At 34.7% G+C, this 53352-nt stretch carries 56 protein-coding genes and 1 riboswitch (1 of these 57 cut by a window edge); of the genes, 25 read left to right on the forward strand and 31 right to left on the reverse strand.

Going from position 1 to position 53352, the window contains the following annotated elements; all coding sequences use genetic code 11:
- From M2373_RS20245 to M2373_RS20285, 9 genes are all read right to left on the reverse strand, one after another.
- Positions 1 to 832: the 5' portion of a chorismate-binding protein gene (locus tag M2373_RS20245; protein ID WP_259113077.1), read on the reverse strand. 137 nt of this gene lie to the left of the window's left edge; 832 of the gene's 969 nt are visible here — the first part of the coding sequence; the start codon lies at positions 830 to 832; the stop codon falls past the left edge of the window.
- Between the two features lie 22 nt (positions 833 to 854).
- The gene (locus M2373_RS20250) at positions 855 to 1730 is read right to left on the reverse strand and encodes a hypothetical protein (protein ID WP_259113078.1); all 876 of its coding nucleotides are present in this window, start codon (positions 1728 to 1730) and stop codon (positions 855 to 857) included.
- Between the two features lie 11 nt (positions 1731 to 1741).
- On the reverse strand, positions 1742 to 2845 hold the full coding sequence (locus tag M2373_RS20255; RefSeq protein WP_259113079.1) for an RNA polymerase sigma factor: 1104 nt from the start codon (positions 2843 to 2845) through the stop codon (positions 1742 to 1744).
- A gap of 115 nt (positions 2846 to 2960) precedes the next feature.
- Positions 2961 to 3989: a hypothetical protein gene (locus tag M2373_RS20260; protein ID WP_259113080.1), complete on the reverse strand. Its 1029-nt coding sequence runs from the start codon at positions 3987 to 3989 to the stop codon at positions 2961 to 2963.
- A gap of 24 nt (positions 3990 to 4013) precedes the next feature.
- Positions 4014 to 5012: a hypothetical protein gene (locus M2373_RS20265; protein WP_259113081.1), complete on the reverse strand. Its 999-nt coding sequence runs from the start codon at positions 5010 to 5012 to the stop codon at positions 4014 to 4016.
- 107 nt (positions 5013 to 5119) lie between these two features.
- Positions 5120 to 5557 (reverse strand): PaaI family thioesterase, encoded by a 438-nt coding sequence (locus M2373_RS20270; RefSeq protein ID WP_259113082.1) that lies wholly within the window; start codon positions 5555 to 5557, stop codon positions 5120 to 5122.
- A 54-nt stretch (positions 5558 to 5611) separates the two neighbouring features.
- Positions 5612 to 6208: a 1-acyl-sn-glycerol-3-phosphate acyltransferase gene (locus tag M2373_RS20275; RefSeq protein WP_259113083.1), complete on the reverse strand. Its 597-nt coding sequence runs from the start codon at positions 6206 to 6208 to the stop codon at positions 5612 to 5614.
- Positions 6209 to 6512: 304 nt separating this feature from the next.
- Positions 6513 to 8234 (reverse strand): PspC domain-containing protein, encoded by a 1722-nt coding sequence (locus M2373_RS20280; RefSeq protein WP_259113084.1) that lies wholly within the window; start codon positions 8232 to 8234, stop codon positions 6513 to 6515.
- An 11-nt stretch (positions 8235 to 8245) separates the two neighbouring features.
- A complete protein-coding gene (locus tag M2373_RS20285; RefSeq protein WP_259113085.1) occupies positions 8246 to 8575 on the reverse strand; it encodes a PadR family transcriptional regulator in 330 nt (109 codons plus the stop codon).
- A gap of 309 nt (positions 8576 to 8884) precedes the next feature.
- Here M2373_RS20285 and M2373_RS20290 point away from each other — a divergent pair, with 309 nt between their 5' ends.
- Genes M2373_RS20290 through M2373_RS20300 form a run of 3 tightly spaced genes read left to right on the forward strand, consistent with a single transcriptional unit; the run spans position 8885 to position 11356 of the window.
- Positions 8885 to 9571 (forward strand): XAC2610-related protein, encoded by a 687-nt coding sequence (locus M2373_RS20290; RefSeq protein WP_259113086.1) that lies wholly within the window; start codon positions 8885 to 8887, stop codon positions 9569 to 9571.
- Positions 9572 to 9574: 3 nt separating this feature from the next.
- Positions 9575 to 10165 (forward strand): HD family hydrolase, encoded by a 591-nt coding sequence (locus tag M2373_RS20295; protein ID WP_259113087.1) that lies wholly within the window; start codon positions 9575 to 9577, stop codon positions 10163 to 10165.
- Between the two features lie 18 nt (positions 10166 to 10183).
- Positions 10184 to 11356 (forward strand): WG repeat-containing protein, encoded by a 1173-nt coding sequence (locus M2373_RS20300; RefSeq protein ID WP_259113088.1) that lies wholly within the window; start codon positions 10184 to 10186, stop codon positions 11354 to 11356.
- 90 nt (positions 11357 to 11446) lie between these two features.
- On the opposite strand, the gene M2373_RS20305 is transcribed toward M2373_RS20300, so the two are convergent.
- The 3 genes from M2373_RS20305 to M2373_RS20315 form a co-directional block, all read right to left on the reverse strand.
- Positions 11447 to 11830, reverse strand: a complete 384-nt coding sequence (locus M2373_RS20305) for an acyl-CoA thioesterase (RefSeq protein WP_259113089.1) — start codon at positions 11828 to 11830, stop codon at positions 11447 to 11449.
- A 109-nt stretch (positions 11831 to 11939) separates the two neighbouring features.
- A riboswitch (cobalamin riboswitch) is annotated at positions 11940 to 12125 on the reverse strand.
- A 72-nt stretch (positions 12126 to 12197) separates the two neighbouring features.
- Positions 12198 to 12998 carry a hypothetical protein gene (locus tag M2373_RS20310; RefSeq protein WP_259113090.1) on the reverse strand — a complete coding sequence of 267 codons (801 nt, stop codon included), beginning with the start codon at positions 12996 to 12998 and terminating at the stop codon, positions 12198 to 12200.
- Positions 12999 to 13028: 30 nt separating this feature from the next.
- Positions 13029 to 13691: an ATP-binding cassette domain-containing protein gene (locus M2373_RS20315; protein ID WP_259113091.1), complete on the reverse strand. Its 663-nt coding sequence runs from the start codon at positions 13689 to 13691 to the stop codon at positions 13029 to 13031.
- A 403-nt stretch (positions 13692 to 14094) separates the two neighbouring features.
- Here M2373_RS20315 and M2373_RS20320 point away from each other — a divergent pair, with 403 nt between their 5' ends.
- Positions 14095 to 15183 (forward strand): GEVED domain-containing protein, encoded by a 1089-nt coding sequence (locus M2373_RS20320; protein WP_259113092.1) that lies wholly within the window; start codon positions 14095 to 14097, stop codon positions 15181 to 15183.
- Positions 15184 to 15278: 95 nt separating this feature from the next.
- Here M2373_RS20320 and M2373_RS20325 read toward each other — a convergent pair whose 3' ends face one another.
- Entirely contained in the window at positions 15279 to 17426 is a 2148-nt protein-coding gene (locus M2373_RS20325) for an endonuclease MutS2 (protein WP_259113093.1), read from the reverse strand.
- Between the two features lie 114 nt (positions 17427 to 17540).
- On the opposite strand from M2373_RS20325, the gene M2373_RS20330 reads away from it, so the two are divergent.
- From M2373_RS20330 to M2373_RS20340, 3 genes are all read left to right on the forward strand, one after another.
- Positions 17541 to 17846, forward strand: a complete 306-nt coding sequence (locus M2373_RS20330) for a hypothetical protein (RefSeq protein ID WP_259113094.1) — start codon at positions 17541 to 17543, stop codon at positions 17844 to 17846.
- Positions 17847 to 17851: 5 nt separating this feature from the next.
- Positions 17852 to 18355, forward strand: a complete 504-nt coding sequence (locus M2373_RS20335) for a GNAT family N-acetyltransferase (RefSeq protein ID WP_259113095.1) — start codon at positions 17852 to 17854, stop codon at positions 18353 to 18355.
- Positions 18356 to 18514: 159 nt separating this feature from the next.
- On the forward strand, positions 18515 to 19156 hold the full coding sequence (locus tag M2373_RS20340; RefSeq protein WP_259113096.1) for a uracil-DNA glycosylase: 642 nt from the start codon (positions 18515 to 18517) through the stop codon (positions 19154 to 19156).
- Here the strand turns inward: M2373_RS20340 and M2373_RS20345 are convergent.
- From M2373_RS20345 to M2373_RS20355, 3 genes are all read right to left on the reverse strand, one after another.
- Positions 19143 to 19622 carry a hypothetical protein gene (locus M2373_RS20345; RefSeq protein ID WP_259113097.1) on the reverse strand — a complete coding sequence of 160 codons (480 nt, stop codon included), beginning with the start codon at positions 19620 to 19622 and terminating at the stop codon, positions 19143 to 19145. The two genes, M2373_RS20340 and M2373_RS20345, sit on opposite strands and share 14 nt — an antisense overlap.
- Before the next feature lie 12 nt (positions 19623 to 19634).
- Positions 19635 to 20126 carry a DUF456 domain-containing protein gene (locus M2373_RS20350; protein WP_259113098.1) on the reverse strand — a complete coding sequence of 164 codons (492 nt, stop codon included), beginning with the start codon at positions 20124 to 20126 and terminating at the stop codon, positions 19635 to 19637.
- A 75-nt stretch (positions 20127 to 20201) separates the two neighbouring features.
- Positions 20202 to 21386, reverse strand: a complete 1185-nt coding sequence (locus M2373_RS20355) for a carboxypeptidase-like regulatory domain-containing protein (RefSeq protein ID WP_259113099.1) — start codon at positions 21384 to 21386, stop codon at positions 20202 to 20204.
- A 272-nt stretch (positions 21387 to 21658) separates the two neighbouring features.
- Here M2373_RS20355 and M2373_RS20360 point away from each other — a divergent pair, with 272 nt between their 5' ends.
- The 11 genes from M2373_RS20360 to M2373_RS20410 all read left to right on the forward strand — a co-directional run bounded on the left by M2373_RS20360 (position 21659) and on the right by M2373_RS20410 (position 31833).
- The gene (locus tag M2373_RS20360) at positions 21659 to 22927 is read left to right on the forward strand and encodes a mechanosensitive ion channel family protein (protein ID WP_259113100.1); all 1269 of its coding nucleotides are present in this window, start codon (positions 21659 to 21661) and stop codon (positions 22925 to 22927) included.
- Positions 22928 to 23081: 154 nt separating this feature from the next.
- Positions 23082 to 23801, forward strand: a complete 720-nt coding sequence (locus M2373_RS20365; protein ID WP_259113101.1) for a pyridoxine 5'-phosphate synthase — start codon at positions 23082 to 23084, stop codon at positions 23799 to 23801.
- Positions 23802 to 23890: 89 nt separating this feature from the next.
- Positions 23891 to 24670 (forward strand): alpha/beta fold hydrolase, encoded by a 780-nt coding sequence (locus M2373_RS20370; protein ID WP_259113102.1) that lies wholly within the window; start codon positions 23891 to 23893, stop codon positions 24668 to 24670.
- A gap of 115 nt (positions 24671 to 24785) precedes the next feature.
- Positions 24786 to 25022 (forward strand): microviridin/marinostatin family tricyclic proteinase inhibitor, encoded by a 237-nt coding sequence (locus M2373_RS20375; protein ID WP_259113103.1) that lies wholly within the window; start codon positions 24786 to 24788, stop codon positions 25020 to 25022.
- A 27-nt stretch (positions 25023 to 25049) separates the two neighbouring features.
- Positions 25050 to 25289 carry a microviridin/marinostatin family tricyclic proteinase inhibitor gene (locus M2373_RS20380; protein WP_259113104.1) on the forward strand — a complete coding sequence of 80 codons (240 nt, stop codon included), beginning with the start codon at positions 25050 to 25052 and terminating at the stop codon, positions 25287 to 25289.
- Positions 25290 to 25321: 32 nt separating this feature from the next.
- Positions 25322 to 25540, forward strand: a complete 219-nt coding sequence (locus tag M2373_RS20385) for a microviridin/marinostatin family tricyclic proteinase inhibitor (RefSeq protein ID WP_259113105.1) — start codon at positions 25322 to 25324, stop codon at positions 25538 to 25540.
- Between the two features lie 94 nt (positions 25541 to 25634).
- Positions 25635 to 26582 carry an MvdC/MvdD family ATP grasp protein gene (locus M2373_RS20390; protein ID WP_259113106.1) on the forward strand — a complete coding sequence of 316 codons (948 nt, stop codon included), beginning with the start codon at positions 25635 to 25637 and terminating at the stop codon, positions 26580 to 26582.
- A 3-nt stretch (positions 26583 to 26585) separates the two neighbouring features.
- The gene (locus M2373_RS20395; protein WP_259113107.1) at positions 26586 to 27590 is read left to right on the forward strand and encodes an MvdD family ATP-grasp ribosomal peptide maturase; all 1005 of its coding nucleotides are present in this window, start codon (positions 26586 to 26588) and stop codon (positions 27588 to 27590) included.
- Positions 27591 to 27849: 259 nt separating this feature from the next.
- The gene (locus tag M2373_RS20400) at positions 27850 to 28863 is read left to right on the forward strand and encodes an NAD-dependent epimerase/dehydratase family protein (RefSeq protein ID WP_259113108.1); all 1014 of its coding nucleotides are present in this window, start codon (positions 27850 to 27852) and stop codon (positions 28861 to 28863) included.
- Entirely contained in the window at positions 28860 to 30629 is a 1770-nt protein-coding gene (locus M2373_RS20405; protein ID WP_259113109.1) for a long-chain fatty acid--CoA ligase, read from the forward strand. The genes M2373_RS20400 and M2373_RS20405 overlap by 4 nt, the downstream gene beginning before the upstream one ends.
- Before the next feature lie 148 nt (positions 30630 to 30777).
- Complete coding sequence (locus M2373_RS20410) at positions 30778 to 31833, forward strand: diphosphomevalonate/mevalonate 3,5-bisphosphate decarboxylase family protein (protein WP_259113110.1); 1056 nt, start codon at positions 30778 to 30780, stop codon at positions 31831 to 31833.
- An 82-nt stretch (positions 31834 to 31915) separates the two neighbouring features.
- Here M2373_RS20410 and M2373_RS20415 read toward each other — a convergent pair whose 3' ends face one another.
- Positions 31916 to 32998 (reverse strand): endonuclease/exonuclease/phosphatase family protein, encoded by a 1083-nt coding sequence (locus tag M2373_RS20415; RefSeq protein ID WP_259113111.1) that lies wholly within the window; start codon positions 32996 to 32998, stop codon positions 31916 to 31918.
- A 135-nt stretch (positions 32999 to 33133) separates the two neighbouring features.
- Here M2373_RS20415 and M2373_RS20420 point away from each other — a divergent pair, with 135 nt between their 5' ends.
- Both M2373_RS20420 and M2373_RS20425 read left to right on the forward strand, forming a co-directional pair.
- Positions 33134 to 33574, forward strand: a complete 441-nt coding sequence (locus M2373_RS20420) for a nuclear transport factor 2 family protein (RefSeq protein ID WP_259113112.1) — start codon at positions 33134 to 33136, stop codon at positions 33572 to 33574.
- A gap of 2 nt (positions 33575 to 33576) precedes the next feature.
- Positions 33577 to 33954: a VOC family protein gene (locus tag M2373_RS20425; protein ID WP_259113113.1), complete on the forward strand. Its 378-nt coding sequence runs from the start codon at positions 33577 to 33579 to the stop codon at positions 33952 to 33954.
- Position 33955: 1 nt separating this feature from the next.
- Here M2373_RS20425 and M2373_RS20430 read toward each other — a convergent pair whose 3' ends face one another.
- Together M2373_RS20430 and M2373_RS20435 are read right to left on the reverse strand one after the other, a co-directional pair.
- Positions 33956 to 34339: a DUF1634 domain-containing protein gene (locus M2373_RS20430; protein ID WP_259113114.1), complete on the reverse strand. Its 384-nt coding sequence runs from the start codon at positions 34337 to 34339 to the stop codon at positions 33956 to 33958.
- The gene (locus M2373_RS20435) at positions 34339 to 35169 is read right to left on the reverse strand and encodes a sulfite exporter TauE/SafE family protein (RefSeq protein WP_259113115.1); all 831 of its coding nucleotides are present in this window, start codon (positions 35167 to 35169) and stop codon (positions 34339 to 34341) included. The genes M2373_RS20430 and M2373_RS20435 overlap by 1 nt, the downstream gene beginning before the upstream one ends.
- Positions 35170 to 35242: 73 nt before the next feature.
- Between M2373_RS20435 and M2373_RS20440 the strand changes: the two genes are divergently transcribed.
- Together M2373_RS20440 and M2373_RS20445 are read left to right on the forward strand one after the other, a co-directional pair.
- Complete coding sequence (locus M2373_RS20440; protein WP_259113116.1) at positions 35243 to 35806, forward strand: DUF1543 domain-containing protein; 564 nt, start codon at positions 35243 to 35245, stop codon at positions 35804 to 35806.
- Between the two features lie 70 nt (positions 35807 to 35876).
- Positions 35877 to 36989, forward strand: a complete 1113-nt coding sequence (locus M2373_RS20445) for a 5-(carboxyamino)imidazole ribonucleotide synthase (protein WP_259113117.1) — start codon at positions 35877 to 35879, stop codon at positions 36987 to 36989.
- Positions 36990 to 37042: 53 nt separating this feature from the next.
- On the opposite strand, the gene M2373_RS20450 is transcribed toward M2373_RS20445, so the two are convergent.
- From M2373_RS20450 to M2373_RS20480, 7 genes are all read right to left on the reverse strand, one after another.
- Positions 37043 to 37819: a hypothetical protein gene (locus M2373_RS20450; protein WP_259113118.1), complete on the reverse strand. Its 777-nt coding sequence runs from the start codon at positions 37817 to 37819 to the stop codon at positions 37043 to 37045.
- 5 nt (positions 37820 to 37824) lie between these two features.
- Positions 37825 to 38181, reverse strand: coding sequence for a hypothetical protein (locus M2373_RS20455; RefSeq protein WP_259113119.1), 357 nt, complete (start codon positions 38179 to 38181; stop codon positions 37825 to 37827).
- An 11-nt stretch (positions 38182 to 38192) separates the two neighbouring features.
- The gene (locus M2373_RS20460; RefSeq protein WP_259113120.1) at positions 38193 to 38903 is read right to left on the reverse strand and encodes an SH3 domain-containing protein; all 711 of its coding nucleotides are present in this window, start codon (positions 38901 to 38903) and stop codon (positions 38193 to 38195) included.
- Position 38904: 1 nt separating this feature from the next.
- On the reverse strand, positions 38905 to 39720 hold the full coding sequence (locus tag M2373_RS20465; protein ID WP_259113121.1) for a hypothetical protein: 816 nt from the start codon (positions 39718 to 39720) through the stop codon (positions 38905 to 38907).
- A 288-nt stretch (positions 39721 to 40008) separates the two neighbouring features.
- Complete coding sequence (locus tag M2373_RS20470; protein ID WP_259113122.1) at positions 40009 to 42132, reverse strand: cation:proton antiporter; 2124 nt, start codon at positions 42130 to 42132, stop codon at positions 40009 to 40011.
- A 7-nt stretch (positions 42133 to 42139) separates the two neighbouring features.
- Entirely contained in the window at positions 42140 to 42703 is a 564-nt protein-coding gene (locus tag M2373_RS20475; RefSeq protein ID WP_259113123.1) for a hypothetical protein, read from the reverse strand.
- Between the two features lie 78 nt (positions 42704 to 42781).
- A complete protein-coding gene (locus tag M2373_RS20480; protein WP_259113124.1) occupies positions 42782 to 43687 on the reverse strand; it encodes a DMT family transporter in 906 nt (301 codons plus the stop codon).
- A 177-nt stretch (positions 43688 to 43864) separates the two neighbouring features.
- Between M2373_RS20480 and purE the strand changes: the two genes are divergently transcribed.
- Positions 43865 to 44368: a 5-(carboxyamino)imidazole ribonucleotide mutase gene (gene purE / locus M2373_RS20485; protein ID WP_259113125.1), complete on the forward strand. Its 504-nt coding sequence runs from the start codon at positions 43865 to 43867 to the stop codon at positions 44366 to 44368.
- Positions 44369 to 44423: 55 nt separating this feature from the next.
- Here purE and M2373_RS20490 read toward each other — a convergent pair whose 3' ends face one another.
- The 4 genes from M2373_RS20490 to ahcY all read right to left on the reverse strand — a co-directional run bounded on the left by M2373_RS20490 (position 44424) and on the right by ahcY (position 48713).
- Positions 44424 to 45752 (reverse strand): BspA family leucine-rich repeat surface protein, encoded by a 1329-nt coding sequence (locus M2373_RS20490; protein ID WP_259113126.1) that lies wholly within the window; start codon positions 45750 to 45752, stop codon positions 44424 to 44426.
- 154 nt (positions 45753 to 45906) lie between these two features.
- A complete protein-coding gene (yiaA, locus tag M2373_RS20495) occupies positions 45907 to 46299 on the reverse strand; it encodes an inner membrane protein YiaA (RefSeq protein WP_259113127.1) in 393 nt (130 codons plus the stop codon).
- A 159-nt stretch (positions 46300 to 46458) separates the two neighbouring features.
- Positions 46459 to 47262, reverse strand: coding sequence for a hypothetical protein (locus M2373_RS20500; protein WP_259113128.1), 804 nt, complete (start codon positions 47260 to 47262; stop codon positions 46459 to 46461).
- Positions 47263 to 47396: 134 nt separating this feature from the next.
- A complete protein-coding gene (gene ahcY, locus M2373_RS20505) occupies positions 47397 to 48713 on the reverse strand; it encodes an adenosylhomocysteinase (protein WP_259113129.1) in 1317 nt (438 codons plus the stop codon).
- A gap of 494 nt (positions 48714 to 49207) precedes the next feature.
- Here ahcY and M2373_RS20510 point away from each other — a divergent pair, with 494 nt between their 5' ends.
- A complete protein-coding gene (locus M2373_RS20510) occupies positions 49208 to 49738 on the forward strand; it encodes a HugZ family protein (RefSeq protein WP_259113130.1) in 531 nt (176 codons plus the stop codon).
- 404 nt (positions 49739 to 50142) lie between these two features.
- Positions 50143 to 50757 carry a 4'-phosphopantetheinyl transferase superfamily protein gene (locus M2373_RS20515; protein WP_259113131.1) on the forward strand — a complete coding sequence of 205 codons (615 nt, stop codon included), beginning with the start codon at positions 50143 to 50145 and terminating at the stop codon, positions 50755 to 50757.
- On the opposite strand, the gene M2373_RS20520 is transcribed toward M2373_RS20515, so the two are convergent.
- On the reverse strand, positions 50738 to 53023 hold the full coding sequence (locus M2373_RS20520) for an FUSC family membrane protein (RefSeq protein ID WP_259113132.1): 2286 nt from the start codon (positions 53021 to 53023) through the stop codon (positions 50738 to 50740). The two genes, M2373_RS20515 and M2373_RS20520, sit on opposite strands and share 20 nt — an antisense overlap.
- Positions 53024 to 53352 lie beyond the last annotated feature (329 nt).

The raw sequence follows: 53352 nt of genomic DNA on the forward strand, positions 1-53352 counted from the left end.
GCAGATTGACAAAATACTGAACCGTTTCTTCCGTTTCTATTTTGATATATCCTGAATAAAGCTCACGCGGATATTTTTCGAACTTTTCTATATTTTCCTTACAAAAATCTTTAGGTATTCCGCAGACAGCCGGAGTAGGATGAAGATCATGAATTAATGCATCCAGATTTTCAGGATCTATTTTTATTTTGAAATCAGTTCTGAGATGCTTGATATTTCCTGAAATATGATCATAAGTTTCTGATTTTTCAATGCTATCCGAATAATTTTTCAGAATATTCTCGATATACTCAGAAACAGGCTTTTGTTCTTCAATTTCTTTTTGAGACCAGCTTTCTGAAACCGGAAGCGTGCCAGCCAGGCTCATTGTTTCAAATTCATGAGTCGTTTTATTGAATTTTCCTAAAACTTCCGAAAATGCTCCTATCCATGCATCATCTCCATTATTGAAAATGTATCTGAAAGCATTCGGGTAAGATTTACATAGATTATTAAAACTTTCCTTCAGGTCAATTTCTTTAAAATCGGTAAAAAGTTTTCGTCGGGAATACACCAATTTTGGGAGGTTGTTTTCTTTGATAACTTCAATGATTTTTTCCAGATTCTGTAAATACTCGCTCTCTGTTTCTGCTATAAAATGATCTTTACTTTCCGGTAATTCTTTACTGGTAATAGATATTTTATTAAAATTTTCAGAATCAATTTCAGTAAGATCTCCATCAAAATGAAGTTGCCTCAAGCGGTCGAAAGAATTGAAAATTACAGTATTTATATCGTTATTTTGACTGGTAGAATAGAGTTTTTCGTTAAATGGAAATTTGAAATAAATCATGAATGTAATTCTTTATCGAAAATCAATATCTGGAAATTATGTATGAAATTCCTAAACTGATTTTTCTTTCTGCAAAGGTATTATTAGTCTTAAAGATGTCAAAATCAAATGAGCTGTTTTTTAAAGATACATTCTTCATTTTGTATTGCTGATAATCTGCAGAGATCAAAAATCGTCTGAATACCCGGTATTGTATTCCCAGGGAAAAGCCCAGATTATTTTGAGTTGTTTTAAAATCATCTGATTTATCAAGGACGTTATTTTCAGGAACCAGGAATTGCATTTTATAGGTATTTCTGTTCATCATAAGTCCTGCATAAGGACGAATGTTTTTCCATTCGTAGAAAAATTTCAGCTGAATAGCATATTCGAAATGTTTATTATTAAATCTCTGAAACAGCAGTGGCTGATGGTCTTCGGTGAAATAAAAACCATTGAGATAGGTGTCTTCTTTATTCGCATCAAGGTCAAATGTAGAATTCCAATGATAAATGTTGGCAGAAAGCATTAATGATAATCGCGGACTGAAGAAATTTTTTGAAATCCATGCTCCAAAATGTTCTCCCATCTGTTGTTTATGGCTCGAGAGTTCTCTGGCCCAGCTGCTGCTTTTGATACCAATTCCTGTTTCAATGCCGTATTGAAATAAATAAGAAGTTCTTATTTCTGTATTTGAATCTTCTGCTAAAAGATTATTTTTAATGGATATTTCCGCAATGTTTCTGTCAGAGATTATTATGTCCTTGGGGACTATTTTTAAAGGTTTTTCGAGATAAATGGTGTCATAAACGACTACTTTTTCATAAACATAAACAGTATCAATCTTTTTTTTATTTTGTGCTATTGAAAAATTTGCGATAATAATGAATAATAGGAAAATTAGCTTTTTAAAAAACATGGATCGTGATTTTATCTTTCTACAAATATGGTATCTCGCTGGATAATTTTTTTAACAACAATTACTTTTTGGGCAACTTCTTTTATTGAATCTTTTACAATAATTTTTTTTTCTTTTCTATGTATTTTAAATTCTTCTTGAGAAACAGACTGTGGACCAGAAATGCTTTCCTGAGAATTTGTAGGATTGTTTTCTGAGTTCTTTTCCGATTCACTATCTGCTGCTTTTAAGTTGTTCTTTTTTGTCGTGTTTTCAATCAGTGAATCATTGGTTTTTTCATTAAAAGAATCCGATGTTTCCGGTGACTTATCTTTCACGAAAAATATATTTTTAGAATTGAATACAAAAGCCGAAGCGGCGGCAATAATGATAATTACAGATCCCGCGATTATTTTCTTTTTTCCGTTTTGACCGGATGCGGAGAATGATGGTTTAGTGATCCTTTTATAATTTTCAGGGATTTCTAATTGCTTTGAAGGGGCAATAGTAAAGTCTGAAAATTTACCTTTGAAGGTTTGTGCCCATAATATTCCTCCAAATCCCAAAATGACAAGTAACTGAGCCATTTTCTTTTTATTCCGGGGCGTATTTTCATCAGAAACCGTATTCATCAAATAATTCTGAATCGTTTTTTTTGCCCGCAGCAAATGTGATTTCGAAGTATTGACAGAAATTCCCAAAAGAGTAGAAATTTCGGCATGAGAATGATTTTCAAGAAAATATAAATTGAAAACAGACTTGTGGTGGGAAGGCAGGCTGTCTATTGATGACAGAAGCTCTTCCCGCGTAAAATCATATATGAAAATGTGTTTTTTTTCTTCTGAAAAAGTAGGATTCATTTCTGAAAATGTATCTGGAATTTCTGATGGCTCAGTGGTAATAAAAACATCTTTGTTTTTGCGTAAGTACTGCAAAGCATTATTGACAACAATTTTTTTGAGCCAGCCAAATAAAGCTTTTTCATCCTTAAGCTGATGATGGTTTTGAATAGCTGCTATAAAACTGTCCTGCAATATATCCTCAGCAGTTTGAAGATCCTGTATATATCTGCGACAAATCCCCAAGAGTTTTGGGGAATATTCGCTGTATATTTTTTGCCAATTGTATGTTTGCATTAATCTACTTATAATAGCCTCCTTTCAAAACTGGTGAAAAACAAAAGGAGTTTTCATGGTTGTTATTTTGTATTAAGATGCAAAAAGAAGAAAAAGTTGCAGCTTAATATTATTTTTAATTCTGAACAGCAAATATAGCTTTAAGAATTTGTTTTGTTCCAACCGGTGCCGGAGGAAGATAATAGGTTTGTACATTATTAATATAAATTTTTCCACCTCTGTTCTGAAAATCAACAGCTCTCACAGAATACAGATTTTGATTAAGAATAAACATATCGTAGCACAATTCAAATTCGGGATCTACATTTATAGGATTAAGATTTCCGTTTTTATAATAACTCTGGTACTGCATAAGATAAACATCATTTCCGTCCAGAGTAATAGGTGTGTTAAGATTGGATATAGGCTGGTTTGGCGTGGTCTCAGTTCCTGTTATAATGTTTTTATAGGATACAATATAATTTTTGCGATAAGATATATACAGATTATTGGCATTTGAAACTAAATTTCCTATTAAATCACCATATTCATCAGCTATATTAATAACAGGATGAAAGGTCGTTCCTTCATAATATCCATCGTATACAAGACTATTAATAATTTTTCTTCCCGTATTATAAACCTGTGAATTGTAAACACAGACTGAACCTAAACTGGAGTATCCAAAATAATAATCTGGAAACGTATCCAATATTGTTTTTATTCCATTTTTCCAGTAACAGTATTCATACTTTTCATTTGGAGTGGCAGGAGAGGGATTTTCAACAACACCGGAAAAATAGATGTCATTATTATAAATATAGAAACCTTCTATTCGTGCATATAAACCGGCAGCAATATTCAGATATTGCCTGATGCCGAACCGCGTATTGTTTTTCCAGAAATAATTGAGTTCATTAGTGAACTGGCTATACCCGACGATATAAATATTATCATTTTCAACAATAATATCTGATGGAGTAATACCATCGCCGGAAGATAAATAAGTCTGTTGGTTATTTTTCCAGTAACAGGCTTTACTATTTTCAATGCCGGCAACATAAACATCAACCGAGTTGACATTTTTTTCCAGTGTTTCATCATCGTTTTGTGTACAGGAAGTTACAACACTCAATAAAAATACAATAGATAATAAAAATCTCATGGCTTTTCGGTTTTAAATAAATGTTTAATTTTTAACAACAAAAAGTGAGGTGAAAAATCCACCGTTGCCAATCGTTTGTGTCTGGATGTTGTTAATTAAGAAGTTGTAAGATTTTGGACCGCTCGTCGTTTCTTTGACGATAAAGATATTATCATCATAAGCTTTTAAAGTAGTGACAGTAGGATAGGTTTGATCTGAATTTAAAACCTGGACACTGTTTTTATAGTAATAATGTACTTTGTAATTTGTATACAGATTATTGTTGGACGGATCGGGCGTTATTTCCATTGTATTGGCAAAAGGTAATTCATAAGGTCCGATGAGCGTTTCTGTTTGGCTGGCAATATTAAACTGATACAGTTTTAAGTTTTTTTGATATAATATATAGACTCCGTTATTGCTGTGAACCATATTTCCTAAAGTATAAATCTCTGGAGCAATGGAATGAAATGTTGTATTTTGAAAATATCCGAAATTATATCCTGAAACGGGATCGTATTTGGAAGTTGAAACATATACCTGTGAATTGACAACATCAATTTTCGAATCCATGACAAAACTTTGCTTATGCAGACTTACTTTTACAGCATTTTTCCAATAACATAATTCATATCTTTCAGAAACAGGAGCATTGGGATTCTCAATATATCCTGAAAAATAAATGTCATTATTTTCTACTTTATAATCATGAATGTTTACGGTTACATTGTTGGGAATATTCAGATACTGGGCGATGTCATATCGTGTTCCGTTTTTCCAGAAATATTCGATGACTAAATAAAGTGCGGTGCTTGCAGTAGCATAGACGTTATTATTTTCAACGAAAATATTTCTTGCGATCAGATTATTTCCATTAGGCAGAACTGTTTTAACTCCATTTTTCCAATAACAGGCCTGAAGATTTTCGGACCCGGCTAAGTATACATCATACGAATTTGTTTTTTCCAGGGGGTCACCGTCATCCTGTTTACAGGAAATGAGGAAAATAAAAAGAAACGAAAAAGATAAAAAAAGAGTTCTCATGGTTGTTAGTTTCTTATAAGATGATAAAAAATAAAAAAGTTGCAGTAATTATATAAAAAAAGACCCAAAAATTTTGAGTCTTAATTATTTTGAGATTACATATAATCTTATTTTAAAAGAATATTATTTGTCATCGTGGTATGATTGATCAATTGTCCTTTTTCATCACGAATTTCAATTTCAGAAACATGCATTGATTTTCCTTTTCTGATAAAACGTGCTACAGCAGTTACCAATCCGTCTTTTTTACTTCTTAAATGATTTGAGTTGATATTGGTTCCTACACCATAATATTTATTACCGTCAATGAAAATATTAGACAGGCTTGAGCCCATTGTTTCTGCTAAAACGCAGCTTGCTCCACCATGTAAAATTCCAAAAGGCTGATGTACTTTTGGACCTACCGGCATGGTGGCTGTTAAGGTTTCATTTTCCTGATCTATGTCGATGAATTTTATTTCCAGTGTCTTCGCTAAAGTAACCTCGCCCCCCCAGCTGTTCAAAAATTGTAAGATCTCTTCCTTGTTTTTACCTTCTGTATACATATTTTTATAAGTAATAAATAATTTTGGTAACTTCTAACTTCTAACTTCTAACTTCTAACTTCTAACTTCAGAATCATTTCCCATAATATTCGGATTCCAGTTTTCCGGAATTTTAGGAACAATATCATTTTTAATATAATAGTTCTGAATTTCTTCCATAATTTCAGAAAAAGGAACCGAAGCTATTCTTTCATAAGGAATGGTATAGCCTAAATAAACGATATTTCTTTTAAAATCCCCGGCAGCCAGTACGATAGGAACTTTTGCTGCCAATGCCATATGATAAAAGCCTTTTCTCCATTTCGGAACCCAGCTTCTGGTACCTTCGGGTGTGATCACAAGGCTGAAATCTTCTTTAGCAAATTGCTGAGCTACAAAATTAACCAGGTCATTTTTCTGGCTTCTGTCGATGCCAATTCCTCCCAAACCTCTTACAGCGCTGCCATACCAAGCTTTGGTATGTGCATCTTTGATGATGATTTTTATCGGTTTTTCTAGTGACCAATAGGCAAGATTTCCCAAAATATATTCCATATTGTGAGTGTGGGGTGCTACTACAAGAATACACCTGTTTAGGCTACTGGCATCGCCCTGAAGAACGACTTTCCAACCTAAAATTTTCAGCATCAGTTTGCCTATTAGTTTTTTCATAAATTTAGAATTAAAAACAAAAAAGTATAACCAAACTATGGTTATACTTTACAAATATATTGAAATATTATCGCTCTTAAAACAAACCGCTGATTAAATCTACGATTTTCATTACTATTTCTAGTGCTAATTGTACCATTTGTTTATGTTTTTGATTTGGGTTATTAATTTTGTACGAAGATAATATAAATTTCTGATATACAGTGATTAAAATTTAATTTTTTGTGTGGTGAAGAGAGAAGAAGAGTGTGAATTTCAAACAATTGGCTATCCATCCACACCTTCTGCCACTCTCTGCAGTTTATTATTTGGTTTTTATGGAAATTTCGTTTTTATCTTCGTTTACTTTGATATCTACGTTACCATTTTTTATTTTTTTGATGCTTGACTTCATAGAGTCAATTACCTGATCAGCATGGTTCGCCGGAACTTTTTTTCCGTTGATGATGATGCTGTCTTCATCGTTGGAATTATACTCGATTGTTGAACCATTCACTGTGATTTTATTTTTTTCAATTTTGATATTTCCATTGTCGTCTCTCTCCTGATCATTATCATCAATGCCGTCTGCATTTAAATCTCCATTGAAGTTGATTCCGTCTTTTTTCACAGGGATTACGACTGTTTTTATAGGAACTACCAATTCATAATCTATACTGTAATCTCTGAATCTGTGTTCGTAAGGATATTTAATATAGTTAGGAAGAATTACTTTATTATTTATCACTTCTACCGGAATACTTACATTCAAGGGAAGGTTGTATCCTTTAGCTTCTTTTTTAATAACGAGATAAGGTGTTTTGATATCAGCTTTTCTTGTTACGTCTACATGAATCCAGTCTTTTTCGAAAACCGATATTTTATCAGAATAAAGATCATCATCGTATCCTGTAAAGTTCTGTGGAATCGTTATCTGCTTCACGTCGATGTATAAACTGTCAGAAGTAGTATTGATAGAAACTTCTTCAGTATCTTCTTTATGACCTTTCAGGAACATTTCTCTTTTGGCCATGCTTACTCCGAAATAAGATCCAAGACCAATCAGAATAATAAATAAAGCACCGATTACCCAGCCGATATTTCTCAGTTTTGTCTTAGGTGAGAATATTTTAATACTTAATAGACTGAAGATAATAGCAGGAATTAAAGATCCAATGATAATAATGGCTGACAAGATTTTGTCTAATCCGTTGTCATCAAAATAGAATTTGATTTCATTGGCTCCCGGAAAGTTGGAATCCATTCCGAAAAGTCCGAAAACTACAAATACTCCAACGATGCTGCTTACTGCCATTAAGGCCAAAATTCCCCCTACAATATATTTAAAAACATTCCAGATTCCGCTGCTTGCGTTATTGATATAAGGTTTGTTTTCGATGAATATCTCTCCGACTCTCTGAGTTGATTCGTTGGCAAATTGTACCAGTTTATTAGATTCACTCTTAAGATTGTCGAAGTTCATAGGCTTTCCCTTCATTTTCAGGAAATCTGCTGCCGTTTCTGCTTTTGGTAACACGATCCAAAGGATAATATAAAGCAATACGACAAGAGATGAAGAAATCGCTGCTGTGAAAATTCCAAGAACGAAAATTCCTAACCAGATGGCTCTCATTGCGGTAATATCCATTCCCACATAATGGGCCAATCCTGCACAAACACCTGCAATTTTTTGTCTTTCAGGATCGCGGAACAGCTGTTTTTTATCAGTATATTCAGTTCCTGAAGAATATGTTTTTTTAGTGTTTTTTTCAGAATAATAAGCTTCTTCCTGTTCTTCAATTTTTTCCGGAGAACCGATTTGTGCAATTACTCTTTCTACATCAGAATCATTGATTACTTCACGCTTTGCCATAGTATCTCTGAAGATTTCCACCATTCTGATTTCTATATCGTGCATTACCTCATCGGCTTCCGAAGCATCCAGAGAGCTTCTAAGAGCATTCAGGTAGTCGCTCAGCTTTATATATGCGTGTTCTTCTATGGTAAAAGAAAAACCTGCGAGTCCTATTGAGAGTGTTTTGTTCATAGCTTTGTTTTTTAATTCTTTTGTGTTATTTGGTTTACGGAATCTGTCAAATCATTCCAGGTATTTTGAAGTTCATTTAAAAACAGTTCACCTTTTTCTGTTATCTGGTAATATTTTCTTGGGGGTCCTCCTGTAGATTCTTCCCATCTGTAAGAGAGAAATTCTCCGTTTTTTAATCTTGTTAAAAGAGGGTAGAGAGTTCCTTCCACTACATCCAGTTTTCCTTTTTTCAGCTCATCGATTAAGTCGGAAACATACATTTCACGATGATTGATGAGACTTAAAATACAGAATTCCAGAATCCCTTTTCGCATTTGCGCTTTGGTATTTTCAGTATTCATCTTTAATAAGTTTTGTTAATTAGTTATATAATTTTCGAAGTTCGGATCCTAGCTAGCTGAGCCTATTTCGATTTTACATTACAAAGATATGTAATTAAAATGGTATTATGCAATACAAAGTAGTGTGAAATTTTAAATAAAATATTTAAATGATTGATTTTCAGTTATATAAATTTAGAATTGAGGTGGGCTTAGTTTTAGATTGGATGGAAATGAAGCTGAAAATTGTAAATTTTTGTACTTTTGATTGAAATTTTATTGATCAGTTTCAGTGAAATTCATTAAAAAAATAAAAACACGATTATAAAGATGAATCATAAACTTATATTTCCGATGATCCTTCTGGGGAATCTATATTTCTCTCAAAATCAATTTGAACTGAAAGAAGCCTCAAAGAATTATGATGTCAAAATAAATGTTGAACATTGTGAGGGGGAAGAATGTGGTGGAAAGGCAAGTATAGACTTATTAGATAAAAAAAACTCTAAGAAATTTCAGACCTTACGTTCAGATGATTTAAACTTTTATCTGAATAAAGATCAGATGCCCACAGCAAACATTATTCAGTTATACAATGAGCAAAGTCCGTTAATTTTTGATGACTTTAATTTTGACGGGACAGAAGATGTGGCCATCAGAAACGGTAGTGAAAGTGGCTATGGCGGACCGTCTTATGACGTTTATGTTTTTAACAGTACCAGAAAGCAATTTGTTCCCAGTGAGGAATTAACAGCACTTGCCCACGATAATCTGGGAATGTTCAATACAGATTCAGAAAGAAAAAGATTAATAACTTATTCGAAATCGGGATGCTGCTGGCATTTGACAACAGAATATACGGTGCTGCCACAAAGAGGTTTGTTCAAAGTATATGAACTGGAAGAAGATGCTACCGGTGGTGATAAAGTAAAAGTCACTAAAAAAGAATTTATTAATGATAAGTGGATTACAAATATTAAAACTTATCCAACAAGCGAATATTATAAAGAAAAATAAAAAATGAAAATACAGAAGGAGATTGATTTTATACTGGCAGTGGATGCCTTAAAAAATGTACAGCGAAGAAACTACAATGCAGATGATTCCCGAAGAGAAAATACGGCAGAGCATTCATGGCAGATTATTATTCTGGCACAGATTCTTTTTCCTTATGCGAAAAGCAGAGCAGATATCGATTTGTTAAGGGTAATCAGAATGCTTTCCATTCATGATTTGGTTGAAATTGAAGCTGGTGATACTTTCCTGTTTGATGAAGCTGCTATGATCGGAAAATTTGAACGTGAAAAAATTTCAGCCCAAAAGATTTTCGGAATTTTGGACGAACCGTTAAGAACAGATTTTTTTAATATGTGGCTTGAGTTTGAAGAAGAGCAGACTCCTGATGCTATTTTTGCATGCGCCATTGACAGAATTATGCCTTTTATTTTAAATGCTCATACTTCGGGGAAAAGCTGGACTGAAGCCGGAGTTACAGAAAAACAAATCAGAAATATGTTGGAAAATGCCATCAGCAGAGCTTCAGATGAAATGGGAGAGGCTTTCCAGTTATTACTGAATTTAAGCCTTGATTCTGAAAAGGTTTTGAGATAAATAGAAAACTAAATGCTAATGCCACGAATTAAACTATTCATTATTATTGCTGTTCTTTTTACCACAAAATCTTACGCTCAGAAAAATAGTGAAATTGCTGTTCCGTATCGGGATGGAAAACTTTGGGGACTGAGTGATACGTTAGGGGTAATTAAGGTAAAACCTTTTGCCGTTAAGTTTAAAAAGATGCTTTACAGCAGTATTGCACCAACTTCCAGATTTGTTTTTAAAACCAATAAAGGGTTTGTTGTTACAGATCATGCAGGAAAAATATTTTTATCGGATAAAGAAATTGTAGATTCTGTAAAAGTGGACGAGTATGAGAATGATTATGTTTATATCTTCAAGAAATCTAAAATGGGATTGGTACATCAAGGAACTAGAATTATTGACTGCCTTTATGATGATATATTTTTGTCTTTCAATGGAAGCTATGTCGTTAAAAAAGATAATAAAGCTGGTTTGATAAACAGTAAGGGAAAACTGCTGATTCCTGTAAAGTATGATAGAGTAATCCCATCTGCAGACAATGATTCTAAAGATTTTAAATGGACTGCCATTGACGGAACGAAGCAAACAGCTTTTCAGGATATAGATATTTATGGTTTGGGAAGCCCCGGTCCACCAAGTGCTTCCGGTACTTCGAGAAGCTATACTATTGGTGGGAAAAACACGGTGAAATCAAATATTGATGTAGACAGTCTGATTAAAGTTCTGAATAAAAAGTATGATTTTGTAAGTACTTCATATAAAAGAAATGGAATAATACCTGTTGAAAAAGGCAAAAAGGTAGGTGCCTACAGTTCTGTTGACGGTAAAATAATCTCAGAGCCTGTTTATGATGAAATGACTTTTTTTTCCAATGATACAGGGGGTATTGCTATGAAGGTAAAAAGGGACGGGAAATTTGGTGTCATCAATAACAGCGGAAAGGTTAAAGCCGAAGTTATCTATGATGATATCTATTTTGATGAAAAAAATAAAGTCTATGTCCTACAAAAAGATAATAAAAAAGGAATTATTGTTTTCAGTACGATTTACGATATTATTCCGCCTAAATATAAAGAGGTGAGAGGTGTAGAATCAATAAGGGTAAGTGATCGTTGGAATTTCGGACTTTTTGAAGTGACCACCTCAGATAATAAGAAAGGTTTTGTAGGTGAAAACGGTGTGGAGTTTTTTAAAAACTAATATAAAAAAAGGTTTCGGCGGGCTTTGCCCGCCGAAACCTTTTTATTGAAGATATTTGGACTCCGGCGACCAAAGGTCGCCGGAGCTTTTTTATAAAATCTGAATAGGTTTTTTTAATTCGTCAATAGCCACAAAAGTAAAATCACCTACAATAGCTCTTTCTCTTTCATAAGAATACATTTGTTCGGTGTAGATTTCTACATTTACTTTCATACTCGTTTTTCCGACATGGGATACTTTTCCGATAAGCTCAACGATCGTCCCGGCAGGAATTGGTCTTTTAAAATCTATTTTATCGCTGCTCACGGTTACCACTCTTTTTCTTGCAAATCGGGTCGCAGTTATAAATGCCACTTCATCCATCAGCTGCATCGCGGTACCTCCGAAAAGAGTATCATAATGATTGGTTGTGTTTGGAAAAACGGCCTTAAAAATTCGGGTTTCGGATGCTTCAATTCTTTCTTCTGTAGTCATATTTCATTATAATTAATGCAAAATGAACTTTATTAAAACAACAGAATAAGATCAGGAACAGAAATTCCTGAAACATCTATCAGATCAATAAACTTCAAATCGCGAAAGTTTTTTGTTTAAAGAAAAAGGCAGGTCTCCTGACTTGTAACATCTTCATCTCCTTCCCATCTCGCTTGACGAAACAGTGGACTTATGATAAAGACTTTAGTTACTTACAGTTGCGCGACAGTTCGTGATTTTCACACGATTCCCTTTTAATCTGCAGTTAAGCAGAACCATTTTCCAAAAAGCATTTTCTATTGACTCTTAAGCCAAAAGCAATTGCTTTTCGGTTGCAAAAATAAGGATAATATGGAACAAAAGAGAATTATTCCGGATTTTTATAAATGATCTGGCTTTCTACACGGCCTTGTTTTATCGTCCAGATGGTGGTATATCTGTTTTCGCCGGATCCATTAGTCATATAAAGAAAAATATGATCGTTGTCGATCGCTGTTACCCCAACATTGTTAAAATCCATTGATGGCTGAAACATATTCTTGATGGCATCTCTTACAAATACAGACCCTCTTCCGGGCTGCTGTACACGTACAGATTTGATCTCGGTTAAATCTTCAGGAAGCTCTTTACCAATTCCCCAGGGTTTCACTTTATCCAGTTTAATGATATTTCCGTCGGCGTCTTTTTCCTGTTTTTTAATTTTTGCATATGAAGGATAAACATCAATAATGACTTTTGTTCTCTGGTTTCCAGGAATTTTTGGATTGGTATCATCCGTAAAAATGAGTGATTTCCCGTTTTTAGACTTTGTTGGAGTGAAAGGTGGCAGTTTATCTACCAAAACAACACGGTTTTTATTCACCATTCCTTCTTTGGTAATGCTGTCGTATCTTACGAAAGGTTTTTCGGTATCTTCCTTTTCAGGATATTTGATCCAGATCCACTCTGTTTCTCCGGGAGCAGGTTTTACATAAACAAAAACATCACCGGTTTTCATACGGATCTTATCTACAATTTTTCGGTAATTATCTTTATGAACACGCACCATCGCATATCCTTCTTCGGCTTTCACAACACCAAAAGGAACTTTATTTTGCCCTTTTGCAAAACCCAAAGAAAAAAGACTGAAAACTGATAAATAAAATGCTTTGTTTACGGAAATCATCATGAAAAATTTTTCGATCTTCAAATATATAAATTAAATGCTTTTCGGAAGATAATTATACTGTTGCAATTCCTTTAAATCTTTAATTTGTTTTAAATAAGTATTGGAGAGTAAATAAATATCATCTGAAATGCCCAGGACTTCCTGATAGCGGTGATCAGAAATGATAATTCCTTTTTCTTTTGACTGTTCTTGAATGTGTTTTTGAATTTCCTGCGTCATCTTGGGAGACAAAGCGTTGAAAGGTTCATCAAGCAAAATAAACTTTGCATCCGAATAAATAATTAAAAGTGCTTCAATAATCTTTTTTTCGCCACCCGAAAGATTTCTTGAGTATTCATTAATAAATGGTTTAATAATGCTTAGCTGTAGAAGTTTTTCTGTATTTTCCTTATTACAGAAAAGATAAATCAGGTTTTTAATCTTAACTCCTTTTGGAATAAATGAGTACTGAGGCAAGTAAGCTATTTTTCCCTTTCTGTCCATTTGATGCTGAAGGACTTTATCATTGATCCGTATAAACTGAGAATCACCTTTTACGGTTCCGAAAATCATTTTCAAAAGAGTAGATTTCCCGGCTCCGTTCCTTCCTAACAGTCCAACAATTTTCCCCGTATCACAGCTTAAATAAATATCTTGTAAAATTTTTTTATCACCAAATGATTTGCTGATACTGTCGACATGTAACCTGTTCATAAAAACTTTGTGATCATATTTACAATTAAACTTAATGAAAAGGTGAACCCCCAGAGAAAAAACCTTGAAAATCCAAAATTTGCAAAAAAATAATATTCTTCTTTTAGCCTTAATTCATAAATTAAATAATGAAATGAGGGAAAAAATATAAGAAAACACAATCCGAAATGATGTGCGTTAAAGCCCAGTTGTGCTGACATCAAAAGAGAAAATATAATGGTCGGAATTAATAGTTTTAAATAAAAAATCCATAAAACCTTAAGATTTTTGATCATGTTTCAAATATAATAAGAATAAAAATTTATAAGATTGCATTCATAATATGATTTTTAATTAATAAAAAATAAAACTAATATAGAATTTTTGTTTTATTTTTAAACAGAAACTTTAAAACCATGTTTATATGACAAAAAATCTATTTTATCTATTCTTTTGTTTATTAGGAATAACTTCTTATCAAAGTAAAGATCTGAAAGTAAATAATCTGAAACCTGTATTCTGTGATACCAATGCACCCACTAATGTAGGCATGTCAAATATTACGCTTACTTCTGCTGTTGTTTCATGGAATTATGATGTAAATACACCCAATTATGTGGTCAGATTCAGACCGCAGGGAATTTCAGCCGCGTGGAGCACAGTAGCAGTGTCTAATATCTCTAGTGTCAGCCTTACGGGATTAACGCCATGTAATTCCTATGAAGTGCAGGTCGCAAAAATCTGTACAGTGCAGGGCACCTGGTCAGAAATTATTGTATTTTCTACGTACCTGAATTATTGTGCTTCTGCTTCAGTAGATTCCGGGGTGGCTCATATTTCAAATGTTACCATGACGCCTTCAGGAGGCCTTCCTCAGATGGTCAGTAATTCCGGAACTTCAAATTATACGGATTACCGTCCTGACCCAAGCCGTAAAGTTCAGTTGCTGGTAGGAAGTACAGGCAATTCGATTTCTGTTACCAAAACATGGTCGGGAACTCCAGGTGCAGTTTCTGTTCGGGCGTGGATTGATTTTAATGGAGACGGTATTTTTCAGGCATCAGAAATGATGTTGTCTTCAAACTCCAATAGTTTATCAACGGTTGCATCTATGTTCAATGTTCCTGTATCTGCTTTTCAGACGGGGCAAAATTGTGGGGTAGCGATGAGGGTGATTATCAGTGAAACCTACACCAGTCCTGTTTGTGGAACTTTTACTTACGGAGAGGTTGAGGATTATGGAGTGTATCTGCTTACATCAGGAAATCTTGCTGTTAATGAAGCTAATAAGAATAAAGAAGGAATCTTATATCCAAATCCGGCATCCGATGTTTTAAATATTTCCGGAATTTTGGGGAATGAATTCGAAATTTATAATACAGCAGGACAAAAAGTAAGTGAGGGGAAAATTTCAGAGAATAAGGTAAGTCTTCATCATCTTGAAAAAGGAGTTTACTTCATTCAGATTAAAGATCGAGGAAATACAACGCGGCTTAAATTCATTAAGCAATAAGAAAAATAAAAGAGAGTGTTCAGTAATGAGCACTCTCTTTGTAATTTATAGACGGGAAACTATTTTTTAATTTCTCAAATTATTTTATTTTCAAATTAAATTCTTTCCAGTTCGTCTGCGTCAATTGTTGTTTTAAAAGTACCGTAGTTTACAATCACTTTATTTCTGGAAATCTTTTCAATCGTTCCCACGCTTGTGCTTCCTGTAATACGTACACGTTGTCCGACTTTCATCCAGACTGCGCGGTCTGTTTTACGCTTTTCTTCAATCTTTTCGTTGGTTTCTGTGATTTTTTCAATCACTTCTTCTTTTTTCAGCTGCTGGGTAATTTTTCTTTTTACTACCTGAAGCCTCTTGCTTTCATCCTTATCTGCTCCGATTTTCCTAAACTTTTCCTGTTCCAGAATCTTCACAAAATCTTTCACCACATCTTTTCTTGATTTTCCCTTTACATAACTGTCGATAAAGGTTTCAATCTTATTTCCAAACTGAAGCTTACGATGTTCTTCTTCGTATAATTTCTGGAAGTTAAACAACTTTTGCTGAAGCTGCTCATTCAGTTTTTGCAGATTATCACGTTTATCTTCTACAGATTCTTTTCTTTCGGCAAGGTCGGTCTTCAGTTTTTCAACTTCATATTTTTCCTGCTGAAGTTTTACAATGGTTTTATCAAGGTTTACAATGTCATGCTCCACTTTTTTCTTGGCAGAATGAATGATAAATCTTGGGATTTTATTCTTTTCGGCAACCTCAAACGTAAATGAACTTCCGGCTTGTCCGACTTCCAGTTTGTACATCGGTTCCAGCGTTTCCTCATTAAAAAGCATCGCTGCATTTTCGGCATTCGGAAGCTGTTCCACCACAAGTTTAATATTGGTGTAGTGAGTGGTAATGATGGCAAAACTCTTTTTATCATAGAAAAACTCAAGGAAACTTTCTGCCAGAGCACCACCCAGCTCAGGATCTGAACCGGTCCCGAATTCGTCAATCAATAAAAGCGTATTGGAATCAGATTCGCGGATGATCCCCGACATTTTTTTCAACCTTGAAGAATACGTCGACAGATGATTTTCAATAGATTGATTATCCCCGATATCCGTCATGATTTTATCAAAGAAAAACATCTCAGATTTCGGGTGGGTAGGGACCAGTATTCCAGTCTGGATCATCAGCTGAAGCAATCCGACTGTTTTCAGCGTGATGGATTTTCCACCTGCGTTTGGTCCGGAAATACAGATAATCCTGTTTTGTTCTGTTAAGGCTAATGTCTGTGGGAAAATCGTTTTGTTTTCCGCTTTATTTCTCAGCCATAACAAAGGATGGAAGGCTTCTCTTAATTTTAACGTTCTGTGACGGTTGATTTTCGGTAAAACTCCGTTGATCAGTTCTGCAAATTTGGCTTTAGCCCTCGTTAAATCAAGATCAAAAATATACACCTGATATCTCCAGAGCTGAGGCTGAAATTCTGCCAGTTCTGCGGTTAATTTTCTCAGAATCTTGTCAATTTCTTTTTTCTCTTCCTCTTCGCTTTCCTTTAATTTGAAGTAGTGCTTAACAACGCTGTCTGGCTGCATATAGGTAATGGAACCTGTTTTTGAAAGTCCCAGAACTCTTCCTGCCACTCTTTTTTTATATGCCGATTTTACGGCAAGCACTCTTTGGTCATCAATAATCGTTTCGCGAATATCATCCAGAAAATCACTCTGTCCATAGTTGAATAAAGCTTTGTTGAAATTTTCCTGAATCGCTTTTCTGGCCATCTGAATTTCTGCTCGTAATGCCTTTAAAATCGGGGAAGCCTCACTTTTCACTTCACCAAAACGGTTAAAGACTTTATCTACTTTATCAATAATTTCTTTTCTGAATTCCAATACTGAAACATCCTGAATCAGGGTAGGGAAGGTTTCAGGCATGGTTGGGAAGAACTTCTGAAGTTTTCCTATCTGTTCCGTGATGGTTTTGATTTTGATGAAAGCGCTGTTTTCAAGACGGTAATTCTCAATAAGCATAAGCTTCAGCTCACTTTCAATATCTTCATATTCATCAAACGGAATCGCATTTGAACTTTCAAAACTCGATAAATATTCGGAGGTTTTTTTCAAAGAAAGTTCTGCCTCGTCAATTTCCATCGGACGAAGGTGAAGAATTTTTTCTCTCGTTTTCGGAGAATACGCAAAAGGAGAAATTTCCGCGAGCAATTGCGGAAACTCTAATTCGTTTAAATCTTCTTTATTTATATACACACTGCAAATTTAGTGAGAAAATGTGAAATTGATGATGGACAATTTGAAAATGAGTTAATTTGAAATTTGGTGGAGAAAATTTTTAACGATATTTTTGTGTATACTCAATAACCTATGGCAAAAATTATCATCAACCGATCTTCAGAATTCGCTAATTATATACGATCTATCGATATTTATCTTGGAAATAAAAAGATAGGAGAAATAAAAAACGGTGAATCCAAAGAATTTGACGTAAAACCCGGAAAACATTCGCTGGTAGCGAAGATTGACTGGTGCAGCTCTAATTTTATAGATTTGGATATTCATTCTGACCAGGAGATTGTGAGGTTTAATTTAAATGGAAGAAATCCTTTTTTCTCCCTTTATTATGTCACATTCGGGAAAAATCAGTATTTAAAATTAGAATCGATTAAATAACGGCCATGAAATTGGAAACCGAACGATTGCTGCTAAAAGATATCAACGAAAGCCATGTTGAAGATATTCTTCGAATCCGAAGTAATGAGGTAGTCAATCAGTTTGTGAAAAGAAATTCACCGAAAAATAATTATGATGCGCTTCAGTTTATTTTAACGATTAAAAACAGAACCCAAAATAACGAAACTTTTTATTGGGGAATTTCTTTAAAGGACCATCCGAATCTTATCGGCACCATTTGTCTATGGAAATTTTCTGAAGACCGTAAGGTTGCTGAGGTCGGATACGAATTATTACCTGACTATCACCGAAAGGGTATCATGTCCGAAGCATTGAAAGCTGTTGTAAATTTTGCTTTTAATGAGTTACATCTGCATGAAATTCTGGCAATGACCAATACATTCAATGAAAATTCAAAAGGCCTTCTCTTAAAGCATGATTTTATTTTGGAAGAAAGCATAAAAGATGAGGGTTTTCCTGATAATCTGGTTTTTAGCCTTAAGAAATAATATTCAGTGTTGTGTTTCCGAACGGAAAATCTGAATTTCTATTTTAATCATTAAATTTGCTCATAAATTTTTGATGCTTTGTTTTCTTCAGAATAAAACAATCTGGCGCAAAAATTGAATTTTCAAATTAACTTATCTCAAATTTTCAAATTGAAATTTATGACCTGGACAGAAATACTAGCCCCTATAAAAAGCACACCCTATTTTACCAATCTTTGGGAAAAAGTGAAACAGGAATATGCCACTACAAAAGTTTTTCCGCCAAAAAATCAGATTTTCAGAGCGTTGGAAATCACACCTTTCGATAATGTGGAAGTGGTAATTATCGGACAGGATCCTTATCATAATGATTTTCAGGCTAATGGTTTGTGTTTTTCTGTTTCCGAACAGGTTGCGGCACCACCTTCGCTTAAAAATATTTTTACTGAACTAAAAGATGATCTGGGAGTGGTAAGAACTTCAAAAGAACTGGATGATTGGGGAAAACAGGGCGTTTTATTGTTAAATGCGACTCTGACAGTTCGTGCACATACTCCGAATTCTCACAAAGATCTGGGCTGGGAGACATTTACTAACTATATCATTAAAGAAATTTCAGATAAAAAAGAAAATGTCGTTTTTGTATTGTGGGGTGCCTTTGCACAAAAAAAAGCCGAACTCATCGATCCGGCTAAGCATTTTATTTTAAAGTCTGCGCATCCGTCGCCATTTTCTGTATACAGAGGTTTTTATGGAAGCAAGCCTTTTTCAAAAATTAATGAATATCTGGTTTCAAAAGGAAAGAAACCTATTTCGTGGTAGGATTTCCTTTTTTAATTATAATTCCTATTTTATATTTTCCGGCTAAAGCTTTTGCGCCATCCTGAGATTCCGGATAAGGGGTCACTTCAGCCAGTGAAACAGTATATCCGTTGAACTGGGAAGATTGGTAATGCTTTCTTCCTTCATTTTCTTCGGTGGCAAGATTTAAAACCATAGGTCTGGTTGCTAGTCCCATCACTTCAACCTGTGCAATGGCAACGCCTGCCCAGATACAGTTCACGCCTTTCGGACAGCGGCTGTCTTCGGAAATACCTTTAAAGGTGACATTCATTTCATATTCCTTCAGAAATTTATTCTCACCTTCGTTAAGATAAATGATGTTGCCTTCTTTATTCATGGAAGAATCTTTAGCAGGGTTTGCAGCTGACGTTTTCATCCCTTTTTGGGCATTGCAGTTAGCTAATGTCAATAGCCCCAAACTCAGTATGATGGATTTATAAATCATGATTTGTTTTTTTTAAATAATATTAAGCATATCCAATACTACTACCAAAAACATTGCCACGCCTACGACAAAGCTGAAACCTGTTCCGTAAATAAATCCGATAAAAGCTCCTTTTGTAGATTTTAAAGCCTTATTCATGTCTTTGCTGTCATGTAATAATTCTCCAATGAATACGCCTGCAAACATTCCGATCAGAAAACCTAGGGGAATAGGTAAAAACATTCCAATGATCATCCCAACTACCGATCCGATGCTTCCCCAACGGGTCCCACCGTATTTTTGATTGGTTTTTGCCGGAATTACATAGCTCAGCACAGCTGAAATCACAGTTAATATTCCGAAAGCCCATACATAAATCATCGGCAGATCGGCATCAGTTCCAAATTTATAGATTAATAATCCACAGATGCTCAGTAATAAACCTGGCAGAATGGGAAGAAATGTGCCCAGAATTCCTAGAAATAATAATACAAGACAAAGAATGTTAATTAATGCAGTATCCATTTTTTTAATTATATAGGCAAGATAAAAAAAAGTGGCCTTACAAAAAGCCACTTTATCGTTGAAGTTTAAAATTTATTATAAGTTTAAGATAACATACTGCAGAATGACACCCGCGTTTCCGATGTTTCCTGAAGCGTGATTGTGGAAGGTTGTGTAATAAATATACCCACTGTTTGAAGATCCTGAGCAAGGTCCTACTGTAGCGCCCAATGCAACCAGATAAGGAACTAATACCTGCGGAACTGAAATACTGATCTGAATATTTCCCGGTAGAGTAATACAAACCGTTGTAAATGTCGTGTTGGGTGCATTTCCTATCGGAGTATTCGAAATACCCGTTGCTGTAAAATGATTGGTTCTGATCATTAAAGCATCATTTGTTGAAGTTTCTTTAACCAAAACCTCCCAATACGTTGGGTCATAATTAATTATTTTTTGCCATACGCCCAAATCATAGTCAATACTAAGTGTGTTGAATCCCAAAGCTGCAGAAAGTCCTGCATTGTTTACCGTAGCACCTACCACACCTGAGTTTCCGATATTTTTAGAGCATAATTTGGTATCAGGAACAAATCCTCCGGCAAGCGAACAGTTACTGGTGTTGTTTGTACCACCCACTAAATAGGAAACATCCCAGTCGGAAGCATAAATACTCCCTCCATTAGCTACAAAGGTTGCCAGATTGGTATCAATGGCGGCATAAAGTGCCGTATTTGAGTAATTGGTTCTGGAGCCACAGTTAAGGAAAATAATATCATACTGTGAAATGGTTGTCAGATTGCCAAGATCAGTAGTGGTGATCTCAGTAGCTGTATAGCCTAAGGTCTGAATAATATCTTCGATTTTATCAAAGGCACCTTTTACATAAGCAATTTTTGCCACCTGATTCAGCTTGGTCTGGCTGATATCAAGATTTAAATTTTCACTATCTTTTACATTAGCGGTGATTTCAGTACGGAAATTACTGCCATCACCTGTTTGAATATGGATGGTATGATTTCCGACCGGAGCTTCCAAACTAAAGTTTCCATCTGCGTCTGATGTCGTGTAATAGATCTTATACTTATCATCAAAAGTAAAAACTGAAGCTCCGCCAATAGGCTTGGTTCCGTTTTGTGACATTACTTTTCCGGTAAGCTTTCCGGTTTTTGTAACTGCAGGTCCTGTATTTTCAGAAACTGGTACGGAATCATCTCCGCTGGTACAATTGAGTAATAGTGTGAATATACACAACAAAATAAGGAAGTAGTGTTTTCTCATATCTAATTGGTTTTGATTTGTTTAGTTTTAATCAAATTTATAAAATAATTAAATATAAAATCATAAATCATTGTTTAATTTTTAAATAATTCATAGATATTGCTTATTGTTAGCGAATTTTTTATTTATTAATCGTGCTTGTGAAAGATTTCATATTTTTAAAATGATCATTAAAAATTTTAATTAAATACTAAATATAAAATGGTTTTGGGATGAAAATTGATGGATAAGTTTTAATTAAAATCAACCTTAAAATTCCTAAATTTGCTGTAATGAATGACCAGATACAAGAAACCAAAAATTTTTTGCAGGAGCTGAGTGAGCGACTCTACATTTATATCAGTAGTGTATCGCCGCCCGGACTGGATTGGATTTTCCATATCATTGTAAAATTATTTTTACTTTGCGCGATATTTTTAGTGATTGATTTTGTCTTCAAGTTTGTTATCAATTATATTTTTCGTTTTTTTCATAATGAAAATAAATATCCGGTCATAAGATCTATTTATCAGTCTAAAATCACGAATTCTCTTGCGCATTTCGCTGCATTGGCGATCGTGGGAACGATGCACAGTTCGATATTTCCGATCACAGCCCTCCCAAAAACAACGATTTTTATCATCCGATGTGTTAATTTAGGGTTGGTGCTTATTCTAGCCGGAATGCTTTACAGATCACTGACGGCTTTTAGAAATTATTTTGTGATCAAACAGGATTTCTATAAAATAATGGCATTGAATGCAATCTCTGAAACTGTAAAAATTTTAGGGATTTTTATATTCTCATTGGTTGGGATCTGTGTGATATTTGGGATTAAAGGGACTACTATTGTTGGAAGTCTTGGGGCGATAACAGCAGTACTGGTCTTGGTTTTCAGGGATACGATCCTGGGATTTGTGACGGGTATTCATGTGGCGACTTCAAAAAGTTTAAAAGTAGGAGATTGGGTGAGTATTCCGAAATACAGTATTGAAGGTAATATTGCAGATATCAGTCTTTTGACAACCAAAATCAATAATTTTGATAAAACAATTTCTACGATTCCTACCTATGACTTGCTGACTACGGAGATTAAAAATCTGCAGGTGATGTCGGAATCCAATACCAGAAGAATTAAAAAATCAATTTATTTTAATATCAATTCATTTAAGTTTTTAACAGAAGAGGAAATTGAGCGCCTGAAAGAGATTAACCTTATTTCAGACTATCTTCAGGGAAAAAGTGATGAGCTGAAAAAAGAAAAAGAAAACATTGAGCACAGTGATAAAATAATTAATGGGAGACAGCTTACAAATATCGGTGTCTTCAGATATTATGCTCAGAAATATATAGAAAATGATCCTGATATCGACCAGGAAGGTGCCATGATGGTTCGTCAACTGGATATTACGCCTCAGGGACTGCCTTTGGAAATCTATTGTTTTACCAATGATTCAAGATGGGCGCATTTTGAGCAGATTCAGGCAGATATTTTTGACCATTTGCTGGTTGCTTCAAAAGAATTTGATCTGCAGGTAATGCAGGTGAGTGTAAAAGTGTAATAAGAGAAATTAGAAGTTAGATGTTAGAATTTAGTTTTAAAATCTAATTTTTTCAGTTAAAATAAAATTAATAGAAATTAGAATTAAGGGTTAAATTTTACATAATCATGTAGACTGACTTCTAAAATCTAATTTCTAATATCTAAATAAAAAAATGACAAAACTTAGTGTAAACATTAATAAAATTGCAACGATAAGAAATGCAAGAGGTGGCGAAACGCCAAGTGTAACGGAAGCGGCAATTAAAATTCAGGAATTCGGAGGACAGGGAATTACGATTCACCCGAGACCTGATGAGAGACATATTACAAGAAAAGATGTTTATGATCTGAAACCTTTGGTGACCACAGAATTTAATATCGAAGGAAATCCCCACCGTCCTTTTATTGATATGGTGTTGGAGGTTAAACCGGAGCAGGTAACATTGGTTCCCGATGCTGATGATGCCATCACTTCAAACGCAGGCTGGGATACAAAAAAACATCTGGATTTTCTTACGGACATCATTGCGGAATTTAAAAATGCGGGAATCCGTACTTCAATTTTCTTAGATCCGAATCCGGAATTGGTAGAATATGCTGCTAAAACAGGAACAGACAGGATCGAACTGTACACAGAGGCTTATGCTAAGAATTATTTAATCAATAAAGAGCAGGCAATAAAACCTTACTATGATACAGCAGTTGTTGCTGCCGAATTTGGTCTGGGGATAAATGCAGGACATGATTTAAGCTTGGAAAACCTGAAATATTTTGCAGATGGAATTCCTAATCTACTCGAAGTTTCCATAGGTCATGCCTTGGTTTCAGAAGCTTTATATATGGGATTGGAAAATACAGTACAGGCTTATTTGAAGAGACTGGCAAAATGGTAAAAATAGAAACCAGAGGTTAGAAATTAGAAGTTACTATTGTGATGTATCAACTAATTTCTAGTTTCTAACCTCTAACATCTTATAAAATTATGGAAATTTTACATTCAAAAATATTTGGCGAAAATTTATCGTCTACACCGCTTTTAGTATTTCACGGTTTGTTTGGAATGCTTGACAACTGGGGAAGTTTCGGGAAGGACCTCGGAGAATTGTTACCGGTTCATTTAATTGATTTGAGGAATCATGGAAGAAGTTTTCATTCCGAAGATATGTCGCATGACGACCTTGCTGATGATATTGCCAACTATATGAATCATTACGGGATTGAAAAAGCTCATATTCTCGGACATTCTCTAGGAGGAAAAGCTGTGATGCAGTTTGCTATAAAATACCCGGAGAAGGTTGACAAGCTGATTGTTGTGGATATTTCACCAAAAGCATATCCGCCTCATCATCAGGGAATTATTAAAGCTCTCGAAAGTGTGGATTTCAATACGGTAAATTCAAGAAGTGAAGTGGAAGCGGTATTGAGCCAGTATATTCCTGAGAGGTCTACCATTCAGTTTTTGGTAAAAAACCTGTATTGGGATGATGATAAAAAGCTAAAATGGAGATTTAATCTGAAAACGTTATCGGAAAAATACACCGAATTTGTTTCTAATGCGATAAAATTTGGCGTTTTTGATGGTGATACTTTATTCATTGCCGGAGGAAATTCTAATTATATCCTTCCACAGGATGAATTTGCGATTAAGCAACAGTTTCCGAAGGAAAAAATTGTTACCATCAAAAATGCAGGCCATTGGGTTCAGGCAGAAAATCCGGTTGATTTTGCGAAAGTTGTGAAGGAGTTTTTGGGATTGGATTAAATTGATTCTCTGGTAGTTCTATTTTAGTTAAAATTTTCTTAAAAAGGTGATTTATTTTTATCTGTATCTTAATTTTTGTATTTTAGTTTAATCAAATTGCTAAAAATATTAACTTATGAAACAGAAAAACTCAAAAAAACCTTTCTTTGCTTCATTTTTAGAGAAACAAATTCGTGATCCGGAAAAAGTGAAAGGAGGATTGGAAACAACAGCAGCTCTTGAAGATTCTGTCACCAATGCTTTAAAAGATAATGTAACTTCTGTCATTCATGATAATGTTACACGTCCAGGCGGAGATCATGTAACCGCAAAATATCCTTCTGACGGTGATGAGGATGGCGTTAAGCTTTAATGTAAACTAATCCCTTAATCGGAAACCATGAATAAAAAAAACTCAAAAAAACCTTTTTTCGCTTCGTTTCTTGAGAAACAAGTGAAAGAGCCTGAAACAATTACAGGAGGTACAGGATCACTTACTTCTGCACTTCAGGATAATGCTACAACACAGCTTAGAGATTCTGTTACTTCTGCGCTGCAGGATCAGTTGACAAAGCCGGGGCTTGATAACGTGACGAGCAAATATCCGTCGGACAGCGATGAAATCGGAGAAATTATTTAAACTAAACCTATCACATTCAAATTTATATTCCTATGGAAAACAAGAATTCAAAAAAACAACCATTCTTTGCATCATTTCTTGAGAAACAATTGAAAGATCCTCAAAAAGTAAAAGGAGGTACAGATATTACAATTCCTGAAAGAGATGTAATTACAAAACCTGCATTGGATACCGTTACAAAACCTCAGTACGATATGGCTCAGACGCAGAAATATCCATCTGATGGAGATGATGACGTTCAGTCTGTATAAAAGATGAGTTGTTTATATCAATGAACATATTAACAAATTCATATTTAAAAGGAAACTTAGCATTTAAGTTTCCTTTTTTAATAAAATGTAGCAAATGATTCTCTGTATTACGCATTCAAACGACTTTTATAATATTGATCTGTTTTTTGAATATCTTACTTCTAAAAATATTCCTTATTTCAGGCTCAATTCAGATCATCTCAACAATCTTCAGAAAATAAATATTAATGAAGATTCATTTGAACTGACTGATGAATCCGGAGCAAGCATCAGTTCAAAAGATATTAAGGCAGTCTGGCACAGAAAATCCTGGGGAATTGCAGTTCCTGAAGAGCTGGATGAAGAATATGAGAAAATATTTCTGAAAGAATACGGAAGTCTGCGTTATAACCTTTTTACCGTATTGGAAGATCTTCCCTGGATCAACCCTTTTGGAAAAGAAGCAAAAATTGACGGAAATAAAATGTTCCAGCTTAAAATAGCTCAAAAACATAACCTCCATATTCCCAAAACTCTTTTTTCTAATGATGAAGAGAAAATATTAACTTTCTTCCGCGAATATTGTCATGGAAAAGCTGTGGCAAAGCTACATGGAGCCATCAAAAAATCGATGAATGGAGAAAATTTTCTTTCAACAACGATTATTGAGGAAGAGAACCTTGAGCATCTTGCCGATATTGCTTATTGTCCCATGATTTTTCAGCCTTATATTGAAAAAGAATATGAGCTCAGAATCGTTTATGTGGATGGTGAATTTTTTACCGGAAAAATTAATAACAGCGAAAATGCAGATTGGAGAGTCAATCATGAAAGTTTCTTTTGGTCTGTTTACGAGTTGCCGGAAGATATTAAATACAATTTGACCTCCATGATGAATGAGATGGGTCTTTATCTGGGAGCGATCGATATGATTAAAGGCAGAGACGGAAATTATCATTTTCTGGAAGTAAATCCGCAGGGAGAATGGGGAATGCTGCAAAAAGACCTGAATTTCCCTATTGCACAAAAAATAGCTGATTATCTTATTAAAAGAATACAATAACCAATGAACAAAATTTTAATAATTACCCACACAGGAGATAACTTTTCAATCCAAAAAGTAACAGAATACATCGAAAAAAATAATTGTGAAGTAGTCCGCTTCGATGTAGATCTTTATCCTTTACAAAATAAATTATCAACGATTTTTGAAGACGGTCAGTGGATCAGTGTTCTGGAAACTGCTGATAAAAAACATCGTCTTGATGATATCGCTGCCGTATGGTACAGAAGAGCTTACAATATCGGGGATGGTCTGAAGGAAGAGCTTGATTCCAAATTCTACGGTGCAGCGATGGGAGAGATCCGTAATACACTTTTCGGGTTTTTAGAATCTATTGATGTTTATTCTTTAGGAAAACCAAGTGTTTACAGAAGACTGGACAGTAAAGAGGAACAATTGAAAATTGCCGATAAAATAGGATTTAAAGTTCCTGAAACCTGCCTGACCAATAATCCTGATCATGCGAGACAGTTTATCATTAAACATCAGAATGTAGTGGCAAAAATGCAAACCGGATTTGCCATTTATGAAGACGGAATTGAAAGTGTCGTATTTACGAATGTGGTTAAAGAAGATAGATTAGAAGAAATTGATTCTCTTTTATATTGTCCGATGCAGTTTCAGAAAATGATTCAGAAGAAAAAAGAACTTCGCGTGACGGTAGTTGGCCGCGATGTGTATGCTTTTGAAATTGATTCCCAGCAGTTTGAAGATGCTAAGGTAGACTGGCGGAAAGACGGAGTCAATTTAATTGATAAATGGCAGCCGACAGAGCTTCCGAAAGATATTGAAGAAAAAGTACTGGAGCTTTTAGATGTTTATAATGTTGATTACGGAGCTCTGGATATTATTGTTTCCCCTGAAGACGAATATTTTTTCATTGAAATCAATGCTGCAGGTGAGTTTTTCTGGCTGGACAATCTTACAGAAGGAAACCTCATTTCAAAAAGTATTGCCGATGTTCTATGTGATAAGGCACCGAGAAGAAATAATATGATTTTAGTGTAAAATAATAGCATTCAATCACTAAATAATAACTGAGCGGGCTTTAGCCCGCTTTTAACCTCTCTGAAATTCAATGGCTTCAGCCAAAACTTATATTATCAGGTATAAAGGGAATTAAATAACAAATTAAGATGAGATTCTCCTTTAAAAATCGCAAATTTGCAGATGCTATTTTCGAGTAATTTTTTTCATGAAAATGAAGAATTGCCGGATAGAAAATATTATCATATTTTAGTCAATAATCAAGCAGAAATATAATTTGATGGTTTTTGTAACGGGTGCCACCGGAATTTTGGGCAGAGTAATTGTTTTGGAGCTTCTTAAAAAGGGCAAAAAAGTACGTGCTGCCAAAAGACCTGCAAGTAATGTAAACGAAGTAAGACATTCCTATACATTTTATACGGAAAATCCAGATGATTTTTTTAATAAAATTGAATGGGTAAATGTAGATTTTGATGATATTCATTCTTTGCAGGATGCTTTGAAAGGAGTCGATGAAGTATATCATTGTGCTGCAAAAGTAGGGTTCAATCCTAAAGATGATAAAGAAATGTACCATACCAATGTAAAAGGTACCGAAAATTTATTATTTGCCTGTGAGGGTTCTGAGGTTAAAAAATTTCTTCATGTCAGCAGTATTGCAGTTCTGGATCTTTTTAATGAAAAAGGGGAATTAGACGAAAGTTCAGATTTTAATCCGAAAGAAGAACACTCTGCTTATGCGATCTCAAAACATCTTTCTGAAATGGAGGTATGGAGAGCCTCTGCAGAAGGTTTGAACACAGTCATTGTAAATCCAGGAATGATCATAGGTAGTGGAAACTGGGGCCAGAGCAGTGGTGATATTTTTCCGACTTTTGAAAAAAACGGATTTACATTTTCCGGAGGAACAAGCTACGCAGATGTAAGAGATGTCGCCAAAATTTCCATAGAGCTGATGGAAAAAAATATCTTTGGTGAACGTTTTATTATTATTTCGGAAAATGAAAAATATGCAGAGTTGGCGAAACAGATCAGACCGAAATTAGGATTAAAAGAAGCGAAAGTTCTCACAAAATTTCAGCTAAATGCCGGAAGATGGGCCAATATCCTTTTTGGATGGCTGATTCCTCCGTTAAGAATGATCACAAAAACCAATATAGAAGCCATTTCATCACTCAATATTATTTCCAATCAAAAAATTAAAGATAGGATTGATTATCAGTTCATTCCTGTTTCAGAAAGTATTGATTTTCATCTCAAAAATTATATTAACGACAAAAAGCTGAAGAAATGAATCTTGCAGAGGCAATTATTAATAAAAATATAGAAAAACATCCTGTAAAATCTGCAATAGGCTTTAAAAAGAAAGAAGAAGCCTGGAAAGAGATCAGCTGGAAAAAGTTCGGTGAAATTGTTTTTAAAACAGCCAATGCACTGAAAGAAGCAGGAATTCAGGAAAATGACCATGTCGCTATCTATTCGGATAACTCTTCTGAATGGGTGATTTTTGATATGGCTTCGATGTCTGTCGGAGCGATTACTGTTCCTATTTATTCAACCAATAATGGAGAGCAGGCAGAATATATCATCAGCGATTCTCAGGCTAAAGCTATTTTAGTAGGTAATCAGGCACAATACGATGCCTGCCTTGAGATTCTGCAAAAAGAAAACAGCAGCCTTGAGTTGATTATTGTTTCTAAAAAAGCAGTCTGGATCAAGAAAGAGTTTAATAGTTTTTATCTTGAAGATTTTATTTCAAAAACTCCTTCAACATTTGAAATCTGCAAAAAAGAATATGAGGATGTGGCGACCCTTATTTATACCTCAGGAACTACAGGAACACCAAAAGGGGTAATGCTTACTCATGGAAATTTTATCAAAGCTTTTGATGCTCATTTCGAGTTTTTTAAGTTTAAAAATTTTGAAGAAGAGTTGTCATTGGCATTTTTACCGTTAAGCCATGTTTTTGAAAGAAGCTGGAGCTTATTGTGTCTGTATGGAGGAGCAAGAGTCTATTTTCTGGAAGACCCGAAAAATATAGCAAAAGCACTGGAAGAGGTTAAGCCAACGACCATGTGCGCTGTACCAAGATTTTTTCAGAAAGTCTATGCCGGAGTTCTTGAAAAGGCTGAAGAAGGCTCATCACTGAAGAAAAAAATATTTGACTGGGCTTTGGCGACAGGCTGGCAGACCGCAGAATTAAGAAGAAATGAACAACCAATTCCTTTTGGTTTAAAAATAAAAGAATCTATTGCTGATACCTTGGTTTTCAGCAAAATAAAAGAAAGAATGGGCGGGCGACTTTGGTTTCTGCCATGTGGGGGAGCTTCTCTGTCTCCGGAAGTTACCAGGTTCTTCGAGTCAGTAGGAATTCATGTGACTGTAGGATATGGTTTAACAGAAACTACGGCCACACTGACGCTTTTTCCGTTAACCCATTTTGAGCATGGTACAAGTGGGAAACCCCTGCCAGGGGTAGAAATCCGAATCGGAGAAAGTGACGAAATTCAGGCAAGAGGAAACGGAATTATGAAAGGCTATTATCAAAAGCCTGAAGAAACTCAAAAAGTTTTCACTGAAGATGGCTGGTTTAAAACTGGAGATGCTGGAAAAATTGATGATAAAGGAAATCTGATCATCACAGACCGATTGAAAGATCTGATGAAAACTTCCAATGGAAAATACATCGCTCCGCAGCAGATTGAAAATCTTTTGACAAATAATAATTTTATCCAGCAAATCGTTCTGATTGCAGAAGGAAAGCAGTTTGTTTCGGCATTGATTGTTCCTAATTTTGAGTTTTTGGAAGATTTTATCAAAAAGAATAATATTCCGTTTACGAATTGGGCCGAGATCGTAAAAAATGAAAAAGTACACGATTTTTATAAGGAGAAGATTAAGGAATTACAACACCATTTATCAGACTTTGAGAAGGTGAAAAAATTCACTTTAATGCCTGCCGAATTTGATATCAATACAGGTGAAATCACTCCAACGCTGAAAGTGAAAAGGAATGTGGTTCTTAAAAAGTACGCTGATATTATTGAGAAAATGTATTAGCAGCTATGAGTTTGGCGTATGAACAAATTGTAAATTATGTAGTATCTTTAGGATTAATTTAAAGTAAGATTCTTAAATTCCACTTCTGAATTATGGTTGACATTTTTACCGTCAAAATTCAGGATGACAAATGAATATTAAAAAAATTATGACAACACAAGAATTTCTAGGACAGGAAGATTTCAATATTAATAGCAAAACAGTTTCAGAAAGCTGTCCGTCAAATATCGCCCTGATCAAATATTGGGGTAAATATGACAACCAGATTCCGGCAAATCCAAGTATCAGTTATACATTAAGTCATTGTAAAACAAATACAACAATGGAGTTTATAGCAAATGAGCCATTTTCTGTTCAAACTTTTTTGTCAGGAAATGAAGAAGTGAAGTTTGCTGAAAAAATAGAAAAATATTTCAACAGTATTGAACAATATCTTCCGTGGATTTTACAGGGAAAATATATCATTAATACTGAAAATACATTTCCTCACAGTTCCGGAATTGCAAGTTCAGCATCCGGTTTCGGAGCAATTGCAAAATGTCTGATGAGCCTTGATGAGTCTTTTTCGGGAAAAAAATCCGATGAAGAATCGTTAAAAAAAGCCTCTTTTTTAGCAAGGTTGGGAAGTGGAAGTGCATGTAGAAGTCTTTATAACGGATTAGTGGTTTGGGGGCAATCTCAGGTAAGAGAAAGCTCAGATTTATTTGCAGTGAAATATCCTGATGATGAAATTCATGAGATTTTCAAAGATTTTAATGACTGGGTTTTATTGATTCATGAAGGCGAGAAAAGTGTTTCGTCAACGGTAGGTCATGGTTTGATGAAAACAAATCCGTATGCAGAAAGAAGATTTCAGGAGGCGAGAGATAATTTCGAACCGATGATTGAAATTCTGAAAAGCGGCGATTTGCAGGCGTTTATAAAATTAGTGGAACATGAAGCACTTACTCTTCATGCAATGATGATGATGAGTGATCCTGCTTTTATTTTAATGAAAACGGGAACTCTGGAAGTAATTAATAAAATCTGGGACTTCAGAAAAGAAACCGGCTTGCCTTTATTCTTTACGTTGGATGCCGGGGCAAACGTTCATCTTTTATTCCCAAATGACGGTTCTGAAGAAACTGTAAAATCTTTTATTCAGGCAGAATTACTGCAGCATACACAAAATAATGGAGTTGTGAAGGATGTAATGAAGTTTTAATAGTAGATATAAAATGCATATATAAAAAACGGACTGAAAAGTCCGTTTTTTTAGTTTAATTTGACGAAGTTATGTAGAAATATCAATCTTCAGTAACCACTGCATCGCGGTCTCCGTCTTCTTTTTTACCCTCCTGAATCATCTCTTCAGCCTGAGCTTTTTCCTCGTTTGTGGCATGATCTATTCTTTCTTCCTGCTCTTCATTTTGATGATCGATAAAGAATTCGCAATACACAGGAAGGTGATCCGATCCGAAATTTTCCAGTGTTTTAAGATCTTTAATAAATATATCTTCACTATGGAACATTAAATCAATCGGAAATCTTAAAAGTCTGTATTTTGCGTGAAAAGTAGAGACGAAAGAATGTCCGATTCTGGGGTCTATCAAATGACTGGTTTTTCTGAAAAGAATAGACGATTTGGACCATGCAACATTATTAAAATCACCAACCACAATGACAGGATCTGATATTTTTCTTACCTGCTTTGCTGTGCTGAGCAGATCTCCATCTCTTTCTTTGGATGTTTCTTCTTCCGTTGGGCTCGGCGGTGGTGGATGAACGGCAAAAAAAACAAATTTGAAGCCTTCTTCAGTCTCCAGATGAGCCTCGATGGTTGGAATATCATCAGCGACAAAAAAATGTGTTTTTGAGCTCTGGATTTCAATTTTAGAATAAAAGTGCATTCCGTAAGTATTTTCCAGAGTGACTTTATGATGATAAGGATATTCTTTTTCGAGAGGACGCAACGCTTGTTCCCAGTCGGCATTGCTTTCCATTGTAAGGAAAATATCTGGTTGATTGTTTTCGATCAGATTAATAAATCTCTGATATTCCCTGTTGAATTGGTAAACATTGGCCGAAATAAAATTCAGCTTCTCCGAAGACTGAGCTCCCTGGGTATATTTTTTTACCGGATAAAGAGGAGTGTATTTTATAAGGATTATTGCATGGTGAATAAAAAGGAGGATTAAAAGTGCCTGATAATACCAGAAACCTTTTGGAGAATCTGCAAAAAAACCGAATAGGAAAGTGAAAACTATAAAATAAGTAATTTGTATTTTACCAAACTCGGGAACACGAAATATCCAGTGAGGATTTTGAATTTTTGGGAGTATCGTTAAAATCAGTAACAATACGGTTAAAATCAGATAAGCTGTCCACATAAATATTGAATAAGCGTATAAAATTAAACCATTTATCCAGATATCCGAAGAATTGTTTTTTAAACTTTGTTCATCGATCTTATTTTTGAAACTTATTTTTCCTTATTTTTATTCAATAAGATTAATTAATATCATATGAATAAAATAATTATTGCAGGACTGCTTTTTTCAGGTCTATGCTCTGCGCAGTTATCTTCGAAAGAAGAAGTTCAGAAGCCTATTGAAGATTTGTTTCTGGGTATGAAAAATGCAGATCCTAAGTTGGTAGGTTCTGTATTTACAGATACTGCTATTATCCAGACGGTTGCAAAAGACGGCAGCGTTAAAACTGAGAATGTTAAAGATTTTATAGCTTCTATATCAAAAGTAACCAAAAACGAGCTTGATGAGAAAATAACAGTAGGCTCTATTAATATAGATGGTAATCTGGCGAGTATTTTTACCCCTTATCAGTTTTATTTAAAAGAAAAATTTACCCATTGCGGAGCCAATAGTTTCCAACTGGTTAAACAAAATAATACCTGGAAAATACAATATCTTATTGATACCAGAAGAAAAGAAAATTGTGAAAATTAATTATGAAAATTCATCATATAGCGATCATTTGTTCAGATTACGAAATCTCTAAAATATTTTATACCGACATTTTGGGGTTGAATATCATCCGTGAAGTATATCGTGAGGAAAGACAGTCCTATAAACTGGATCTTGCCATCGGAGATCATTATGTCATTGAACTGTTTTCATTTCCCGATCCTCCGGCAAGACCGTCCCGGCCGGAATCATGTGGATTAAGACATCTTGCTTTTTCTGTTGAAAATGTAAGTGATAAACGTCAGGAATTAATTCAGAAAGGGCTGACCTGTGAGGAAATAAGAATCGACGAGTTTACGGGAAAAGAATTTTTCTTTACCCAGGATCCCGATCAGCTTCCGTTAGAATTTTATGAAATATAAATTAGTGCGCGTAACCTGTAAAGAAACTTACCGCCATAATTGCTAAAACAATAGAAGAAATGACTACATATACGTAGTCTTTTTCTTTTAGATAGCCTATCAGTGCAAAAATAATTCTCATCAGGGGCGTAAAGATCAAAAGAAGAATACCTAATTGAATAATGGCCATTCCTTCACCTTTACAAAGAGAATCCCAAAATTGTCCCCATACTTTTTCTGAAGAAGTTCCCATGTTGAGGGAAGTGTATTTTTTCGGCATTTTAAAACCCTCCAGAAACAGTTTGATAAAACCAATCAGTGAAGTGGCAACAGATAAAATAACTCCTAATCTCAGAAGGTTTCCTACCGAGCGGTTCAGATCTACATCCGTGAAATTCTTTTTCATTATCTGAAGCTTTTATTAATACCGTTATACATCATGTAAATCGACAGAATGGTGATGACAATAGCAAAGAATGTTTTCAGTTTTTTTGTCTTGGAAACCATTAATGTTTTAGATCCTATAAAACTTCCTACAACCACTCCGATAAGTACAGGAGCTACAATTACAGGAACGATTTCTCCTCTCTGAAAATAAATCAGTGAGCTGGCTACTGCCGTCACTCCGATCATAAAATTACTTGTTGTCGTAGAAACTTTGAAAGGAAGTCTCATCATATTGTCCATCGCCAAAACTTTTAATGCTCCGGAACCGATTCCTAAAAGTCCGGACATTGCTCCTGCAAACATCATCATTAAAAATCCGGGAATAGTATTTTTGGCCGAATAACTTTTTATAACTCCTTTATCAGGAAAAGTTCCGTAAAGTTTCAGCTTATCTTCTAAACTTCCTTTTATTACCGGTTCCTGATGGTCAGGCTTGCCTTTAAGATTTAAAATAACAGTCAGAAGAAGTATGCTGGCGAAAATGATTCCAATGGTATTTGGATTAAGCATTCCGGAAACCAGAGCTCCGATAATGGCTCCTGATGTGGTAGCGATTTCCAGGAACATTCCGATCCTCATATTGGTAAAACCTTCCTTCACAAAGGCAACTGCCGCTCCCGAAGAAGTTCCGATTACAGAAATAAGAGAAGCACCGATTGCATAATGCATAGGAACACCGAAACCCAGTGTTAATAAAGGAATAATGATAACCCCTCCTCCTAAACCCGTAAGCGAACCAAGAAGTCCCGCCGAAATTGCTCCAAGGAAGAGAATAATGATTTCTGACATGCTACAAATATAAAACTATTGTCGTAGTCTGCCAAACGTTTATAAAAAGATAAATTTGACGTATTTTTGCAGTATGGAAAATGAACTGAAATTATTCTATATTATCCTTGGTGCAACGCCTAAAGGACGAAATATTGAGCAACATGATGTGTTTTTCGGAATTGCAGAAAGCCTGAAAGACCTCGTTCCGGATATGAAAGATTTTTGGAAAGAAGCAGATGGAAAGATTCACCTGGATTGCTATCAGGAGGTGAAATTTGCTGACGGATATGAAGTGAAGATCATTGAAAAAACAGATCAGGCATCGGAAAATCAACTGTTTTTTGTAAACCTTGGTGGTTATAAAAGAGGATATTTTGAAGAGTTTCACGAACAGCATCTTATGGTGGGAGCATCTATGGGGGATATTGTGAAAAAAGCGAAAACTACCGATTTCTATAAAACGATGGGGTTTGAAGGCGCCGTAAGCCATATTGATGATAAACATGGAGTGGACATTGATGATATTTTCAATGTGAGCGATATTCTTCCTGCAAAAATGAAAGAAAAATATTCAATTATCCTGACTAAATCTGATGCAGAAAATCAGGAAAATCCTATGGGATTGGGGTATTTGAAAATTGATAAAATTCAATAAAACTGAAGTTAATTGAAACGATAGTTTTAAATCTGAAAATTAAATCTAATAGAAAAAATAAAAAGAAAAAATGAAAATAGGAATTTTAGGTGGAGGACAGCTTGGAAGAATGCTGATTCAGGAAGCGTTGAAATACGATGATGAATTTTATACGCTGGATCCGGCTTCTGATGCGCCTTGCCACAATATTTCTTACTTTACACAAGGAAGTTTTAATGATTACGAAACGGTTCTGAATTTCGGGAAGGATAAAGATGTCGTGACGATCGAAATCGAACACGTGAATGCAGATGCTCTTGCCGAACTTGAGAATCAGGGAGTAAAAGTAGTGCCTAATGCTGCTATTATTAAGACGATTCAGCAAAAAATCCTTCAAAAAGAATTTTATAAAAATCATGATATCCCAAGTCCGGAATTTGAAGTGATGGACGGAAGTTCCGATGAGATCAACATGCCGTTGCCTTTTGTACAGAAAATGAATACCGGTGGATACGACGGAAAAGGAGTACAGGTGATCCGTACGGCTGAAGATATGAAAAATCTGTGGATACAGGATTCTGTGATTGAAAGTCTTGTAGATATTGATAAAGAACTTTCTGTCATCGTTGCCAGAAATGAAAACGGAGAAACAAAAACGTTTCCTGTGACCGAGATGGTTGCTGATCCGAAACTGAATTTATTGGATTTTAATATCTGTCCGGTATTTTTGGATGAAGATATTGAAGAGCAGATTGATTCTATTACAGAAAAATTCCTGAATGCTATTAATTCTCCGGGACTTTTTGCGATCGAATTATTTTTAGATAAAGAAGGAAAAGTATGGGTCAACGAAACAGCTCCGAGACTTCATAATTCGGGACACCAAAGTCAGGAAGGAAATGCCAATTCACAGTTTGAGCAGATGTACAGAGTGGTAAAAAATCTTCCTTTGGCAGATACAGATGCTATTATTTATAGCGGAATGCTGAATCTGGTTGGAGCAGAAGGCTTTTCAGGAAAGGTAGTTTATGAAGGTATGGATGATGTTCTAAGGCTGCCGGAAACCTATATTCATCTGTATGGAAAAACAGAAACCAAGCCCGGAAGAAAAATGGGTCACATCAATGTACTGGCAGATTCCCGAGAGGAACTGATGGAAAAGCTGGTGATGGTAAAAGGAATGGTGCGTGTAATTGCAGAATAATTTTTACTGATTCTTAAAAATAAAAAAAGCGCTGTAATTTATTTACAGCGCTTTTATTGAAATTTATCTTTTTCTGAAGTCGGGATTTTTATCCAATCATTATTTTTAAATTGATATGTTTGATAGGAAATATCATCATTATTTAAATTATATGTAAAGCTGACAACAACGATTTTGTTGGGTTTATTTCGGAATTGTATATAAATACTGTTAAAATTTTCACGCGAATTTTTATCTATAATTAATTTCTTATTTTTATACGGAAAGTAATAGAACTCTTCTTCATAGTGTTTTTGACCAGTATTATAAATCAACACTCCTTTTTTGCGTTTTCTTGAAAGCTCCTGAAGATTTTTGCATTCCTTAGAATAAAATTTACTGAAATTTTCGGAATATTTTTTTAAGTCATCTTCTTTCACAAGTACGAAAGAGTTAATTCCTATCAGAAAAGGAATAACATTTTTATGATATTTCTTTCTGATCAGTTTTACCGTTTCTTTATTCCAGAAAGTTGTTGCATTATAGGCTGGATTTTCATCATCCGAATGATCTACATAATCAAACGGAGATATTAAAATTACGGTGGTATTTCTACATTTAAAATGAAAAATGAGGTTTGGGCTTTTTAGTTGATTAAAATCAATATCAGAAACAATTCTTTGATTGAGATGTGTATAATTTAAACCTTTAAAATTATCAAGAATTTCTTTCTTCCTGGCCATCCGGTTTTCAGAATCAATGCTGTCCTGTATATAAAATTTGTTTTCTCTGGTCTGCCCATGCAGTTTGAAAGACAAAAATATAAGAAATATAAAAAAGTATTTTCCCATTTTAATCACTTATAAATTTTAGGAAAATCAATCGTCCATTTTCGTTCCTGTGAGTTCCAGATTAAATAGGGGCCGTCGAAACCGTCAACATATGTTAATTCATAAGATTTATCGTCCGTTGTATAAACAGGACTTACCCCCAAATCTTCCATTTTAAAACCTAGTTTTTCGAGTGTTTTCCAATCATCATTTTGAGGAAGTCTGCCCTTGTTTTTCTGATAGGTTTCAATATTCTGAATGATCTTATTTCCAAATTCGATATCAGATTTTCTGGTCACATCTATTGGCAAATTCCAGTAAATGGTGAATGAAATAATAATTAAAAGCAGAATTGATCCTATAATAATCAGAGTTTTTTTCATTTTTTATATTTTTAAAAAGGCATGATTAAAGTTCGCCCTTTGTATTTTCCTTTTTCTATAATAAACAAGACCATATAGCCACCAGCTCCGTCAGAGTTTAAGGAAGTAATATACAGTGTTTCATTCTGATTGTCAAAATAACAGGCTGTATTTTCGTTATTAATATTAAATAGATTTTCGATTTCCTTTTGAGGAATTTCAACTTTTTTATTGGCTATTGTTGCTGTAATTGATAAATAATGTGTTTGTGGAATAGTACCGTCAGTTCCCCAGATCTGCTGGCCTTTATATTGATCTTCGATCTGCTGCTTTCCGTAATGAGTGGAGGAGAAATATTTTTTGTTTTTCTTGTAATTAAAGGTATCGGAGAGGATTTCGATTTTTCTGTTTTTCAAAATGAAAACAGCTTTTTGGGCACCTGTTGTTGTTGCTGGAATTTCCTCATAGGTTGCTATGTATTTCAGTCTGGAACGATGGATGTATCCTGTTAATAATTTTCCATTTTTATCCTGATAATCTGTAATAAGCCAATCTTTGTTCTTTTCATCTTGGTCATAAACATAAACAATTTCTCCGGACTGTATTCTTCCGGTCACCTGGCTTTTTATGCCTTCTTCTTTTCTGAGGTTTACATAGCCGTCTTTGTCAATAATTTTTGCAAATTGAGCATGGATGTGATAAGATAAAAATAGAAAAAGAAATATGCTTAAAATCTTTTTCATATTATTTAGGATTTTTAAATTTTCCTATTGTATCTGTTTTGTAGTTGTACTTCATATAGCCACCTAAAACAGGTGAATAAACGGAAAATTCATCAAGCTTTGTAAAAGGAGCATACAGTTTAAAAGTACAGATATCCGTAGCAGAAATAAACGGATTGGTTTTTAAATGACTGTGTGAAGACATGGTCATTGTACTTCCATCCGGCATTGTCGTCAAAGTAAGAATTGATCTTGAATGAAATTTTTTATGAGAAATAATGTTGCCGTCTTTATCAGAAATAAAAAGATAATCGTTTCCAAAAGGGATGGTATGGGTATCAGAAGAGCCTGTAATCAAATAGTTTTTATAATTTTCATTATAAGGAATTGTAACCATGTTTAAGCTAAATCCCTGAGGTACTGTTACCTCATATTTTGGATCCGAAAGTTGAGAGATTATTTTGAATCGAACCTGTTTTAAAGCAGTTTCGGTAGGATTCATATTTCTTGGACTGAAATTTTCATTTACGGTTTTTTTTGAATTATTTTTAAATGAATATTCAGCGATAACAAGATTTTGATCTTTATCTAAGAAAACAGTTTTAACAGTGTCATTGTTTTTATAAGTAAGATAAGCGCCAAGATTTTTGTTTATTTTTTTATTTCCATTAGCCAGATCAGTAGAATGCCAGGAAGCATTTTCTAGTGAATATAATAGATTTCCTTCAGCTTTAATAGAATCTAATTTTTGTTGAATTTCAATATCAGAGTATGGGCGGTCTTGACAAAAAATGCTGATAGATGCTAAAATTAAAAATAATGAAAAAATTGGTTTCATAGTCATCATTAAGGTATAATTGGTTTTATTCTTTTAACTGAAATTATAAAAAATATTTTGTAATGTCTACATTATTTAATCATAATTTGATGAGTTGATTTTTTACTTATGTATTGCAATAAAAAGCTGATAGGTTTCAATATTCTGAATGTTCTTGTTTCCAAATTCGATATCAGATTTTCTGGTCACATCTATTGGCAATTTCAAGTAAACGGGAATGATCCTATAATCATCAGATTTTTTTTGATATTTTTTATATTGGATTTAATTTAGTCTTTGTATTAGGTTTTATTTAAAAATTTTCTTGATCACGTTTCCAATTTCCATAAAGTCATCATGATTTCCCACAGAACGTCTTTCGGAACTTGTATTGTCGAAATCTGAGAACGGATAAACCAGCAGATAATTGTTATCATTCAGTTTTCTGTTTAAAAGTTCCGGGATCAGCCGCATTTGAGGAATAAATGACTGCATTCCTTTTTTGGCCATGAAAAGAATAAGGGCTTCATCTTCTTTGAGCTCAGAAGCTGTTTTTTCGCCATCTTTCCAGCTCTTCATGATGATGAATTCGGCTTCTATATTGGCTTTTTTAATGATTCGCTGCAGAATGTCAAGAATGTTTTCCGGAGTATAAAAGACCATAGTGGCTCCCGAATTTCTCGCGATATTCCAGACTCTGAGCAGAGCATGGAAAAAACCTGCTTCTTTATGAGAATTTTCAGGAATCATCACCGCGTATTTTTTTATGGTTGAAAGAGGTTGTGCTGCATGATAAACCAATACATTCACATCATCATTCTGAAGGTACCCATTGTAAAGATTATAAACAAAAGAAGGGGAGAAGCCTTTTTCATTTTCCAATCCGATAATGAGATCGGTAATATTCTGTTCTTTAATGACATTATTTATTCCGTTCACCACGTCATTATCATATCTTTTCAATGCTTTTAATGCAACATCTGCTGAGGCAGCGGAATCAGTAGCTTTATGTAACAGTTTTTCGGCGTTTTTCACCGAAGACTCATTTTTATCTTCATTGATTACATTTAATGCTGAAAGGTTTTCTTTGTTGGAATGTGCTTTTATCAGAATTCCCAGATTCACCATTCTTTCTACCGTTTCTTCATGATTGATGGCTAAAAGGATATTTTCTTCTTCATGGTTGTTTCCTGAAACGGTATCCTCATTATCACTTTCTGCAATTTTTTGGGCACTCGACATTGAGATAAATGATGAAATGGTACATGAAATCAGGATTAGGAGAATGCTGCCATTCAGGACATGCTCGTTCAGTAATCTTACAGGTTCTCCTGTTTCGGTTTCAGAAAGAATAATGTTGTAGCCGACCATTACGGAAGCCAGTGTTGCTGCTGCAGATGCTGAACTTAATCCGAAAATCAGTTTTCCCTCTTCCTTAGAAAGCCTGAATGTTTTTTGAGTAGCCACGGCTGAAAGATATTTTCCGCCAATGGAAGCTACGAGCATAATACCTGCAACTTCCAACGTCTCCCAGCTTTTGAAAAATACAGTAAAATCAATCAGCATTCCGACGCTGATCAGAAAAAAAGGAATAAAAATGGCGTTTCCGACAAATTCTACACGATTCATCAGTGAAGAAGTATGAGGAATGAGCCTGTTTAAAGCCAATCCTGCAAAGAATGCTCCGATGATGGCTTCTACACCGGCCAGCTCAGCCAGAAGAGCCGCCAGATAAATCATCACCAATACAAAAATATACTGTGAAATTTTATCATCCACTTTCTTAAAAAACCATCGTCCGATCATCGGAAAGACTACCAGTACGATTAATGCGAAAATGATAAAGGATACGGATAATTTAACCCAAAATTCGGTTCCCACTTCTCCTTGTGACATTCCCACAATTACCGCAAGTACCAAAAGGGCAAGAATATCGGTGATCATCGTTCCACCAACTGTGATATTGACCGCCAGGTTTTTCGAAATTCCCAATTTACTAACCAATGGATAAGCGATCAGGGTATGTGATGAAAACAAGCTGGCAAACAGTACCGAAGTAAGCATTGAAAAGTGTAAAATATAATATCCTCCTAAATAGCCTAAAACAAAAGGAACTGCAAATGTGTAAATCCCGAATGTAAGGCTTTTCCATTTGTTTTTCTTAAAATCCCCCATATCGATTTCCAGACCTGCCAGAAACATGATATACAAAAGTCCGGTGGTTCCTGTAACCACAATGCTGCTGTCCCTTGCCAAAACATTAAAGCCATTGGGGCCAATTACAGCTCCGGCGATGATTAATCCCAACAGATGCGGAACTTTGATTTTATTCAGGAGAAGAGGTGCTGCCAGAATAATAATCAGTACCAGTAAAAATTTCAGTACCGGATCTTCTATAGGAAGACTCAGGTTGTGTATACTCAGCAAAATCATAAGAATGTTATTTGGTGGAACGTATTAATTCTACAGAGAATTTTGCCATACAATTGTCAACCGTAACGGTGCGTGTTCCTCTGATTTTATTGTCGGAAATATCATTAAGAAGGATATTCATTTCCACTTTTTTCTTAGCGGTGGAATCAGTTTTAAAATTCAGTTTGATTTCATTGTGCTCAAATTTTCCTGAATATAGCCTGATCAGATTGTTGTTATTGATAATTTTTGTGACCAGCTGGGTAGAATCGTTATCAAATTCCCAGGTATCTGTTCGCTGATCACCCACTACGTAATCGCTGCAAGTAGACTCTGTACAGATTACTTTGCCATTCCAGGAGCCCGAAATTTCTTCCGACCATTTCAGTATTTTTACAGAATCCTTTTTAGCAAAAACACTGTCTCTCATTTTCAGAAGAGACTGATATTCCAGTTCTTTTTTGGCGAATAATTTTTCTTTTTCCAAGAGCTGCTGCTCCCTTAGAGTAATATTTTTCTCTTTGTCCTTATGGTCGCAACTTGCTAACAGAAATAAAATAGCGAATAGAAAAGGTATTATATTTTTTTGCATATTGTAAATCTTGGTGTAAACAATATAGGAAAAAAATAAGAAAAAATAAAACTGACCGGGACGAGTGACTTTTTATAATCACCCAATTTTTTGCTTTTTAAACATTTCAGGTTTGTAATTAATAATAAATACCCCACAGATGATAAAAACGGTGGCAATAATAAATTTGGTTGAGATATTTTCATTGAGAATCAGCCAGCCCAGAAATATGGCAATGATCGTATTCACGTAAGCCATAATAGAAACCTGTACGGGCGATATTTTGGTCAGAGCATAATGAAATGCAAAAAAGGCTGCTACAGAACCGAAAACAGACAGGTAAAGCATGGCCGAAATGCTCTTTAAGGTCCAGTTTTCAAAATTATATTTTTCCGAAAATACGAAGGCAAAGATAATCTGAACTACTCCGGCGAATAAGAACTGGTAAAATAAATTCAGAGAAATATTACCGCTTTGAATATTCAGCTTCTTAGTGAAAATAGTTCCAGAAGCCCATCCTGAAATAGCACAGAAAAGGAAAATAACGCCCATTCTATATTCCGGATTTGCTAGATCTTTTAACCCATCCCAAAAAATAAAAAGTATTCCGCTGAAGCATAAAAGAACACCTATCAAAGCTCTGAAACTGAACTTCTGAATTCCAATAGCTACACTTCCCAAAAATACAAGAATAGGAGATGCCGCATTGATTAATGAAGCCAGACTGCTGGAAACCGTTTCTTCCGCCACGGTGGTCATTCCGTTTGCGATCACCAGCATTAATATGGAAAAAACAATTTGATATCCTAAGCTTTTCCAGCCAATCCACTGAAACTGTTTTCTGTAAATCAATACAGAAAGCATAATAAGTGATGCCAGAAACTGACGGATTCCCGCAACAAACCAAGCGGGAATAGTTTCTACAGCAACCCGAATGGCTAAAAATGTGGTCCCCCAAACTAAGGCAACAGTGATGACGGCAAAAAGGAGTCGGTAATCTTTCATTCAACAACGTAATTAACAAAAGTATTTAGTTTAAAACAATATGAATGGGTACAGTTTCCAAACTTATTTAGGTAACAGAACAACTTTTATGTTTTTGATCGGGTTTATCTGTTGATTTACCTTTTGGACAGATTGGCTTTAATTCTTTATCTTTGAACATCTAATAAAAATTGAAGAATGGTAGGAATTATTATGGGAAGTCAGAGTGACTTACCAATCATGGAACAGGCTGCAAATTTTTTGAAATCTTTAGACATTCCGTATGAACTGACGGTGGTTTCTGCCCACAGAACACCGGAGAGAATGTTTGATTATGCAAAAACAGCTCAGGAAAGAGGTTTGAAAGTAATTGTTGCCGGAGCAGGGGGTGCGGCACATCTTCCGGGAATGGTGGCAAGCTGTACCACGTTACCGGTTATTGGAGTTCCGATATTATCCAGCAATTCTATAGATGGCTGGGATTCTGTGCTGTCTATTCTTCAGATGCCGGGTGGAATTCCTGTGGCAACAGTAGCTCTAAACGGAGCTTTGAATGCCGGAATTTTAGCAGCAAAAATAATTGGTACCGGTGATGCTCAGGTGGCAGATCAGCTTCAAAAATATCAGGATGCTCTTAAAGATAAAGTTTTGGGAACAGTAGATGATATCAAAGCTAAGCATCCTAATCAATATGATCAGTAATTAATTTTGTACCCATCATAAAACGCTCGCCCCGCAATTTTGCGGGGCGAGCGTTTTATTGTTTAATGAATTTGAGCGTATGATTTTGTTGTTTAGAAGATACCTGCAGAATATAGTTTCCTTTGGATAACGAACTGATATTTATTTTATCATCGGTTACATTATTCTGAAGAACAATTCTTCCACTCCTATCAAAAATTTTATAATTATTTAAACCCTTCGGATTTTTAATATAAATAAAGTCTGTAGCAGGATTTGGGTAAATGCTGATCATATCTTTCTTTGAAGTTTCGGCGGCGGCAAGAAATGAATTACATTCTTCATCAAGTACATCCCCCGAAATAGTCCAGCCTTTATTATTAATTAAATGATTCCTCGCAGCGACCACCAGGGAGTGAGAGTACTTTAATGGATATGCATTGGCAAGATTAATATTATCGGGTGTTGTAGGGTTTGCTGCCCAGGCGTACAGGGTATTGTCATAATTCTGGCAGCTCATTCCGGAAATAAGAAACATGTCTTTAGCAATCGTTAGAGAAGATAGATTCCATGATCCTAAATTCTGATTGAAACTATGAGCGTCATGAAACATTTCTTCCATATTGGTTACTTTTGAAGTATTCCAGCTTCTTATATCCTGATTAAAGGCAAAGGCACCATGGAATGAATGTTCCATCGTTGTTACATTCGAAGTGTTCCAATTATTAAGAGGCTGATTAAAAGTAATTGCATAATCAAATAAACCATACATATCAGTAACATTAGAGACATCCCAGTTTCCAATTGGCTGATTGAAGCTTACCGCATTGGCAAACATATTGGTCATGATGGTAATATTTGAGGTATTCCAATTATTAAAACTTGGATTTCCGACTAATGAAGAACAAATGTAGAACATCTCATTGGTAGAAGTCACTAAACTTAGATTCGGGATATCTGTTGCTGTAACATTTAGATTATCACATAAAACAAAAGCCTGTTCAAAACTTGTCCACTGTATATTTCCCCATTGCGTAACTTCTAATAACTTTAAACGATCAGTCCAATTATATAGAGGTACTAAAGTAGGATCATAAGATCTGAACTGATTGAAATTACCATCTCTGTTACTTACTTTCACCCGATAAGTAGCTTCGGCAGGAACCGGATTCAGAGATGCTCCAAAAGTGATCGTAAACTCGGTGGTTGAGGTAACATTCTCCATGTTACCGTTGTGTTGCGGATATCCTATTTCTTCCCAGGATACCTGAAAATTGACACCCCTTCCCGGAAATTTGATTTGTTGTGAAGATCCGGGCTTCCAGATGGTGATAAATTCATTTTGAGCGTTCATAACTGAGCATAGAAATGCCAGTAAAAAGATGGTTAATAGTTTTTTAATCATATTTCAATATTTGGTGATATGGATTTTGTAAAAATAATAAAATTCTGCACAATTGTAGAGAATTTATTAATGAAATTGAAATATTGTAATGAATATAACTTTTTTCAGAAGCTTTTAGAAATAAAAAACTCTCCGAAAATAGGAGAGTGGTGTTTTATTCCTGAAGCATATTGTCTCTGGTGTTTTTCTGTACTGAAATGGCTCCGAAAAGCGCCAGTAAGAAAGCAAATGCATAAAATCCTTTTTCACTGGGAAGAATAGTAGCATTCCAAAGTCCTATTGCCAGTAATACTATAGAAGACAGTGTTGCAAACCAGCAGATTCCATAGTAAATATCCGTTACCGGAATATTTTCTAATTTGTCACGGACAGCTTTCTGCAGAGAAACTACTGCAAATAAGCCATATAATAAGATTGTGAAATAATATCCTTTCTCATTAAGCAGCATTTCTGCTCTTGCCAATCCTACAATAAACCCGATCATTCCTGCTCCCAATGCAATCCAGGATGCCGCTACGAATGCATTCGATACCTTTTGTTTCTTCATTCAATTTATGTTTTAATTTAACTTTTCAAATGTATTAATTATTTATGAAATTAAATATAGGGGAAAATACGGTAATCATAATTGAATATGAAATAGTATCACTTAGAAAAAGATTTAAAATCAAAAACTCTCCAAAATATGAGAGCTGACTTTATATATTTATTGAGTAATATATTCGTAATTGTATTTCACATAATTATTCCCATAAGAATCTTTTCCAATCACCTGAGTTGGCAGTTGTGAATTGTTGTACTGAATTTCGTAAGTAATGTTTTGATTCTGAATCCAGTTTCCTGTATTATCTCTGAAACTGATTTTATCTAAAGTATAATTATTTTGGCTCAAGATATATGCTCCTCCCAATGCTGATCTAAAATACTTATTGAGAAGAGAATAAGGATTTTTTTTACTGTCATATGAATACTCTCTTTTAGTAGGTACAGATACTCCTCCTGCTATAGAAGTTTCAATAGAAATATTATCTCCATTATAAGTATATGAAGTTGTACTAATATCGGAACAATTTGGAGATTGACATTGGGTAATACTAGAAAGCTTGTTGTTGTTATAATTATACGTTGTTTTTAAGTTATAATTAGAGTTTGTATAAATCATGTTAGTCGTTGTAAGCTCTTCTCCATTATAGGAATAAAGAATATAGTGATCTAATGTGCCATCTGCTTTGTAATAATTAGTTTTTGTTGGCTTTCCTGCTGTATCATATTCTAAAATTGATGTTATTCCCCCTGAATACATTTTGGTTAATTGTCTTTGACTGTTATAATCCAATGTTGTGACACTAGTCTGAGGATTTGTAGGATTGTCATAGTATACAGTTGTAATTTTACTTAATAAAACTTGAGTTTCATTCGGGTTATTACCATTGTCATTCTCATCATTACTACTGCATCCTGTAAAGAATACAATTGAGCTTATTAGGCTCAGAAAGAAATATTTTTTCATTTGATTATTATTTTTCGTTCTCAAAAATATAAAAATACCTAGCAATTTTAAACTTATTAAAACAAAAAAACTCCCCAAAAATTGGAGAGTTTATGTTATGCTGAGATCCTTCGACAAGCTCAGGATGACAATTTTTAGTATCTGTAATACTCAGGTTTGAATGGACCTTTCACGTCAACACCGATGTATTCAGCTTGCTCAGTTGAAAGAACTTCGAGCTCAACGCTTAATTTCTTAAGGTGAAGAGCAGCAACTTTTTCATCCAAATGCTTAGGCAACATATACACTTCGTTTCCGTAAGCTGCAGAGTTGTTCCAAAGCTCGATTTGAGCCAAAGTCTGGTTAGAGAAAGAGTTCGACATTACGAAAGATGGGTGACCTGTAGCACAACCAAGGTTTACCAATCTACCTTCAGCAAGAATGATAACTTCTTTACCTTCTTCCAGTGTATAGATATCTACTTGAGGCTTCACTTCAGATTTTGTGTGACCATAGTTTTCGTTTAACCAAGCCATATCGATTTCGTTATCGAAGTGTCCGATGTTACAAACGATCGCTTTATCTTTTAATTTTAAGAAATGTTCTTTTCTTACAATGTTGAAGTTACCCGTAGTCGTGATTACGATATCTGCGTTATCAACTACAGTATCTAATCTTTTTACTTCATAACCGTCCATTGCAGCCTGTAAAGCACAGATTGGATCGATTTCAGTTACAGTAACGATAGAACCTGCTCCTCTGAAAGATGCAGCAGTACCTTTACCAACGTCTCCGTATCCGCAAACTACCACTCTTTTTCCAGCCAACATTACATCTGTAGCTCTTCTTACAGCATCTACTGCAGATTCTTTACATCCGTATTTGTTATCGAATTTAGATTTAGTAACTGAATCGTTTACGTTGATAGCAGGCATTACCAAAGTTCCGTTCTTCATTCTTTCGTACAGTCTGTGAACACCAGTTGTCGTTTCTTCAGAAAGCCCTTTGATATCTTTTGTGAATTCAGGATATTTATCGAAAACCATATTCGTTAAATCTCCACCATCATCCAAAATCATGTTTAATGGTTTTCTGTCTTCACCGAAGAATAAAGTCTGCTCAATACACCAGTCAAATTCTTCTTCATTTAAGCCTTTCCAAGCGTAAACCGGAATTCCTGCAGCAGCAATAGCAGCAGCAGCATGATCTTGTGTAGAGAAAATATTACAAGAAGACCAGGTAACTTCAGCTCCTAAAGCTACCAGCGTCTCGATAAGCACAGCTGTTTGGATCGTCATGTGAAGACATCCTGCGATTCTTGCTCCTTTAAGTGGTTGAGATGGTCCGTATTCTTCACGGATAGACATCAAACCAGGCATTTCTGCTTCGGCAAGGGTAATTTCTTTTCTTCCCCATTCTGCAAGGGATATGTCCTTCACTTTGTAAGGAACGTATTGTGTTGTAGTACTCATATGTAAATGAATAAGGTTTTAATTCAATTGATAACGAAATGCAAAATTACAATTAATAATTTAGATAGAAAAATGACATTTTTGGATTTTGGTTTGGTTGGAAGATGGAGGCTTGAAGATGGAAGAAGTAAGTTTTTAAAGTCATAAGAATTGTATTTTTTGTTTTACCATTTAGAGTTTACTTAATTTTTTTGAAGCTATTTCCCGCTTGGAATTTATGCTGAGCTTGTCGAAGTACTATATCTTTTGTTCCGTTTCACTACACAAAAGGATGTCGTTGCAATCGAGGCTAGGGGTGGCAGTTTTTCATTTCAACATTTGAAAAATAATTAATTAAGATCAAATAAAAGATTTAGATAGAGTTTAAATTATTTAGCGAACATCAACTTCCCTCTTCAAACCTCCGACTTCCAACTATTTTAAGAATATTTTATACAGGAAATTATTTTTCTTTATTCTAAATAAACTATTTTTGCATAAATAAATCTTTTATTATGAATCATACAAATACACAGGAAGACGCACAAAGACAAGCAAAACCTCTTACTCCAAAAGTAAAAGAATTAATTGCTAACACAAAAAGTGTAATTTTGGCTACTGTAGATGCTGAAGGGACGCCTAATTCAAGTTATGCTCCTTTTGTTGAAGTTGACAACACTTTTTATATCTTGGTGTCTTTCATGGCAAAACATACTAAAAACCTTGCTGACGGAAGAAAAACTTCAGTAATGTTTATTGAAGATGAGTCGGCAACTAAGCAAATTTATGCTCGTGAGAGATTAACGATCGAGGCATCTACTTCTCAGGTTGAAAGAGATTCTGAAATCTGGAATTCTGTTGTTGCTAAACTAAAAGAAACTCACGGAAAAGTAGTAGATGTTATTGCTGAAATGAAAGATTTTATCTTAATCGGTCTTCACCCTACGAAAGGTTCTTATGTAAACGGATTTGGAAGTGCTTATTTTGTAGATCAGAATCTAGAAATTATGGAGCACAGAAATGATGTGAATCATCAGTCGAAATAGTTTGCTGGAAGCTGGATGAAGGAAGTGGGAGGTTTTACTACTAACTGTTTTTTAGATTTTTAGCTTTTAAAATAATATAGAATTCACTTGAGTCTTTGGACTTGAGTGAATTTTTTTGTTTAAATCTTAAACAACTTATCTTTCGAGATAAAATTCTATTTCTATTGACACACCGTCACTTCGAGTAGATTTTGAAAAAAATCGTATCGAGAAGTTGCTAAAAGTACAGGTTCTCGGTACAAAATTATTTTCCACTTCATTACAAATAATTTCTACTCGAACTGACGAATATTTTATTTCAAAGAGAAGAAAAAGATAAAACAGTTAGTAGTAAAACTTCCATCATCAAACTCCCAGCTTCCCACCAAAAAATTTTTCACTAATTTTGTCCAATAAACAAACCCATGCCTCTTTACCGCGATTTTTCAGATGATACTGCCACAATTCTTGTATGGAAATACGATGAAACTGAAGATTTGGATATTCATCAGCTTTTAGAGCCCGAAAATGCGGAGAAAGTAAAAGATTATCATCCTAAGAAATTATTAGAGGTTTTAATGGTTCGCAAACTGTTGAAAGGCTTGAAACCACACTCGAAAATACTATATAAGGACAGAGAGCCATTTTTGTCACCTAAAGATGCGGAAATTTCCATTACCCATTCTTTTCCTTTTGCGGCGATTGCAATCTCAAAAAATAAAATAGGGATTGATATTGAAAAATTTAATCCTAAAATTTTAAGAGTTATTGACAAATTCACGTATGAAAATGAAAGAGGTTTTATTCCTTTTGATAATGAAGTGACTTTTTATACAATCATTTGGAGTGTAAAGGAAAGCATGTATAAAATCCATCATTCCAAACATTGGTCACTGAAAAAACATTACGATGTAAGACCTTTTGAACTGAAACATCTTCATCATATCAAATGCAGAGTTTATGATGATCAGATATCTGATGAACTAAAGGCGAGAGTAGAGTTTTTTGATGACTATTGTTTTACGATTGTTGAAGAGTAGATGTTTCAATCGTTTCAATACTTTTGGATTCGTTTTTATATTTCTCAATCACTTTTCGCTGCTCTTTGGCCACATCATAAATGAGTTCTAGAACATCATGAATGTTTTTAAGCTCCGTTAAATGAGATATTTTTTCAGGATCTCTTAAATCGTAGCCTTCATTTTCAATCAGTTCGGTTTTTCTTTTTAAAATCAAATCTTCAAGTGATGAATCTTCAGGCTCAATACGGCTTTCCATTTTTAGGGCTTCACTGATTTTATCGCCGTTCAAGAGGTTAGAAACCTGCTGCATTTCAGCCTCAATTTTTTTACTCCAGCCTTCGGCATCTATTTCAGGATATTTTTCATTATCCTTTACATATTGTGAAAGGGAAGCTGTGTAAGCGGTAATCAGGTGAGAGGTGGCCACAAACTGATGCACTACCTCCAGTTTTTTCTGCTGGTTTTTCGGTTCGGAAATCATTCGCTGGAAGTTATCGGAAAGATTGGCCAGCGAGATAATGGCATTTTTACGTTTTACTTTATAATCTTCGATATCATAATTTTCGTCCAGGAATTTAGAAATGACGCTTTGGAAATAAATTAAATTACATTCTGCAGATTTTCTCATTAAATCGAGATTCTGGGTATGCTCCCATACCGGAAGAACGATATAGGCGACCAAAGAAGTAATTAAACCTGCAACAATTGTATCTACAATTCTGTCTCTGAAAATAATATCCACTTTTCCGGGACTTAAAAAATTAAAGCTCAGAAATACATAAATCGTCATGAATAAAACAGCCCAGAAATATCTTCCTTTTAAAAAGCTGAAACACATAACCATGCTTAAAAGCAAAATGGTAAATAATACTCCGTTGATATGAATGAAATGTAAAATTCCATAAGCAATTACGGCGCCGACAATCGTTCCGTAGAGTCGGAGAAGGTTTCTTTTTTTGGTGATAGAGTAGGCCGGCTTTAAGATCGCAACGGTCGTGATCAAAATCCAGTAGGTATGTCCAATGCCCATAAACTGAAACAAAGAAAATGAATACCCTATCAGTAAAGCAATCGTAATTCTCAGTGCATGACGAAAGTGAGAGGAGGAGAAAGAGATGTTATTCCTTAATACTTTGAAGTTCAGTTTCTCTTCATTCGGCATGAATTTCTTTAAATCCAATCCTGTGGAAAGACTTTTTGCCAGTTTTACGTTCTGTGAAAAGACTTTGTAAATCTCATTGATTTCTTTTGTAATTTCATTAATGCGCATTAAAATCTGACGCAGAATCATGAAATTTTCAAAATTATCCGGAGATATTTTTTTGTTTCTAAGATCAAAGTAATGGTGATTTAAACTTTTCAGCTCAACATCAAGATTAAACATAGGTTTGGCTCTCGTTCCGATCTGAAGCGAGATTCCTATGTTGGTCATCTCTTCAGCCAGTAGATTCAGATAATCGTGGATATTGACCAGAATCATAGTGTCCTCAAAACTTTTCTGAAGCTTTTCGTAATCACTTTCAGAGGTCATCAGTTTTTCATGGAGATCCATTGAGTTCAGTAACATCAACATCAGTAAGCGACTGGTAGTGGTTGATTCATTAACGATAACCCTGGTTTTGAAAACCGTTTCTCTTGTTTCTTCCTGTAGATTTTTTATTTCGATCTGTTTGGCAATTACCTGCGTCGTCAGCTTGTTGAAATCCGGATTTTTTTCATAATAATTGGCTTTGATTTTTAAAAACTCGGCCAACTGAAGGTAATTCTCACCAATCATCTGACTTGCCAGTTTGTAAGGCTGAATAGTGGTAACAATTAAAAATATCAGTAAGAACCAGGTACATCCTGAAGCGAAGATCAGTAAGCTTTTAAAAATATTAGCTCCCGTTAAATGTCCGTCTATAAAGATGGCCATAACGACTAAAGACAGTGAACCTACTGCTGCCAATCTTTGTCCATACACTCCGATCAATGAAAAAAACATTCCGAAAATAATGATTTCTGCAAAAACTAAAATCTTCACATGCATGACCATACTGGCGATGAGCGCAACAAAGACGAAACAGAAAATAGCAAAGGTAAGTGCATTTCTTCTTCGGATAAATGGTCCGGGCTGATCAGTAAGTGCTACAAAGCTGGTTCCCAGAGGAAAAAGGAAATATTCTTTTAAAATTCCGAAATGGGCAAGAACTAAACAAGGCAGAACAGTAGCCAATGTAATCCTGATGGCAGAATATACATATTGGCTGGTTACGAATTTTTTGAGTTCCGCGGAATAGTTCATGCTACAAAAATACTTATAGAAAATAAAAAAAGCCTTATAAAAATAAGACTTTTGTGAACATATCTTTTATAATTGAAGTTTATTTTAATGTGAATTGTGAATACTTATTATGAATTGTCAATTTTGATGAGCTGGCCAATAGGGATCTTAATGCATCAGTTTCGTAAGCGTGATTTGGGTAATAGATTTTGTGTGTTAATATTTCAGGGTTTCGGGGGGGGGGGGCGGCCCCCCACAAAAAAAAAAAAAAAAAAAAAAAAAAAAAAAAAAAAAATTTTTTTTTTTTTTTTAAAAATTATTTTTTTTTAATAAATTATATATGATTTTTT

The sequence above is a fragment of the Chryseobacterium sp. JUb7 genome, assembly GCF_024806495.1.
Classification (GTDB): Bacteria; Bacteroidota; Bacteroidia; order Flavobacteriales; family Weeksellaceae; genus Chryseobacterium.

Coding starts and splice junctions, on each gene's coding strand:
- M2373_RS20250 (WP_259113078.1), bottom strand. CDS start 1,730: ATGTTTTTTAAAAAGCTAATTTTCCTATTATTCATTATTATCGCAAAT.
- M2373_RS20255 (WP_259113079.1), bottom strand. CDS start 2,845: ATGCAAACATACAATTGGCAAAAAATATACAGCGAATATTCCCCAAAA.
- M2373_RS20260 (WP_259113080.1), bottom strand. CDS start 3,989: ATGAGATTTTTATTATCTATTGTATTTTTATTGAGTGTTGTAACTTCC.
- M2373_RS20265 (WP_259113081.1), bottom strand. CDS start 5,012: ATGAGAACTCTTTTTTTATCTTTTTCGTTTCTTTTTATTTTCCTCATT.
- M2373_RS20270 (WP_259113082.1), bottom strand. CDS start 5,557: ATGTATACAGAAGGTAAAAACAAGGAAGAGATCTTACAATTTTTGAAC.
- M2373_RS20275 (WP_259113083.1), bottom strand. CDS start 6,208: ATGAAAAAACTAATAGGCAAACTGATGCTGAAAATTTTAGGTTGGAAA.
- M2373_RS20280 (WP_259113084.1), bottom strand. CDS start 8,234: ATGAACAAAACACTCTCAATAGGACTCGCAGGTTTTTCTTTTACCATA.
- M2373_RS20285 (WP_259113085.1), bottom strand. CDS start 8,575: ATGAATACTGAAAATACCAAAGCGCAAATGCGAAAAGGGATTCTGGAA.
- M2373_RS20290 (WP_259113086.1), top strand. CDS start 8,885: ATGAATCATAAACTTATATTTCCGATGATCCTTCTGGGGAATCTATAT.
- M2373_RS20295 (WP_259113087.1), top strand. CDS start 9,575: ATGAAAATACAGAAGGAGATTGATTTTATACTGGCAGTGGATGCCTTA.
- M2373_RS20300 (WP_259113088.1), top strand. CDS start 10,184: ATGCCACGAATTAAACTATTCATTATTATTGCTGTTCTTTTTACCACA.
- M2373_RS20305 (WP_259113089.1), bottom strand. CDS start 11,830: ATGACTACAGAAGAAAGAATTGAAGCATCCGAAACCCGAATTTTTAAG.
- M2373_RS20310 (WP_259113090.1), bottom strand. CDS start 12,998: ATGATGATTTCCGTAAACAAAGCATTTTATTTATCAGTTTTCAGTCTT.
- M2373_RS20315 (WP_259113091.1), bottom strand. CDS start 13,691: ATGAACAGGTTACATGTCGACAGTATCAGCAAATCATTTGGTGATAAA.
- M2373_RS20320 (WP_259113092.1), top strand. CDS start 14,095: ATGACAAAAAATCTATTTTATCTATTCTTTTGTTTATTAGGAATAACT.
- M2373_RS20330 (WP_259113094.1), top strand. CDS start 17,541: ATGGCAAAAATTATCATCAACCGATCTTCAGAATTCGCTAATTATATA.
- M2373_RS20335 (WP_259113095.1), top strand. CDS start 17,852: ATGAAATTGGAAACCGAACGATTGCTGCTAAAAGATATCAACGAAAGC.
- M2373_RS20340 (WP_259113096.1), top strand. CDS start 18,515: ATGACCTGGACAGAAATACTAGCCCCTATAAAAAGCACACCCTATTTT.
- M2373_RS20345 (WP_259113097.1), bottom strand. CDS start 19,622: ATGATTTATAAATCCATCATACTGAGTTTGGGGCTATTGACATTAGCT.
- M2373_RS20350 (WP_259113098.1), bottom strand. CDS start 20,126: ATGGATACTGCATTAATTAACATTCTTTGTCTTGTATTATTATTTCTA.
- M2373_RS20355 (WP_259113099.1), bottom strand. CDS start 21,386: ATGAGAAAACACTACTTCCTTATTTTGTTGTGTATATTCACACTATTA.
- M2373_RS20360 (WP_259113100.1), top strand. CDS start 21,659: ATGAATGACCAGATACAAGAAACCAAAAATTTTTTGCAGGAGCTGAGT.
- M2373_RS20365 (WP_259113101.1), top strand. CDS start 23,082: ATGACAAAACTTAGTGTAAACATTAATAAAATTGCAACGATAAGAAAT.
- M2373_RS20370 (WP_259113102.1), top strand. CDS start 23,891: ATGGAAATTTTACATTCAAAAATATTTGGCGAAAATTTATCGTCTACA.
- M2373_RS20375 (WP_259113103.1), top strand. CDS start 24,786: ATGAAACAGAAAAACTCAAAAAAACCTTTCTTTGCTTCATTTTTAGAG.
- M2373_RS20380 (WP_259113104.1), top strand. CDS start 25,050: ATGAATAAAAAAAACTCAAAAAAACCTTTTTTCGCTTCGTTTCTTGAG.
- M2373_RS20385 (WP_259113105.1), top strand. CDS start 25,322: ATGGAAAACAAGAATTCAAAAAAACAACCATTCTTTGCATCATTTCTT.
- M2373_RS20390 (WP_259113106.1), top strand. CDS start 25,635: ATGATTCTCTGTATTACGCATTCAAACGACTTTTATAATATTGATCTG.
- M2373_RS20395 (WP_259113107.1), top strand. CDS start 26,586: ATGAACAAAATTTTAATAATTACCCACACAGGAGATAACTTTTCAATC.
- M2373_RS20400 (WP_259113108.1), top strand. CDS start 27,850: ATGGTTTTTGTAACGGGTGCCACCGGAATTTTGGGCAGAGTAATTGTT.
- M2373_RS20405 (WP_259113109.1), top strand. CDS start 28,860: ATGAATCTTGCAGAGGCAATTATTAATAAAAATATAGAAAAACATCCT.
- M2373_RS20410 (WP_259113110.1), top strand. CDS start 30,778: ATGACAACACAAGAATTTCTAGGACAGGAAGATTTCAATATTAATAGC.
- M2373_RS20415 (WP_259113111.1), bottom strand. CDS start 32,998: ATGTGGACAGCTTATCTGATTTTAACCGTATTGTTACTGATTTTAACG.
- M2373_RS20420 (WP_259113112.1), top strand. CDS start 33,134: ATGAATAAAATAATTATTGCAGGACTGCTTTTTTCAGGTCTATGCTCT.
- M2373_RS20425 (WP_259113113.1), top strand. CDS start 33,577: ATGAAAATTCATCATATAGCGATCATTTGTTCAGATTACGAAATCTCT.
- M2373_RS20430 (WP_259113114.1), bottom strand. CDS start 34,339: ATGAAAAAGAATTTCACGGATGTAGATCTGAACCGCTCGGTAGGAAAC.
- M2373_RS20435 (WP_259113115.1), bottom strand. CDS start 35,169: ATGTCAGAAATCATTATTCTCTTCCTTGGAGCAATTTCGGCGGGACTT.
- M2373_RS20440 (WP_259113116.1), top strand. CDS start 35,243: ATGGAAAATGAACTGAAATTATTCTATATTATCCTTGGTGCAACGCCT.
- M2373_RS20445 (WP_259113117.1), top strand. CDS start 35,877: ATGAAAATAGGAATTTTAGGTGGAGGACAGCTTGGAAGAATGCTGATT.
- M2373_RS20450 (WP_259113118.1), bottom strand. CDS start 37,819: ATGGGAAAATACTTTTTTATATTTCTTATATTTTTGTCTTTCAAACTG.
- M2373_RS20455 (WP_259113119.1), bottom strand. CDS start 38,181: ATGAAAAAAACTCTGATTATTATAGGATCAATTCTGCTTTTAATTATT.
- M2373_RS20460 (WP_259113120.1), bottom strand. CDS start 38,903: ATGAAAAAGATTTTAAGCATATTTCTTTTTCTATTTTTATCTTATCAC.
- M2373_RS20465 (WP_259113121.1), bottom strand. CDS start 39,720: ATGAAACCAATTTTTTCATTATTTTTAATTTTAGCATCTATCAGCATT.
- M2373_RS20470 (WP_259113122.1), bottom strand. CDS start 42,132: ATGATTTTGCTGAGTATACACAACCTGAGTCTTCCTATAGAAGATCCG.
- M2373_RS20475 (WP_259113123.1), bottom strand. CDS start 42,703: ATGCAAAAAAATATAATACCTTTTCTATTCGCTATTTTATTTCTGTTA.
- M2373_RS20480 (WP_259113124.1), bottom strand. CDS start 43,687: ATGAAAGATTACCGACTCCTTTTTGCCGTCATCACTGTTGCCTTAGTT.
- purE (WP_259113125.1), top strand. CDS start 43,865: ATGGTAGGAATTATTATGGGAAGTCAGAGTGACTTACCAATCATGGAA.
- M2373_RS20490 (WP_259113126.1), bottom strand. CDS start 45,752: ATGATTAAAAAACTATTAACCATCTTTTTACTGGCATTTCTATGCTCA.
- yiaA (WP_259113127.1), bottom strand. CDS start 46,299: ATGAAGAAACAAAAGGTATCGAATGCATTCGTAGCGGCATCCTGGATT.
- M2373_RS20500 (WP_259113128.1), bottom strand. CDS start 47,262: ATGAAAAAATATTTCTTTCTGAGCCTAATAAGCTCAATTGTATTCTTT.
- ahcY (WP_259113129.1), bottom strand. CDS start 48,713: ATGAGTACTACAACACAATACGTTCCTTACAAAGTGAAGGACATATCC.
- M2373_RS20510 (WP_259113130.1), top strand. CDS start 49,208: ATGAATCATACAAATACACAGGAAGACGCACAAAGACAAGCAAAACCT.
- M2373_RS20515 (WP_259113131.1), top strand. CDS start 50,143: ATGCCTCTTTACCGCGATTTTTCAGATGATACTGCCACAATTCTTGTA.
- M2373_RS20520 (WP_259113132.1), bottom strand. CDS start 53,023: ATGAACTATTCCGCGGAACTCAAAAAATTCGTAACCAGCCAATATGTA.